The 57051-nt window shown below is 52.1% G+C and carries 59 protein-coding genes and 2 pseudogenes (2 of these 61 only partly in view); 19 read left to right on the top strand and 42 right to left on the bottom strand.

From position 1 onward, the window contains the following. The 3 genes in view from NST44_RS15215 to NST44_RS15205 are tightly spaced (at most 51 nt apart) and all read left to right on the top strand, a layout consistent with a single transcriptional unit that may run on beyond the window. Positions 1-383: the end of a carbohydrate ABC transporter permease gene (locus NST44_RS15215; RefSeq protein ID WP_028405385.1), read on the top strand. 517 nt of this gene lie to the left of the window's left edge; 383 of the gene's 900 nt are visible here — the last part of the coding sequence; the start codon falls outside the window, past its left edge; its stop codon occupies positions 381-383. A gap of 5 nt (positions 384-388) precedes the next feature. After that, a complete protein-coding gene (locus NST44_RS15210) occupies positions 389-1222 on the top strand; it encodes a carbohydrate ABC transporter permease (protein WP_144870845.1) in 834 nt (277 codons plus the stop codon). A 51-nt stretch (positions 1223-1273) separates the two neighbouring features. Then, on the top strand, positions 1274-2305 hold the full coding sequence (locus NST44_RS15205; RefSeq protein WP_210094807.1) for a glycoside hydrolase family 88/105 protein: 1032 nt from the start codon (positions 1274-1276) through the stop codon (positions 2303-2305). Between the two features lie 191 nt (positions 2306-2496). Here the strand turns inward: NST44_RS15205 and NST44_RS15200 are convergent, their stop codons facing one another. From NST44_RS15200 to NST44_RS15185, 4 genes are all read right to left on the bottom strand, one after another. Continuing rightward, a complete protein-coding gene (locus tag NST44_RS15200; RefSeq protein ID WP_340900030.1) occupies positions 2497-4572 on the bottom strand; it encodes a peptidoglycan D,D-transpeptidase FtsI family protein in 2076 nt (691 codons plus the stop codon). Between the two features lie 27 nt (positions 4573-4599). Then, entirely contained in the window at positions 4600-5214 is a 615-nt protein-coding gene (locus tag NST44_RS15195; protein WP_210094725.1) for an NUDIX hydrolase, read from the bottom strand. A gap of 230 nt (positions 5215-5444) precedes the next feature. Next, positions 5445-5780 carry a potassium channel family protein gene (locus tag NST44_RS15190; protein WP_007132211.1) on the bottom strand — a complete coding sequence of 112 codons (336 nt, stop codon included), beginning with the start codon at positions 5778-5780 and terminating at the stop codon, positions 5445-5447. Positions 5781-5887: 107 nt separating this feature from the next. Beyond that, positions 5888-9223: a DEAD/DEAH box helicase gene (locus tag NST44_RS15185; protein ID WP_340900029.1), complete on the bottom strand. Its 3336-nt coding sequence runs from the start codon at positions 9221-9223 to the stop codon at positions 5888-5890. 187 nt (positions 9224-9410) lie between these two features. On the opposite strand from NST44_RS15185, the gene NST44_RS15180 reads away from it, so the two are divergent. Then, the gene (locus NST44_RS15180) at positions 9411-9689 is read left to right on the top strand and encodes an excalibur calcium-binding domain-containing protein (protein WP_007132213.1); all 279 of its coding nucleotides are present in this window, start codon (positions 9411-9413) and stop codon (positions 9687-9689) included. Between the two features lie 276 nt (positions 9690-9965). Here the strand turns inward: NST44_RS15180 and NST44_RS15175 are convergent, their stop codons facing one another. From NST44_RS15175 to NST44_RS15145, 7 genes are all read right to left on the bottom strand, one after another. Further along, positions 9966-10898, bottom strand: coding sequence for a phosphotransferase family protein (locus tag NST44_RS15175; RefSeq protein WP_007132214.1), 933 nt, complete (start codon positions 10896-10898; stop codon positions 9966-9968). After that, entirely contained in the window at positions 10879-11439 is a 561-nt protein-coding gene (locus NST44_RS15170) for an STM3941 family protein (protein ID WP_007132215.1), read from the bottom strand. The genes NST44_RS15175 and NST44_RS15170 overlap by 20 nt, the downstream gene beginning before the upstream one ends. Positions 11440-11480: 41 nt before the next feature. Beyond that, positions 11481-12377 carry a PhzF family phenazine biosynthesis protein gene (locus NST44_RS15165; RefSeq protein ID WP_040740083.1) on the bottom strand — a complete coding sequence of 299 codons (897 nt, stop codon included), beginning with the start codon at positions 12375-12377 and terminating at the stop codon, positions 11481-11483. Positions 12378-12585: 208 nt separating this feature from the next. Next, the gene (locus NST44_RS15160; protein ID WP_340900027.1) at positions 12586-15306 is read right to left on the bottom strand and encodes a collagen-like protein; all 2721 of its coding nucleotides are present in this window, start codon (positions 15304-15306) and stop codon (positions 12586-12588) included. 62 nt (positions 15307-15368) lie between these two features. Beyond that, the gene (locus NST44_RS15155; protein ID WP_007133279.1) at positions 15369-15674 is read right to left on the bottom strand and encodes a hypothetical protein; all 306 of its coding nucleotides are present in this window, start codon (positions 15672-15674) and stop codon (positions 15369-15371) included. Continuing rightward, on the bottom strand, positions 15671-15940 hold the full coding sequence (locus tag NST44_RS15150) for a hypothetical protein (RefSeq protein WP_007133280.1): 270 nt from the start codon (positions 15938-15940) through the stop codon (positions 15671-15673). Before NST44_RS15150 ends, NST44_RS15155 begins: the two co-directional genes overlap by 4 nt. A gap of 3 nt (positions 15941-15943) precedes the next feature. After that, the gene (locus tag NST44_RS15145; protein WP_244152812.1) at positions 15944-16255 is read right to left on the bottom strand and encodes a hypothetical protein; all 312 of its coding nucleotides are present in this window, start codon (positions 16253-16255) and stop codon (positions 15944-15946) included. A gap of 220 nt (positions 16256-16475) precedes the next feature. Here NST44_RS15145 and NST44_RS15140 point away from each other — a divergent pair, with 220 nt between their 5' ends. From NST44_RS15140 to NST44_RS15125, 3 genes and pseudogenes are all read left to right on the top strand, one after another. Beyond that, positions 16476-17570, top strand: a complete 1095-nt coding sequence (locus NST44_RS15140) for a glycosyltransferase (protein ID WP_007133282.1) — start codon at positions 16476-16478, stop codon at positions 17568-17570. A 25-nt stretch (positions 17571-17595) separates the two neighbouring features. Next, positions 17596-19212: pseudogene (locus NST44_RS31075) on the top strand (glycosyltransferase). Positions 19213-19237: 25 nt separating this feature from the next. Beyond that, positions 19238-20905 (top strand): class I SAM-dependent methyltransferase, encoded by a 1668-nt coding sequence (locus tag NST44_RS15125; RefSeq protein WP_007133285.1) that lies wholly within the window; start codon positions 19238-19240, stop codon positions 20903-20905. 83 nt (positions 20906-20988) lie between these two features. Here the strand turns inward: NST44_RS15125 and NST44_RS15120 are convergent, their stop codons facing one another. The 6 genes from NST44_RS15120 to NST44_RS15095 all read right to left on the bottom strand — a co-directional run bounded on the left by NST44_RS15120 (position 20989) and on the right by NST44_RS15095 (position 26737). Next, the gene (locus NST44_RS15120) at positions 20989-23136 is read right to left on the bottom strand and encodes an Ig-like domain-containing protein (RefSeq protein WP_007127994.1); all 2148 of its coding nucleotides are present in this window, start codon (positions 23134-23136) and stop codon (positions 20989-20991) included. A gap of 132 nt (positions 23137-23268) precedes the next feature. Continuing rightward, positions 23269-24144, bottom strand: coding sequence for an NAD-dependent epimerase/dehydratase family protein (locus tag NST44_RS15115; RefSeq protein WP_007127993.1), 876 nt, complete (start codon positions 24142-24144; stop codon positions 23269-23271). A 41-nt stretch (positions 24145-24185) separates the two neighbouring features. After that, positions 24186-24608: a metallothiol transferase FosB gene (gene fosB / locus NST44_RS15110; protein WP_210094727.1), complete on the bottom strand. Its 423-nt coding sequence runs from the start codon at positions 24606-24608 to the stop codon at positions 24186-24188. A gap of 18 nt (positions 24609-24626) precedes the next feature. Further along, a complete protein-coding gene (locus tag NST44_RS15105) occupies positions 24627-25301 on the bottom strand; it encodes an HAD family hydrolase (RefSeq protein ID WP_007127991.1) in 675 nt (224 codons plus the stop codon). A gap of 16 nt (positions 25302-25317) precedes the next feature. Next, a complete protein-coding gene (locus NST44_RS15100; protein ID WP_050953988.1) occupies positions 25318-25800 on the bottom strand; it encodes an 8-oxo-dGTP diphosphatase in 483 nt (160 codons plus the stop codon). Positions 25801-25999: 199 nt separating this feature from the next. Then, positions 26000-26737 (bottom strand): RNA polymerase sigma factor, encoded by a 738-nt coding sequence (locus NST44_RS15095; protein ID WP_007127989.1) that lies wholly within the window; start codon positions 26735-26737, stop codon positions 26000-26002. A 180-nt stretch (positions 26738-26917) separates the two neighbouring features. Between NST44_RS15095 and clpP the strand changes: the two genes are divergently transcribed. Further along, on the top strand, positions 26918-27499 hold the full coding sequence (gene clpP, locus NST44_RS15090; protein ID WP_007127988.1) for an ATP-dependent Clp endopeptidase proteolytic subunit ClpP: 582 nt from the start codon (positions 26918-26920) through the stop codon (positions 27497-27499). Between the two features lie 87 nt (positions 27500-27586). Continuing rightward, complete coding sequence (locus tag NST44_RS15085; protein ID WP_007127987.1) at positions 27587-27799, top strand: hypothetical protein; 213 nt, start codon at positions 27587-27589, stop codon at positions 27797-27799. Between the two features lie 99 nt (positions 27800-27898). Here the strand turns inward: NST44_RS15085 and NST44_RS15080 are convergent, their stop codons facing one another. From NST44_RS15080 to NST44_RS15055, 6 genes are all read right to left on the bottom strand, one after another. Then, positions 27899-28831 carry a phosphotransferase family protein gene (locus tag NST44_RS15080; RefSeq protein WP_340900026.1) on the bottom strand — a complete coding sequence of 311 codons (933 nt, stop codon included), beginning with the start codon at positions 28829-28831 and terminating at the stop codon, positions 27899-27901. Positions 28832-28884: 53 nt separating this feature from the next. Beyond that, positions 28885-29436, bottom strand: a complete 552-nt coding sequence (locus NST44_RS15075; RefSeq protein WP_007127985.1) for an NUDIX hydrolase — start codon at positions 29434-29436, stop codon at positions 28885-28887. Positions 29437-29511: 75 nt separating this feature from the next. Beyond that, on the bottom strand, positions 29512-30387 hold the full coding sequence (locus NST44_RS15070) for a GNAT family N-acetyltransferase (protein WP_007127984.1): 876 nt from the start codon (positions 30385-30387) through the stop codon (positions 29512-29514). Positions 30388-30518: 131 nt separating this feature from the next. Continuing rightward, the gene (locus tag NST44_RS15065) at positions 30519-32213 is read right to left on the bottom strand and encodes a M3 family oligoendopeptidase (protein WP_007127983.1); all 1695 of its coding nucleotides are present in this window, start codon (positions 32211-32213) and stop codon (positions 30519-30521) included. A gap of 165 nt (positions 32214-32378) precedes the next feature. Next, positions 32379-32693: a DMT family transporter gene (locus tag NST44_RS15060; protein ID WP_007127982.1), complete on the bottom strand. Its 315-nt coding sequence runs from the start codon at positions 32691-32693 to the stop codon at positions 32379-32381. After that, the gene (locus NST44_RS15055) at positions 32693-33040 is read right to left on the bottom strand and encodes a DMT family transporter (RefSeq protein ID WP_007127981.1); all 348 of its coding nucleotides are present in this window, start codon (positions 33038-33040) and stop codon (positions 32693-32695) included. The genes NST44_RS15060 and NST44_RS15055 overlap by 1 nt, the downstream gene beginning before the upstream one ends. 151 nt (positions 33041-33191) lie before the next feature. Here NST44_RS15055 and NST44_RS15050 point away from each other — a divergent pair, with 151 nt between their 5' ends. Further along, positions 33192-34058: a LysR family transcriptional regulator gene (locus NST44_RS15050; protein ID WP_007127980.1), complete on the top strand. Its 867-nt coding sequence runs from the start codon at positions 33192-33194 to the stop codon at positions 34056-34058. Here NST44_RS15050 and NST44_RS15045 read toward each other — a convergent pair. From NST44_RS15045 to NST44_RS14995, 11 genes are all read right to left on the bottom strand, one after another. Next, complete coding sequence (locus tag NST44_RS15045; RefSeq protein ID WP_007127979.1) at positions 34033-34602, bottom strand: GNAT family N-acetyltransferase; 570 nt, start codon at positions 34600-34602, stop codon at positions 34033-34035. The two genes, NST44_RS15050 and NST44_RS15045, sit on opposite strands and share 26 nt — an antisense overlap. A 26-nt stretch (positions 34603-34628) precedes the next feature. Beyond that, on the bottom strand, positions 34629-35507 hold the full coding sequence (locus tag NST44_RS15040) for a Cof-type HAD-IIB family hydrolase (protein WP_007127978.1): 879 nt from the start codon (positions 35505-35507) through the stop codon (positions 34629-34631). A gap of 139 nt (positions 35508-35646) precedes the next feature. Then, on the bottom strand, positions 35647-36297 hold the full coding sequence (locus tag NST44_RS15035; RefSeq protein WP_007127977.1) for an HAD family hydrolase: 651 nt from the start codon (positions 36295-36297) through the stop codon (positions 35647-35649). Between the two features lie 4 nt (positions 36298-36301). Next, a complete protein-coding gene (locus tag NST44_RS15030; RefSeq protein ID WP_340900025.1) occupies positions 36302-36847 on the bottom strand; it encodes a hypothetical protein in 546 nt (181 codons plus the stop codon). Between the two features lie 2 nt (positions 36848-36849). Next, entirely contained in the window at positions 36850-37248 is a 399-nt protein-coding gene (locus tag NST44_RS15025) for an RDD family protein (protein ID WP_007127975.1), read from the bottom strand. A 661-nt stretch (positions 37249-37909) separates the two neighbouring features. Then, complete coding sequence (locus NST44_RS15020) at positions 37910-38335, bottom strand: VanZ family protein (protein ID WP_210094729.1); 426 nt, start codon at positions 38333-38335, stop codon at positions 37910-37912. Continuing rightward, positions 38332-38814, bottom strand: coding sequence for an NUDIX domain-containing protein (locus NST44_RS15015; RefSeq protein WP_007127972.1), 483 nt, complete (start codon positions 38812-38814; stop codon positions 38332-38334). Before NST44_RS15015 ends, NST44_RS15020 begins: the two co-directional genes overlap by 4 nt. Beyond that, positions 38811-39443, bottom strand: coding sequence for a histidine phosphatase family protein (locus NST44_RS15010; RefSeq protein WP_251537439.1), 633 nt, complete (start codon positions 39441-39443; stop codon positions 38811-38813). The genes NST44_RS15015 and NST44_RS15010 overlap by 4 nt, the downstream gene beginning before the upstream one ends. A 135-nt stretch (positions 39444-39578) precedes the next feature. After that, positions 39579-40022 (bottom strand): DinB family protein, encoded by a 444-nt coding sequence (locus NST44_RS15005; RefSeq protein ID WP_210094731.1) that lies wholly within the window; start codon positions 40020-40022, stop codon positions 39579-39581. Positions 40023-40065: 43 nt separating this feature from the next. Further along, complete coding sequence (locus tag NST44_RS15000) at positions 40066-41145, bottom strand: winged helix DNA-binding domain-containing protein (RefSeq protein WP_210094732.1); 1080 nt, start codon at positions 41143-41145, stop codon at positions 40066-40068. Positions 41146-41267: 122 nt separating this feature from the next. Then, on the bottom strand, positions 41268-42056 hold the full coding sequence (locus tag NST44_RS14995) for an ABC transporter ATP-binding protein (RefSeq protein WP_007127967.1): 789 nt from the start codon (positions 42054-42056) through the stop codon (positions 41268-41270). A 428-nt stretch (positions 42057-42484) separates the two neighbouring features. Here NST44_RS14995 and NST44_RS14990 point away from each other — a divergent pair, with 428 nt between their 5' ends. The 5 genes from NST44_RS14990 to NST44_RS14970 all read left to right on the top strand — a co-directional run bounded on the left by NST44_RS14990 (position 42485) and on the right by NST44_RS14970 (position 49276). After that, the gene (locus NST44_RS14990; protein ID WP_210094733.1) at positions 42485-43453 is read left to right on the top strand and encodes a carbohydrate ABC transporter permease; all 969 of its coding nucleotides are present in this window, start codon (positions 42485-42487) and stop codon (positions 43451-43453) included. Then, a complete protein-coding gene (locus tag NST44_RS14985; protein WP_210094734.1) occupies positions 43450-44286 on the top strand; it encodes a carbohydrate ABC transporter permease in 837 nt (278 codons plus the stop codon). The genes NST44_RS14990 and NST44_RS14985 overlap by 4 nt, the downstream gene beginning before the upstream one ends. 158 nt (positions 44287-44444) lie before the next feature. Then, positions 44445-46232: a cache domain-containing sensor histidine kinase gene (locus tag NST44_RS14980; RefSeq protein ID WP_210094735.1), complete on the top strand. Its 1788-nt coding sequence runs from the start codon at positions 44445-44447 to the stop codon at positions 46230-46232. Then, on the top strand, positions 46207-47826 hold the full coding sequence (locus NST44_RS14975) for a response regulator transcription factor (protein WP_210094736.1): 1620 nt from the start codon (positions 46207-46209) through the stop codon (positions 47824-47826). The genes NST44_RS14980 and NST44_RS14975 overlap by 26 nt, the downstream gene beginning before the upstream one ends. Positions 47827-47986: 160 nt before the next feature. Continuing rightward, positions 47987-49276 carry an ABC transporter substrate-binding protein gene (locus NST44_RS14970; RefSeq protein ID WP_210094737.1) on the top strand — a complete coding sequence of 430 codons (1290 nt, stop codon included), beginning with the start codon at positions 47987-47989 and terminating at the stop codon, positions 49274-49276. Between the two features lie 333 nt (positions 49277-49609). Here the strand turns inward: NST44_RS14970 and NST44_RS14965 are convergent, their stop codons facing one another. The 4 genes and pseudogenes from NST44_RS14965 to NST44_RS14950 all read right to left on the bottom strand — a co-directional run. Continuing rightward, positions 49610-49870 carry a 2TM domain-containing protein gene (locus tag NST44_RS14965; RefSeq protein WP_007127960.1) on the bottom strand — a complete coding sequence of 87 codons (261 nt, stop codon included), beginning with the start codon at positions 49868-49870 and terminating at the stop codon, positions 49610-49612. Beyond that, positions 49845-50654 (bottom strand): MerR family transcriptional regulator, encoded by an 810-nt coding sequence (locus tag NST44_RS14960; protein WP_040737896.1) that lies wholly within the window; start codon positions 50652-50654, stop codon positions 49845-49847. Before NST44_RS14960 ends, NST44_RS14965 begins: the two co-directional genes overlap by 26 nt. Positions 50655-50680: 26 nt before the next feature. Then, positions 50681-51352, bottom strand: coding sequence for a GAP family protein (locus tag NST44_RS14955; RefSeq protein WP_007127958.1), 672 nt, complete (start codon positions 51350-51352; stop codon positions 50681-50683). Positions 51353-51483: 131 nt separating this feature from the next. Next, positions 51484-51771 (bottom strand): annotated as a pseudogene (locus NST44_RS14950) (GH36 C-terminal domain-containing protein); the annotation flags it as partial. A gap of 193 nt (positions 51772-51964) precedes the next feature. Here NST44_RS14950 and NST44_RS14945 point away from each other — a divergent pair. The 4 genes from NST44_RS14945 (at position 51965) to NST44_RS14930 (ending at position 54090) form a co-directional block, all read left to right on the top strand. Next, positions 51965-52672, top strand: coding sequence for an FAD-dependent oxidoreductase (locus tag NST44_RS14945; RefSeq protein ID WP_340900021.1), 708 nt, complete (start codon positions 51965-51967; stop codon positions 52670-52672). Positions 52673-52791: 119 nt separating this feature from the next. After that, positions 52792-53121, top strand: a complete 330-nt coding sequence (locus NST44_RS14940) for an ArsR/SmtB family transcription factor (protein WP_007127955.1) — start codon at positions 52792-52794, stop codon at positions 53119-53121. Further along, positions 53118-53516 (top strand): SRPBCC family protein, encoded by a 399-nt coding sequence (locus tag NST44_RS14935; protein ID WP_007127954.1) that lies wholly within the window; start codon positions 53118-53120, stop codon positions 53514-53516. Before NST44_RS14940 ends, NST44_RS14935 begins: the two co-directional genes overlap by 4 nt. 205 nt (positions 53517-53721) lie before the next feature. After that, positions 53722-54090 carry an iron chaperone gene (locus tag NST44_RS14930; protein WP_007127953.1) on the top strand — a complete coding sequence of 123 codons (369 nt, stop codon included), beginning with the start codon at positions 53722-53724 and terminating at the stop codon, positions 54088-54090. 505 nt (positions 54091-54595) lie between these two features. Here the strand turns inward: NST44_RS14930 and NST44_RS14925 are convergent. From NST44_RS14925 to NST44_RS14910, 4 genes are all read right to left on the bottom strand, one after another. Beyond that, positions 54596-55114, bottom strand: coding sequence for a DinB family protein (locus tag NST44_RS14925; RefSeq protein ID WP_210094740.1), 519 nt, complete (start codon positions 55112-55114; stop codon positions 54596-54598). Positions 55115-55403: 289 nt separating this feature from the next. Beyond that, a complete protein-coding gene (locus NST44_RS14920; protein WP_244152633.1) occupies positions 55404-55910 on the bottom strand; it encodes a hypothetical protein in 507 nt (168 codons plus the stop codon). Between the two features lie 305 nt (positions 55911-56215). Next, entirely contained in the window at positions 56216-56806 is a 591-nt protein-coding gene (locus tag NST44_RS14915; RefSeq protein ID WP_251537429.1) for a hypothetical protein, read from the bottom strand. Positions 56807-56899: 93 nt separating this feature from the next. Further along, positions 56900-57051: the 3' portion of an NUDIX domain-containing protein gene (locus NST44_RS14910; RefSeq protein WP_210094743.1), read on the bottom strand. The gene runs 214 nt beyond the window's last position; only the last 152 of its 366 coding nucleotides appear in the window; its start codon lies off the right edge, out of view — the gene reads right to left on this strand; it ends in the stop codon at positions 56900-56902.

Here is a 57051-nt window from a genome sequence, read left to right as displayed (position 1 = left end):
TGATTATTTTCCTTGCCGGACTCAAGAACATTCCGAAGGATTATTACGAAGCGGCCAGCGTCGACGGCGCAAATGCCGTGCACCGATTCTTCAAGATTACGCTCCCGCTGCTGAGCCCGATCATTTTGTTCAATCTGACGCTGCAGACCATCTCCGCCTTCCTGACCTTCACCCCCGCTTATATCATCTCGCGCGGTGAAGGCGGTCCGCTGGATCAGACGCTGCTGTACTCGCTTTACCTGTACCGCAAAGCCTTTTCGCATTTTGAAATGGGCTACGCATCGGCGCTTGCCTGGGTCATGCTCGTCATTGTCGGCGTCCTTACCCTGCTCATCTTCAGATCTTCCACCCGCTGGGTTCATTACGAATCGAAAGGAGACTGACGGCTATGACCAAATCCGGACGCATTCTGTATCATACACTGGTCGGGCTGTTCGCCCTGTGCATGACCTATCCGATCCTGTGGCTCGCCGCCAGCTCGCTGAAGCCCAATCACGAAATCTTTACGACCGCCTACAGTCTCATTCCCAACAAGCTCGAATTCTCGAACTATGCAACAGGCTGGAAGGGATTTGCCGGAACGACCTTCGGGACCTTCTTCAAGAATTCCTTCATTATCGTCATCATCTCAACGATCGGTGCCGTCGTATCTTCCGCATTAGTGGCTTTTGGTCTGGCTAGGACAAGGTTTTTCGGTCAAAAATTTTGGTTCGCCTGCATGATGATCACCATGATGCTGCCGCATGACGTCGTCATCGTCCCGCAGTACGTGATGTTCGCCAATTTCGGCTGGATCTCGACGTTCAAGCCGCTGATCGTCCCCCATTTCTTCGGGGTTCCGTTCTTCATCTTTCTGATTATGCAGTTTATCCGCACGATCCCGCGGGAGCTCGATGAAGCCGCAAGGATCGACGGCTGCAGCAAGTACGGCATCTTCATCCGGGTCGTTGTGCCCTTGATCGTTCCGGCCTTGATCACGTGTTCCATCTTCTCCTTTTACTGGAGATGGGATGATTTCATCAACCCGCTGATCTACCTGAACCAGCCGGAGAAATACCCGGTGTCGTTGGCGCTCAAGCTGTTCCTCGATGGGGAATCGCTCAACAACTGGGGCGGAATGTTTGCCATGGCCACCCTGTCGCTGCTGCCGGTCGTGATCGTATTTTTCATCTTCCAAAAATATATCGTCGAAGGGATCAGCACAACAGGCTTGAAAGGTTAATCCCCAAATTTCTCCCTCTTAAGGAGGCTTAATATGAAAGGAGCTGCAGCTATGCCGGCACTCGTATTTGATGAACAGTATATCGGGCAAGTCATGGATAAGGTGGTGGAGCGGACCTTCCGCATGGACTTCAGCTGGGATTGGCCCGGCGGGGTTGCGTTTTACGGCGTTTGCGAGGCGTATGAAGCGACGGGCAAAATGGAATATCTGGAGCAGCTGAAGACATGGGTCGACGAAAATATGGAGGATGGTCTGCCAAAGCTGTCTGTGAACGGCGTCTCGATCGGACATTCCCTCTTAACGCTGTATAACGTCTACGGCGATGAGCGTTATATCGAAACGGCCAAGGAGATGGCCGAATACCTCACTCACGATGCCGTTCGATTCGGAGAAGGGATCTTTCAGCACACCGTCAACTCCGAAGCCTATAACTTCCCTGAGCAGGCATGGGTGGACACGATGTTCATGGCCGGTTACTTCCTGCTGCGCATTGGAGCGCTGCTCGGCCGTGACGATTACTTCGAGGACGGGCTGCGGCAGTACCACGGCCATGAGAATTGTCTGCAGGATCCGGTGACGAATCTGTACTATCATGGCTGGGACAATATTGCCGGCAATCATATGTCGGGGGTATTTTGGTGCCGCGGCAATGCCTGGGCCGCCCTTACGATGGCGCGCGCATTGGAGCTCGTACCGGTTACGCACCCTTCCTTCATGATCATTGAAGGCTCGCTTCGGGATCAGCTGAGCTCGCTCGTACGGCTGCAGCATGAATCCGGGCTGTGGCACACCATTACGACGGATCCGCAGTCGCCGCTGGAAACGTCGGGATCGGCGGGGATCGCAACCGCATTGCTGACCAAGGGGCGCATCTACAATAAATACACCCAGAAATCGATCGACGGCATCCTGACCAAAATTACCGAGGATGGGACCGTAACCGGCGTTTCGGCCGGAACGGCCGTCATGAAAAATGCTGCTGGTTATATAGGCGTGCCCGACAAGCGAATTCAGGGGTGGGGACAAGGATTGACGCTGGCATTTCTGGCCGAAGTGCTCAAGGTCAAGAATAATCCGTATTAGTAGATACAAGAAAGGCTGCCGTACAGGGAACGATGAGTGTTCTCTTGAAGGCAGCCTGTTTCTTTTAGCTCAAAATTATTCGAAATAATAATAATAGCTATACTACTGAACCCGGATCTAGTTACTCGACTTACTTATCTTGTTATTCGTGTTGTTATTCGTCCTGTTATTCGTGATTGTTACTCGTGTTGTTACTCGCCTTGATTCTCCTCCTGCTCACCCTGTTCAGCCTTGCCTTCTTCCGCCTTCTGCTTCGGATGCGGCGTCCCGTCAAGGCCATACACCTCGTCATAGGCATCGAAGATTTTGCGTGCGACCGGTGCGGCGCTTTGAGAGCCAAAGCCGCCTTCAGGGATGACAACCACGACCGCCAGCTTCGGCTTCTCTCGGGGAGCAAACGCGATGAACACGCCATTGTCCTTTCTCCCTGCCGGTGAATCCTGCTCGGACGTGCCGGTTTTGCGGGCAAAGTCGTACGGGAAGCCTTCAAACCCGGCAATCCCCTGCGTATTCATGCCTCGCTTGATAACCTGCCAGTATTCCTGCGGAAGCTTGACTTCGTCGATTACTTCCCTGCCGAATTCCTTGACAATGTTCCCGTTCTGGTCGGTGATCTTGCTCACGAGCTGCGGCTTGATCCGCTTCCCTTCATTAGCCAGCATCACCGTGTATTGGGCCAGCTGCAGCGGCGTATATTTACCCATTTGGCCGAAGGAGGCATAAGCCAGCGCAGCGAGATTGCTGCCTGCAGCTTCCTTATTGAGGTATTCCGCCCTCCCTTCATTCTCAAGGGGCAATCCGCTGCCGGTGACAACGCCGAGTCCGAACCGCTTCATATACTGATCCCATACTTTAACGGCTTTATCACCGCCGTATTTGTCATACAGCTTCTCCCCGACCTGATCGATCATAAAGGCATTGGACGAGGTCTGAATCGCTTGGTCCGGCCGGATCCGGCCAATCACATGACCGCCGGCGTTTCGGATCGGCGTTTCACTGCCCTCTTTGCCGATCAAGGCATAGCCCTGGTCCGGGTACGTATCGTATGGCGTGAACAGGCCTTCATTGAGCCCGATCAGCACCGTCAGCGGCTTGATGACCGATCCGAGATAGATCATCGATTCAAATCCATTGCCCGACCGGCCCGAGCCGAAGATCGTTATCGTCCCGTTACCGGAAGAGTTGACGACCTCCTGGGTGATTTTATCCCCGCTCCCCCATATGTTAGGGTCATAATCCGGGATGCTGGCCATCGCCACGACGTTGCCAGTGTCCACCTCCATAGCGACGGCATAACCGGTCAGCGCATCCCGATGATACTTCCCGGAGATCAGATGGGTACGAAGATACTGCAACCGCTCGGTAATGGCTTCCTCAGCCGCAAGCTGGATATCCTTATGAATCGTCGTATGGACATCGAGCCCTTTCTCCGGGGCTGCCATGGACGGGACGCCGTCCACCATGTTCTGCGGATTAATCGGAATGCTGATATACCCGCTTTTGCCGCGCAGCTCTTTCTGAAACATCCGCTCAAGTCCGTCATAGCCAACCCAATCCTCTTCGTTGTAGATCAATCCTGGATCGTCCTGCCCCTTATTCGCCTCATCGATTTCGGCATATTCCTTGAAATCTTTTGAGCCCTTGAATTTCTTCAGGTACCCGATCGTCTGGACCGCAACCGTGTCTGGGTCGTAATGCCTCACATTCTCCTCCACGATCTGAATGCCCGGGTACCGCGAGCGGTTCTCCATGAAATGAGCGATCTCCTGCTTCGTCAAATCCGATTTGATCCGTCTGGGCGCATAGCCGTGCTGCTTCGTATACTCCAGATCCAGGGCGTCAATCACCTCTTCGGTTGTCATCGGTTTGCCTTTCGGATCCCCGTATTGGGCGAAGACCTTTGCGATGTCCTTCGCCATCGCTTCGATTTCCGGCCGGTTCTTCTGCCCCCTCTCCGTGTTCTTGTTATAATCCTTCATCAGCGTGATATATAAGGTATGAGTCCCCGTCGAATAAGCCAGCTTCTCGCCGGAGGCATCGATAATGCTTCCCCGGATCGGCTGAAGCGTGAATTTTTTCAGCTCCCCCCCGGACTCCTTTTCAGCAAGCTCAGGGCCCTCCACGAATTGCAGAACGGCCATGCGGATGATAAGGATACAAAAGATGAGGAAAGCGCCGAAAAAGAACAGATTGACCCGCCGGTTGAATTGACGCTTCACGTCCCCTTCATCGGGATCGCTCATGTAAGGAGGAAATCCCTTGATCATGCTCCTGCTCTCCTTTCCAGGACAAGGTTAATCCATCCAGACCGGAAGATCGGGATGATTGTTATAGCGAAACAAACGGTCCAGCTGCTCGGCCGTATTTCGCTCTTCAGACAATGGGGGAAGCGCGTCACGTTCAAAGAAGCCGACCGCCGACGTTTCTGTGCCGATGCCCGCAGCCCCCCCTGTGATTTCGCATTGGATAAACATTTTATATACATGAAAAGGCGACGGCGGATGCCGATGAAATTTTTTATCCAGAACAGCCAGCAGCCGCACTGCGCGTACTTCATAACCCGCCTCCTCCTGTACTTCCTTAACGGCCACCTCCGACGGCGACAGACCGATGTCCGCCCATCCGCCCGGCAATGCCCAGGCTCCGTCGGCTTTCTCCCGAACGAGCAGCAGCTTCCCGTCCTGGAAGATAACCGCGCGCACATCCACCTTCGGCGTCTGGTATCCCGTTTCACTGGCAAATAAGGTGCGGATCTTATCTTCGCCCGCTTCTGTATATTCCTGCATAATCGATATGCTGAGCGCTCTCAGCTGCTCGAACCGTTCTTGGTCGTAAACATCCTTGGTATAGGCGAGGCCAGCTTGGCTGATCGCTTGTATTTCCTTTACCCACTCCAACCATTTCAGCATGCTTGTCTCATTCCTTTTTCATGAACTTGTGTCCCCGGAACCGCTCTCAATCAAATTTGGGACATAATGGAAGACCGTAACCATCCAATTATACCATATTTTCTCGGAAATATATGATGAACTATAGAGCAAGTCTCCCTAAAAAAATGAAAAAGGCTCCGCCATGCTCGGGTCGTTGCAACCCTTAGGCGGAGCCCGGTTCAGATCCCTCGTTCGAGGCCGTCTGAGTGTTACTTCTCTTCTTTTTGCGTGCTCTTGATCAAAGCATAGGCAAGATGGCCGACCATCCCGAGGAACAAGCCGGTTCCAACGACGATATAGATCATCGTAAACACCTTTCCGAGTGAAGTTTGCGGAGCAAAGTCGGGGTGGCCGACCGTGCTCAGCGTAGCAACGCAGAAATACAGTGCGTCCAGCACGGACAAGCCCTCTTGCTTTGTATAGAACATCGTCCCCGAGATCAGCATGATGACGATCAGGACAAACAATGCAACGAAATTGCGCTGCTTGAACGCATGAACCAGCCCCTTGAGCAGCCGTTTTAATGTTAGCAGAAATGAAATCATGTTCGGTTAACCGCCTTATTTTTTCCCTGTAGGAATCTAGTCTGAAATCGTGTCTAAAAATCGCAGCATGGAACGGCAGTGAAGCACTCGATCCATTCCCCCATATCTTATGGCTGGAGCATCAACAGCTCCCGGATATCCTCCTCGGTCCAGCTCGGGAGCCAATCCTCACCCGATTGGATGACCTCGTCGATCAGATCCTTTTTCTTCTGCTGCAAGGTTATCATCTTATCCTCAATGGTATCCCTGGCTACCATCCGGATCACCTGAACGATTTTCTTCTGTCCGATCCGGTGCGCCCGGTCTGCCGCCTGTTCCTCAACCGCCGGATTCCACCACAGATCATAGAGGATCACCGTATCCGCTCCAGTCAGATTAAGCCCTGTTCCCCCGGCCTTCAAGGAGATCAGAAAAATCTCGCGCTCGCCTTCGTTGAAACGGCTGCACAGCGAGGCCCGCTCGGCCGGTGGGGTCTGTCCATCGAGGTAAAAGAACGGCACCCCGCGCCGTCCCAGCTCCTGGCTGATCAGCTTCAACATAGTGGTGAACTGCGAGAAGACGAGGACGCGTCTTCCCGCATGGAGGCATTCGGCGAGCGTCTCCAGCAGCTGCTCGAACTTCGCGGAGCTGCCCTCATAGCCTTCCACGAACAATGCAGGGTGACAGCATATTTGTCGCAGGCGGGTCAAGCCGGCCAATATCCGGATTCGGCTCTTCTGGAAGCCGTCCTTGGCGAGATGCTTCAGCGTCTCTTGTCTTAGCTTGGCCAAATAAGCCGTATACAGCTTCTTCTGCTCCAGGAGGAGTGCTGAGGACTGCAGTGTCTCGATTTTATCCGGCAGCTCTTTCAGCACATCCGACTTCAGCCTCCGCAGCAAGAAAGGTCGGATCCGTGTTGCGACCGTTTCCCTCGGCAAATCCTGAAAAGCCTTTCGTCCACCGAACAAGGCAGGGAATACCGCATCATAGATGGACCAGAGCTCTTCCATCCGATTTTCCATCGGGGTGCCGGTCAAGGCAAACCGGTACCGGCTGCTGATCGTCTTCACCGCCTGTGCAGTCTGCGTCGCATCATTCTTAAAGGCTTGGGCTTCGTCAAATATCGCGGCGTGGAACATCCGTTTTGCATAATCGGCCATGTCCATGCGAAGCAGCTGATACGAGGTGATCCATACATCCGCCTCCCCTTCACTGCGGATCAGCTTCTTCCGTTCAAGCCGGGAGCCGTCCATGACGGCTGCTCGAATCTCCGGCGCGAACCGGGCAATCTCGCTCTGCCAATTATAAAGCAGAGAAGCCGGGGCCACGATCAGGACGGGTTCTCCAGTCTTTCGAATTTCCGGTAGAAGGGACAGCACGAACGCGATGCTCTGGACCGTTTTTCCAAGACCCATATCATCAGCCAATATTCCGCCGAACCGGTAGTGGGCCAAGGTGCGCATCCACTGGTATCCATACTTCTGGTAATCTCTCAAGACCGGCTCGAGGCTTGGCGGTACCGGGAAGTCCAGATCATCGGGATGTTTGACATGCTGAAGCATTTGTCTGAGCGATTTGCCCAGTTGTACTGATGATGACGCGCTCTCCCAGCCCAGCAGCTGCAGTCCTTGAACGGCCGGCAATCTGGCTGTACCGTTCTCCGCATAGCTGCTCCATGCTCCTAACCGGTTCATGGCAGCTATGATCGCCTGCAATGCCTCGCCCTCCAAGGGCATCAGCGCGCCGCTCGGGAGACGGTGGTATTTCCGTTTCTCCTCAAGCGAGCGGATCAAGCTCCGAATCTCGGATTCCGGTATGCCGTCAAGCTCAAACTTCAGCTCCAGCCAATCGGTCCGCTCATCGATGTCCACTTTCAATTTCGGCGCAGCATGCTCCCGGAATATTCGCTCCTTCACGGCTGACGTGGCATATACCGTAAGCAGCTTCTCCAGCTCGGGAACGATATGGTGCAGAAATTCAAATTCGGCATCCTCGTCGTTCATATAGTATCCGCCGTCCGTTTTGGCGAAATCCGCCTCCTCCATGAGGCGCAGGATCCGCTGTTCCCGTTCTCCGTCCCGGACGAGAATGGCACTGCCGTCGTGCGCTGCACGGTTTCCGTCGAGGGGATTGATTACGATATCGCCGTATTGAAAATCCAGGCCGGCCAGCAAGCGTCCTTTTACCCGATCAAGGTACAGCTTGGCTTTGAGCGGGGAGCGAATCATTTTGTCGGACACGGCCTTTGCAATATGCACGCTTCCGAGCTTCATAAGCCCGGGAATTACCTTCTCCATCATGGATTCCATGATGCCCCCCGATATCGGCACAGCAGGCGGATACGTCCGCTCGAGCAGTTCTTTCATCTCGGATAGCCTGGCCCCATCTTGGGGCGTAAGCTCGGCAAGCTTCCCGTCAACGACGGCGGCTCCGTATTCCTCCAGAATCTGCAGACGGTCCAGCCCCTGAACATACATCACATATTGCGTATCTCCGGACGGTTCCACTTCAAACCGGATCGGGAGCGGCTCCTGGTATGCTTGCAGCTTGTCCGTCAGGATCCCGTCGACCGACAGCAGACAGCTTCCGGACGCAGCCGCCAGCGCTTTGATCTTTGGCCAGAACGAGGGCGGGATGAAGAGCATCCGCTCACTCCCGGCCTTTTTGCCAGGGGGACTGTAAAAGCCGAAGGTCTGCTGAACCATTCGTTCATGGTCGTAAATACGGATCAGCTCCTGAAGCAGGTCGTCATCCTCCTTCTTAAATCCATGCCGCTCCGGATCATAGGTGAAGTTCTTTGTAAACGTGCACGGCTCCAGTCTTCTAACGCATTCCAGAAAATCACGAATCCGGTGCACCGCATACAGCCGCTTCTGGCCGACTCTCATTTCGATGCCCAACCGATTCTTTCCGCTGCTAAATGGAATCAGCTTTAAGATAAATTCCGTCTGCAAGATCTCCCTTGTGTCAAAACGTGAGGCAGCACTGGAATACCGATACCCCGGATCGGCGAACAGACCGAGCAGCCGATTGCCGATCTGGGGATCCATCTCCCAATCGTCCGCCGGCATGAACGAATTGCCCTTAGCTCGCGGGGTTAGCAGCCCGTTCTCTTCTTCTCCAGGCTTCGTACCATGCAGCAGGGATGGGTACTTCCGTTCGTCACCTTCACTTGGTTGCTCCAGTTCCTGGATTGTCAGCAGCACGGCTGCCATGTGACCGCATCGATGCGACGTTGAATGATGGAAGCCGCAGCTGCATTCCGCAATGATATCTCCTTCTTCATCGATCCGTATCCGGACGATCCCGGATGTTCGATCCGCGACCTCCGCATCATATATCCGGTTATCGAGGTCCCGCTTCAGCATGTGAACTCTGCCGCCCCGGTATAGTTGATGCCCCTTCTCATAGGAGGCTTTTCCGCACCACTGTTTAATGATTCGTTCCGTCAACCGGTTGCTCATCCGTCCAATCCCTTTCTTTCTCGCTTGTTACACAACAGTATACCACGTTCGGAACAAGGTCAGAATTTGCTCGTCTCAGAATACTACACCGGTACATGCACCTGCATATTGATATATTTGGAAGCACCTACTATGATAAGGATGAAATAATCAATAATGGATTGATACATAAAGGAGTTCGATTGTCATGAAGAAAAAGATAACCGTTCTGCTCTCGCTTGCTCTGCTCACTACTCTTGCACTGGGTCATACCAGCACTGATATTGCAGACGCCAAATCCACCGAAGTGAAAAAATACAAAAACTGCAAAGAGATGAATAAAGATTACCCTGGAGGCGTTGCCCGGTCCGCATCCGTCAAGAACAAAGGCGGCAAGACGAAATACAAGCCTTATGTATCCAAAGCGCTGTATGACGCCAACACAGCCAGGGATCGTGACAAGGATAAGATCGCTTGCGAGCGATAATCGGATAAGCTGCATTGGGCTAAGTTCAATGGTCAAGTTCAATGGATTAAACTCGTACCCGCTAGAAAACAAAAGAAAACGAAACTAAAAAACCTGCCGTAGTCGGCAGGTTTTTTAGTTCTATCGGAGCATCCTCCTATAGACGCTTAGAGTACAGCACCGTTTCATCCAGCTTGCCGACGAAATGGCAAAGTCCGGGATAACGCCTGCTTGGACATGACCGAGAGTTCGGTACAAGATGAGGAGACATTTGCCGATCAGATTCCGGGATACTCACTATTCAGAGAGCAGCGACATGATACGCTCTTTCATAAACCGATAGCTGGGTTCATGGTCCTTCTTGGCATAGAATCGAAGCCCGTCGATTCCCTTGAATAATTGGTAACAGAGCAGTCGTTCCCGGAAATGCGGAATGTCGTCACCTTGTTGCTCGACTGCCATCTTCAAACGTTTGGGAAACTCAAGCTGAGGCGCCCATAAATCCATGACCGCAACATCGAACATGAAATCGCCGTACATCGCCATTTCCCAGTCCACAATTCCGGATAATTGGTCCTCTGCCGCCAGCATATTGCCCAAATGAAAATCCCCATGCACGAGATAGCGCTCTTTCGGCGCAAATGCAGCAAGCTCTACCATCTTTTCATACAAGCGGTAAAAAAGGTCCTTCTCCAAAAAGCTGCTGTCAAACAGATCGGTCCAGCCATCGTAAAATCCTCCCTGGTCCTTGGCGAAGGTAGCCTTGAGGTAATCGGTCCACGTGCCATGCGCTGCTTTGCCCTCAGGCGTGAACCAGCCGTAGCCTTCGCTGTTATCGCCTACCGTAATCCGGTGAAGGCGAATATACTGCTCGATCAGACTGGGAATGACTTGACGGATGGAAGCCGGCTGAAGCGTGCTGATAGGCACCCCCGGCATTTGATCCGAGATTGAAAAATGGATGGCGCCTGCGTTTCCGATCTTGTATACCTTCGGGACGGGCAAGCCATATACAGCCCCATACCGATCATGGATCCATCGTTCTTTCTCCAGACTGTCGCGATTATCCTTGAAATGAATGACATACGCTTTGCCGTCTTTTTCATAACGGAATACCCTGCTGAGCTCCCCCATCTCGATGGGACTAACGTTCGTTATATGCTCACCCTCAATTGCCCGGAGATGGCTTATGGCTGTATCCGTATCCATCTCAGGCTTGAAGCTCTTCATGGTTCACAACCTCCGTCATTTCGGTGATATCGTCATTTTTGGAGATCTTCCACCTCCGGTATAGCGTTAGAAACAACTCATTCAAATTGCAGGAAAGTCCGGAGGCCGAAAGATGGACGGTTGCATTCGTCATCCTTTTATTCATTCTCATCAGCTTCTGTTTCCACTCAGGCAACCTAGCCAGGATCTCATCCGGATGATGCACCTCGATTCCAATAAACCGCTCATTCATGACTTGGTAAATATCGATGCTTTTAATCTCATTCCATGGAATCGCCCCAACGCTTACATAGGAGGAACGATCGATAATTCCCTCATCATTGATAACCAGCGCCGGTTTACGCTGCACAAGCTTACTCGTGGAAAAGACCAGCATCGCTCCGAAAAATACGGTACAGATGAATCCAGCGATCACCAGAACAATTAAACGATCCGCTAAGCCGGCATATAGCATAAAGATTCCGAGCGCAACGAAGAAGAGAGAGCCTAACAAAATTTTGGTTACTTTGGGTTTAATATGGATTTCTTCTTGTCTGTGCACCTGTTTTACACTCCTTATAGCTTTAAATCATATAGGATTGTCTACTCCTTCGCCGGATCCACTTCAAATTCCCGCACGAATACCGCCGTTCCCGTTATGTATACCTCCATTTTCCCAAATTCGCGGTCAACCGTAACCTGGACCCGTCCATTTTTGCCGATCTCCTGTCCCTGCTCAACCATCATCTGTATGGAAGGCCATTCAGGCTGTATGTAGGTTAGATAGTAGGCGCCCATAACACCCGATGCGGTTCCGGTAACAGGATCTTCGATGGTGCCGGAATATGGGGACGAGAAATGTCTGGCATGCATCAGGGCTGACGGATCTATCGTTTCCATGCAGAACGGATGCAGGGAAGCTTTGGGATTCTGCGTTAAAATCTCCGGAAATTTGCGGTTGTCGGGAATCATCCGGCTGAAGCTGTCCAGCTTCTTCACGGGAATCAACAACGTCCAGATTCCGGTACTGCCGTATACAATCGGCTTCGTCAGATCAAGCTCGTCACGATGCAATCCGATCGCTGAGGCCAGCAAGTCCACATCGCCTTCAAATTCGACAAACTGCGGAGAATCCTGCTTCATCGTGATGCTAGGCTGCACGTCGTTATTTTCGAATCTGACCGGCAGTACGCCCGTCTTCGTCTCGATCGTATACGTATCCTTCGCATCCAGCAATCCTCTCGTCTTGAGTGCATACATGGATGCCATCGTCGCATGCCCGCATAGATTCATCTCATGACCAGGCGTAAAATAACGCAGCCGAATATCCGCCTGATCCGAATGCATGACAAACGTCGTTTCATTGAATCCGACCTGTTTGGCAATTTTCAGCATGTCTTCCTCCGTCAAATGATCCGCATCAAGCACGACTCCGGCAGGATTCCCCTTGTCGGGCACGATCGAAAACGCATCATACTGAAACACGGTCACCATGTTCATCGCTCCCCCCACTTTCTCTCATCACGGACGATGAGATCGCATGGATACAATTTGAGAAAATCTTATCACTCCACCTTCCGTAAATCCAGGACAAAATCCGTTTTAATTGTTGAGGTAGGTTCCATGACAGTCTAATGGGCCACAACCCGGGACACAGTATAAAACGAGAGATCGGATAAAATCCCATCCTATGAAGGCTTTCAAAGCATCAAAATGGGCAGCATGATGCCCGAAAGCACACATGCTGCCCTGAACAAGCCGTTAACTTAGGTGAGCCGAACATCGACCACACTATGCCTGCAGAGTTCGCCCCGCCCAGGTTCAACGAAATGTTAAGGCCGTTAGCATCGTAAAACAGTCCTACCACGTCACCGGCATTCAATTGTACGTCCCCGGCTAACGCAACATCCCCGCTGCCGAGTACGGCCCGAAGTGTCAGCACAAGGGCGACGTTGACATTCAAGACGGGAAACAGGCCGCTAATCAGGTTCGTTGTTACCGGTGAAGTCCGCCGAGCCACAAAGGCCGGATTCACGCCAGCGCCAAGGGAAACCGTGAGGGCTGTGGTTGTCGAATAGTTTATGGTTGCCTTGATCGCATATCTGCCCGTTACCGGAACGGTGAAATTCCCCGTCACTGGATTGAAGGCTGCATCCGTATAGTATGGTGATGTCACTGTCCAGTTTGTTAGCTGTGAGGATGTCGTTAAACTAAGTGTCGGCAAAAATGCCGAAAAACCAGTCTCTGCGAGACTAGGGCCCGTAAGCCCCGTGGCACCAGTTGCCCCTGTTGCACCGGTGGCACCGGTTACTCCGGTCGCTCCTGTTGCTCCGGTCACTCCTGTTGCTCCGGTCACTCCGGCTGCTCCTACCGCTCCGGTCGGACCCGTTGGCCCCGTCACACCGGTCGCTCCCGTGGCGCCTGTTGCTCCAGTTGCTCCCGTCACTCCAGCTGCTCCTACCGCCCCAGTCGGACCCGTTGGTCCCGTCTCACCTATCGCCCCCGTGGCGCCTGTTGCTCCAGTCTCTCCTGTTGCCCCCGTCGCTCCCGTTGCTCCCGTCACTCCGGCTGCACCTACTGCCCCGGTCGGGCCCGTTGGCCCCGTCTCACCTGTCACCCCTGTGGCGCCTGTTGCTCCAGTCTCGCCTGTTGCCCCCGTCGCTCCCGTTGCTCCCGTCACTCCGGCTGCACCTACTGCCCCGGTCGGGCCCGTTGGCCCTGTCTCGCCTGTCACTCCAGTGGCGCCTGTTGCTCCAGTCTCGCCTGTCGCTCCCGTGGTTCCTGTAGCTCCGGTCACTCCGGCTGCTCCTACCGCTCCGGTCGGACCCGTTGGCCCCGTCACACCGGTCGCCCCCGTGGCGCCTGTTGCTCCAGTCTCGCCTGTCGCTCCCGTTGCGCCTGTTGCTCCGGTGGCTCCCGTCACTCCGGCTGCTCCCGCCGCTCCGGTCGGGCCCGTTGGCCCCGTCTCGCCCATCACCCCTGTGGCGCCTGTTGCTCCAGTCTCGCCTGTCGCTCCCGTGGCTCCGGTCACTCCGGCCGCCCCTACCGCCCCGGTCGGGCCCGTTGGTCCCGTCTCACCTGTCGCCCCCGTAGCGCCTGTTGCTCCAGTAGCTCCTGTTGCTCCAGTCTCACCTGTTGCCCCCGTCGCTCCAGTTGCTCCCGTCACTCCGGCTGCACATACTGCCCCGGTCGGGCCCGTTGGTCCCGTCTCACCGGTCGTCCCCTTGGCACCTGTTGCTCCAGTCTCGCCTGTTGCTCCGGTGGCTCCCGTTACTCCGGCTGCACCTACTGCCCCGGTTGGGCCCGTTGGCCCCGTCTCGCCTGTCACCCCTGTGGCGCCTGTTGCTCCAGTTGCTCCTACCGCCCCAGTCGGACCCGTTGGCCCCGTCATGCCTGTCACTCCCGTGGCGCCTGTTGCTCCAGTTGCTCCTACCGCCCCAGTCGGACCCGTTGGCCCCGTCATGCCTGTCACTCCCGTGGCGCCTGTTGCTCCAGTCTCGCCTGTTGCCCCCGTCGCTCCCGTTGCTCCCGTCACTCCGGCTGCACCTACTGCCCCGGTCAGACCCGTTGGCCCCGTCTCACCTGTCACCCCTGTGGCGCCTGTTGCACCAGTCTCACCTGTTGCCCCCGTAGCTCCGGTGGCTCCCGTCATTCCGGTTGCACCTACTGCCCCGGTTGGGCCCGTTGGTCCCGTCTCACCGGTCGCCCCCGTGGCGCCTGTTGCTCCAGTCTCGCCTGTCGCTCCCGTTGCGCCTGTTGCTCCGGTCACTCCGGCTGCTCCTACCGCCCCGGTCGGACCCGTTGGCCCCGTCTCACCTGTCGCCCCTGTAGCGCCTGTTGCACCAGCCTCGCCTGTCGCTCCCGTGGCTCCTGTTGCTCCGGTGGCTCCCGTTACTCCGGCTGCACCTACTGACCCGGTTGGGCCAGTTGGCCCCGTTGCACCCGTTTGACCTGTTGGACCCCTAACACCTGTTGCACCGGTCGGGCCTGTGGCACCGGTTGGCCCCGTCTCACCTGTGGCTCCTGTGACACCCGTAGCTCCGGTTACGCCAGTTGAACCAGTTGCGCCTGTCGCTCCGGTCACTCCCTTCGGATCCATTGGATTGCAAGAGCCGCATGGTGCATGATCGCCACGAACCAGCGACAGCACCTGACTTAATTTATTGTGCAGCGCCAACTGCTTCTTGGTCAGCTCCTGAATGGTCTGCCGGATGCTCTCATTAACCTTCAGAACATCCGTAATCGATGAGGGAGGCCCTGTAACTCCAGGGATCGTGCCCAGCACAAACTGCAGTTTCTCCCCTTCTGCATGAATGATGTGACTTAACCCCAGCTCCTCCATTGCGATGGAAGTCAGCAGCTGATTAATGGCTTTCTCCCGATCCGGCACAGCACTTGGATTGACTTTCGATGAACTGTCATCCCGCATACGGCACCTCCCGTCACTCCATTACGCGCAAGCAATGCCTACAATCGAAGATACCGCTAACTTTAATCCTTCAACAAGGCCGCAATCTGATTGAATTTCATCTGCAGCATCATTTCCCGCATCGTCACTTCCTCCATTAGACTTCTGGCAGAAGCCTGCACCGCCATGTAATCTGGAAAGGATAGATCTCCCGGGGGATTGGAGCCCGGATGCAGCGTACCGGCAATGTACTGCAGCTTCTCAGCCTCCGCGTTGATGATATGGGCAAGGGCCATTTCTTCTATAGCGATGGAGGCAAGCAGCCGCAGTACGCTTTGTCGGATATCCGCAGAAATGTCCATGCCGGACGAAAGCTCCATCCAGCTCATTCCAATCCCCCTTTGTCACCCTTCGTATTGCCCGTCAGAGCACAGCACAGGTCTATTTTAGCTTCAACAATATATTGGTATATGGAGAGGACATGCCCATCCGCGCTTCCTTTGAGGCTGGTCGATTCATGACTCCTGGTCCGTCCTGCTCGAAGGGCTTGTATGCACGAAACATACTCACGAAATGCTGCCTCCGCAGCCTCAATCGATGACACCAGCTCCTTGACCACGAAAAGCTCGGCATCATTGCCCGCTGAATGCTTCATCGGCTACTCCTCATCCTCATCATCTTCATCCCATTGACCACCCAGCTCCATGACGTTCTCTAGCTTGCGGAGAAGCAGCCACTCCTTCATGACAATGACATCCATCAGCTTCGCTGCCTGATTGCCAAGCTTGATGAGGTCGGCACGGGACATATCGACCCGCTTGCCGGACTGCCCAAGAACGGCTTTTATTTTATCCGCCTCCGCATGCATCAAATGCGCGATAGCATTTTCCTCCATGGCGATGGATTTCAATAAGTCGATAATGACCTGCTCTCTGGTCGGTCTGAATTTCTCTTCGGGAATAAGCGGCATGCTCAAGATATGACCCCCTTCGAGGAATGAAGTCAGCATCGCACGGGTGGATTAACGACGAGTCATTCCCATCTATTATTAGCCTATTGGCTGCCAGGCGCCGATATTCGCGGATATTGCCCCGAAATCGCATGGTTCCACATCTCTTCAGGTTCAGATCACTGGCGGAGATGAATATATCTTTAATATTTAAAGAAGGTTGGAAGCGAGGGAATGGCGATTGGTCAGTATCAGTCTGTGCATGATTGTCAAAGACGAAGAGCAGGTCCTTCACCGCTGTCTGTCGTGTGTATCGCATATCGTGGACGAAATCGTCATTGTGGATACAGGCTCAAGGGATGGCACCAAAAACATTGCCCGCTCGTTCACGAACCGGGTCTACGATTTTGAATGGATCGACGACTTTGCAGCCGCCCGGAATTATGCCTTCAGTCTGGCCTCCAAAGACTATATTCTCTGGCTGGATGCAGACGACGTGCTGCTCGAGAATGATCAACAAAAGCTCCGCCATTTGAAGGACACGCTGGATCCGAGCACCGATTCTGTGACCATGCTTTATCACCTGCGTACCGATGAATATGGCAACGTTACCTTCAGCTTGCGGCGCAACCGTCTGGTTAAGCGGAGCCGGGATTACCGCTGGATCGGTGCGGTCCATGAGTATTTGGAGGTGTACGGAAACATCATTCACAGTGACGTGGCGATTACCCATGCCAGCTCGGAAATCGACACGGACTCCGGCAGAAACTTGCGGATCTATAAGAGGCTCGAGGCATCCGGCGAGGCGTTCACACCGCGTGATTTGTTCTATTATGCAAATGAATGGAAAGATCACCGCAACTTCCGGAAGGCGATTGAATATTACGAAAAATTTCTAGAGACCCAATCAGGCTGGATCGAGGACGTTTTGGCAGCCTGCAGCAGGCTGGCAGATTGCCATCATGAGCTCGGCGACGCTCAGGCATCGTTCGAAGCGTCGGTGAGATCGCTGCAGTATGCGGCGCCTCGTCCGGAGTTTTGCTGCCGCATCGGATACCGCTTCTTGGAAAAAGGGGATTACACCACCGCGGTCTTCTGGTATACACTTGCAACCGGGCTTGAGTTGCCCGCTGACCATATGGGGTTTCAAAACGCCTCCTTTCATACTTGGCTTCCCCACCTCCAGCTCGCGGTCTGCTATGACCGGATCGGAAAGTACGAGCTGGCCAATGAACATAACGAGAAGGCATTGTCCTATCGGCCAGAGGATGCCACGATGCTGGCAAACCGGGAGTATTTCCGCAACAGGCTGCACCCAAACGAAAACGACCTATAAGCCAGGAGAAAGGCGGCGCTTGCTATTGACTACGAAACGAATCCGCGTTCTGATCGGCAGTCCTGTCCGGCAGCAGCCGGAAATTTTAAAGTTTTTCCTGGATTCGCTGCTCCGGCTTGATCGGGAACGACTTGAGATTAGCTACTATTTCATTGACGACAATACAGATCGTGATTCCAGCTTGAAATTAAGTGAATTTATACTGCAAAGCCCGCGCGTGATCATTCAAGCTGCCCACCGCCGGGACGAGTACCTGCGTAACGAAACGACGCATTATTGGAATGATTCGTTAATCTGGAAGGTCGCGGACTACAAAAATAAAATCATTCAATACGCGCTTGACCTGCGGTTCGATTATCTATTTCTGCTCGATTCTGATTTGCTGCTGCATCCCGCCACCCTGTAGCATCTAATTGCATCGGACAAGGATATTCTGTCCGAAATTTTCTGGACGAGGTGGCAGCCTGAAGCCAGGCCGCAGCCCCAAGTATGGCTCAAGGACGAGTACACGCAGTGGGTTCAGCATCGGGGAGAAGTCCTGAACGAAGCCCAGAAGGAGGAGCGCTACCAAGCATTCATTCAGCAGCTGACGGAGCCGGGAATCTATGAAGTCGGCGGGCTCGGAGCCTGTACCTTGATCAGCCGGAAGGCCCTTCTCTGCGGTGTCCATTATGCTCCGATTTATAATTTGTCGTTCTGGGGAGAGGACCGGCACTTCAGTATTCGCGCTGCCGCACTCGGCTTTACGTTGTACGTGGATACGCATTATCCCGCATTTCATGTCTACCGGGACAGCGATCTTCCCGATGCGGCGGCCTATATGCAGCATACCGGAGCTGATCCTGACCTGAACAAGGAGGTCCCTCCTCAGCCTCCTCAGTCGGATCCCAGCCTGCCCGGGTCCCGTCTTTTCTCCCCCGTACTGGTTAGCCGCGGCCGGGATCAACCGTCCTTAACGCTGACTATGGTCCTGAAAAATGAAGGAGAACGCTACCTGCGGCAAGCACTGATGCGGCACCGCGAGTACATTCATCAAGCGGTTATTATTGATGACGGCAGCACGGACAATACCGTTGAAGTATGTCTTGAGGTTCTCAAAGGGATTCCGCTCCGTCTGATCGTGAATGAGCACTCCATGTTTCATAACGAGATTGAACTTCGGAAACGGCAGTGGCAGGCATTGACGGAGGTGCAGCCCGAATGGATTTTGAATCTGGATGCCGACGAATGGTTTGAGCCGTGCTTTGCCAAAGAACTGCCGAAGATGTTACGTCAATCCGTCTATGATGTGTTCTGCTTCCGGCTTTATGATATGTGGAGCAACAGCCATTACCGGGAAGACGAATGCTGGCGATCCCATCATTATTACCGGCCGTTCCTGGTGCGTTACCGGCCGGATTTTCACTATGAATGGAAGGAAACCGCGCAGCATTGCGGCCGCTATCCGGCTAACATTCTGGACCTGCCGCATCAGCTGTCCTCTGTCCGCCTTCAGCATTACGGATGGGCGAAGCCGGAGGACAGGCTGAACAAGCTCCGCCGCTACCAGAGTCTCGATCCGGAGGCGCGCTATGGGTGGAGGGCCCAATACGAATCCATTCTGGATGAAGCGCCAACGCTTATTGAATGGTCCGAATCATAGATACCATAGAAGGAAGCGATGAGATATGAAACTGATTCATACGCTGCCGTTTTTCGTTCGCACCGACTCGCGCGAGGAAGATTTGGAGATGGCAGAGCTCGCTTTACGCAGCCTGCGCATTTCCGGCGATGAAGGCATCGTTGTCTATAACCAAGGCTGCCTCTCCAACGAGGAGCTTCGGCGATGGATGCAGCGCCTTGGCCATGCACCCGTAATCCTGGGCGACGGCTCGAACGCCGGCATCGTCCGGGCAAGACAATCCTGCTTCGAGTTTATTTGGCAGGAATATCCGGATGTCGGTTATATATCCGAAATTCATATCGATATGTTGTTCCCTCCCGGCTGGTGCGAGCCGTTGATCCGCTACCTTGTCCGTACCGGCGAGCCGATGGTTTCGCCCGGCATCGTTACGTCGAGCGGTGAGCTTCAGCCTCTTCGAACATTCATTCAACTGCCGGAAACTTCCGGGAAGCTGATCGAAACCCTGCAGCAGCTTTCGCGAGGCGATGTGATGGAAGGCTTCGTGCACCCGGTTGTGCATCATGCGGCGACATTACGGGAGATTGGCGGCTATGACCCCCGCTTTCTGCCCGGCAAGCAAGGATACGAGGATGATTCGCTGCTTCTTGGCATGCTCTATTACATGGGAACCCGAACCGGTTGGAGGCCGAAATGCTGTCTGGAGTCATGGGTCTACCATGCCACGATGGCCCAGCGGATGTCACTATCCGGAAGGGAAACCGATTTTTCTAAAAATGAAGAAGGACTGGTTCATCAGTACGGCGCCTACGGATGGAAGCATTTGGCGGATATCCATGGCGGATCGGAGGAGTTTCGGCGTCTGTTCGTTAAATATACGCCGGTTCATGAAGAGGAGGCAGAATCGATGCCAGAGATCGACAGGCAGAAGCGGGTTTGGGATCAGCTGTGGACACAGGAAGTGTCGTATCATTGGGATTCGCTCAGCCAAACGATTTACGATAAGATTCTCGGGGTTATCGGAGAAATCCGGAACAAGCGTATTCTCGAAGCAGGCTCAGGCACCGGTAAAATCTCGCTGCGCCTTGCATCCGAAGGAGCCGAGGTCACGTTGGCGGATTATTCCGAGCAAGCGATCTATCAAAGTCGGAACGCATTCTTAAAGGATCACATTCCCGGCACCTTCGTCGTATCGGATATCCGCAACCTGCAGCTTCCAGATCAACATTACAATCTTGTTTGGAATGCCGGTGTGCTTGAGCATTTTCAGATGGAGGATCGCATCAGGATGCTGAAGGAAATGAAGCGGGTCACTGCGCCGGGAGGCACGATCCTCGTGCTCACCCCTTATGCCGAATGCTTGCCATACCGAGCAGGCAAAGAAGCTGCCGAGCAGCTCGGAACCTGGATGTACGGGGACGAATTTCCGGTATCCTCCCTTATGGAGGAGTTTGCCGCCAGCGGAATTGCGATGGTCCAAGAGGAAAGCATCGGGTTCCTCGAGAGCCTTCCCTTCCTTGATTTCATCCAGGGTGCCCAGATGGTGAAGCACTGGCTGGAGCAGTGGTACCAAGGGCTTTCAAATGAGGAAAAAGCTCGCATCCCCGGCTACCTCCTAGTCAGCATCGGCAGCGTCGAAGACGGCGGTGCCTTCGCCCCTGCGGAGCAGATTACGGCACGCAGCTCTTGCGCAGTGAGCCGTCCGACGCTTTAGGACCACGGTATCGACATGACAAACATCAGGCCAGAACAAACAGCAGCCCACCTCATGGTTTGAGGCGGGCTGCTGTTTTTCTCTTATTTTACATAAACGGTAATGCTGACGGTCTTCGAATCGAATTTGCCTTTAATTCGGGCAGTTCCTTTGGCAATCGCCTCGATTCGTCCGTTTGTCACTTTGGCAACGCTGGCGTTGCTTGTCGTCCATACGACCTTATCGGCAACATTAGCCGTCGCACCCGTATCATACTCGGCGGTTACCGTAACCGTCTTGATATCTCCCGGCTTCAGGTCCAGCCGCTTGTCGCTGGCGGTCAATTTCTTCAGCTTCGGCACGACATTGACCTTCACCTTAACTTCTTTACCTTGATAAGCCCCCGTAATGGTTGCCGTTCCTTCGGCCACCGCTTTAACCGATGTTCTGGACGCCGTCACGATGGATGTATCGGAAGAGGTCCAGTTCATTTTGGATGAAAGCGAGATGGTCTTGCCGTTGCTGAAATAGCCTGTTGCCTTGATCGATTTGGACTTCTTAATGTTAAGTTCAATCGTTTCCGGCTCTACAACGATCTTGACCACTTCCTGCTCAACGGCAACCGGAATCTTGACATCCTTGTTAAGATAGGTTCCTTTCAGCGTGGTTGAACCCTTGGTCAAGCCTTTAATCGTACCGTCCTTGATGACCGCAGCCGCAGAGGAACCTGTAAGCGACCATTCGACCAGGGAGGTTACATCCTTCTCCTCGCCGTCTTCAAATACGGCGTTCACTTTCGGCAGCGTCTCTGTTTTGCCGATGACTAGCTGGTACTCTTCAATTTCAGGCAATAGAACCAGGACGCGCTCGTTCACCGTAACGTGAACCGTGGCTACCTCTTTCGAACCGATCTTTCCGGTCAAAGTAGCGGTTCCTGCATCGACTGCCTTGAACTTGCTGCTCTCTGCCGTTACAACGTTCTCGTCACTGGAAGTCCAGACAACCTCTCCGCTGAAATCCTTCTTCTCGTTATCCAGGAGAAGCCCCGTAACTTTAGGATAAGATTGGGACTCATCCTTCAGCAGCTCGATATCGCTATCTTCCATTTCGAACTTCGTCACGGTCGGATGTACCTTGACGGTGAATTCCTTGCTGATGCCAAGATAGCTGACCTTAATGGTGGAAGTTCCCGCAGCGCGGGCAGTAAGCACGCCTTGGTCTACCGTAACGGCAAGCGGATTGGAGGAGGTCCATTCTCCGTTCACTTCGATCGAAGAGGTAGCCGCATTACGAACGAGTGTCTTGATTGTCACCGATTCGTTCATAAACATTACCGGATTTTTTACGAAATCATTCTGATCCAGAATCAACGCTTCATATGGATTGCGTACATACACATCAAGCTTGGCGGTAGTGCCCAGATAGCTGACGCTAATGGTCGCTTTCCCCAAGGCCACCGGCTTCAGCTTGCCGTCCTCCACGTCCGCAACAGCCGGGTTGGAGGATTTCAGCTTGACCTTATCGGTGACATCCGTGCCGAGTCCGCTCTCCGTTTCGGATTGCTTCGCGTACACCTTCAGTTCAATCGGCGCATCCCCGACCAACAGCTCTTGATCTTCACCTGGTACGATCGAAAGCTTCTGGTAAGGAGCGATGACCTTTACGCTGTATGATGCCTTGAGTCCCTTGTACTCTGCCGTAATGGTCGCCGTGCCAAGGCCTTCGAGCGTCAGCTCGCCTTTATTCACCTTCACGACGCTCTCGTCGGAGGAGGTCCATTTGGCTTCTGTCGTTACATCGTTTGTCCCGTCGGCCAACGCTTTGACCGTCAAGCCTTCGGTTCCGAGCTTGTACTCGGCTTTGTCGGGCTGATCCAGCTTCAGTTCATCAATGGCGTACTGGACATTGACTTCGATCGTCTTGATGGCCCCTTTATATTTGGCCGTGATTCGGGCCGAACCCTTTTCCAGCGGTGTCAGAAGTCCGCCGTCTACCCGGACGATCCGCGTATTGGAGGAGGTCCAAGTCGCTTCATTGGTTACGTCGCGTTTGGATGTCGTTCCTTCAATGTTGGCCAGCACCCGGAGCTGCTCCGTAGTCTCATTTACGATCAGGTGGATGGTGCTTTCATTCGTATCAAATTCAATGGATGTTACATCCCCGGAGGCGGCGAATACGCTGGTTGGAAAAACCATCGCCAACATCATCACAACGACCAAAGCAAGCTTCGTTGTCTTTCTGTGTAAGCTCATTTATTTCTCTCCTTTGTACCTAGCCTGGGCAAGGCTTTTTTTCCGGTCTATCTGTTATATCGACAGCCCGGGCGTTCATCGTTACCTTCGGAGGGTAAATTGGGCATAAAGTAGGATATGGATTCTGCCTATTCATTCATCGATATCGTTTGATCTACCTAAGCTCAGCCTGAATCCCTCCCGCCAGGTCGGGTAACGGGGAACCCAGCCCAGCTGACCGCGGGCCTTCGCGTTAGATGCCCCCCGCTCCCAAGGAGCTTTCCCTTCCCGAAGCTCCGGCATTGGCGCTCCGAGCGCGTCAGCATAGGCAGGAAGCCAATCCGTACCTTTGGCCGGCACGTCATCCACGATGTTATAGATGCCTGACGGCCAATCAAGAGCGAGAGCTGCGGCATTCGCTGCGTCTTCCACATGAAGGAACGACGTCATCGCTTCAGTCGCGGGCACTTCCTGATGCAAGATCCGCTTTGCCATGATTCCGCCGCGATCATACCAGGTACCTGGTCCATACAGCATCCCGTAGCGAAGGATGACGTGACGCGGCATCTCGGAAACCGCTTGTTCCAAGGCGCTCACGCCGTCAACGGTCATCCCTCTCGGATCTGGGGCACCGATATCAAGAGGTACCGATTCCAACGCGGGGGAATCCCCCGGCTCATAGGCCCAGGATATGCTCTGAGCGATCATTAGCGGTACCCCTGAGGCCAAGGCGGCATCCACTAAATTGCGCGTGCCGTCCCTCCGTATTCTCGCATTGTCCTCAAGATTCCATTGGCTCAGCGATGTAAGCTGGTGTATGATTGCGTCAGGCTTCACGGTTGCCACGGCCTCCATCACGCGCTCCCGGTCTAAAGCATCGGCAACCACCGCCCGAGCACCCAACTGTTCGATTGTGGAGCCGCGTTCCCCGCTCTGTGTCATCCCGGTTACTTCATGCCCTGCACGCAGGAGCTGCGGCAGTAGCAGCCGTCCAATGACGCCTGTTGCTCCGGCAACGAATATCTTCATCTTCTCTCCTCCTCCTTCTGATCTTGAGCCATTTCACCACTTCATTCATCATAAAAGGTCATATGGGACTTGTCGGACCGGTAATATTCCATTCGATCCTGCAATGAACCGGTATGAAATTCGAACATGTGGCCATCGGGATCCAGAAAATAAATCGACTTCTTATCCCGCTCATCTCTTGAGCGTCCCGGAACAATCTCAACGCCAAGCGCTTCCAACCTGGCCAGCGCCGATTCATATTCGCAATCCTCGATCGTAAAGGCGATATGCGTATACGTCCGGTGAATTCGGCTACGATCCGTCTCTTCCTGATTCAGCGCGATCCAAAGACCGTTCAGATCAAAATAAGCGAGCTTCCTTCCTTTTACCAATAGCCTTGCTCCAAATGCTTCCCGATAAAAATCGATCGAACGCTCGAGATCTGAAACCGAGAAGCACAAATGATTAATCGGACTGATGTTCATCCCGATTCCTCCTGTCCGCTAATGATGGTCAAGGATGTTCTGCACTTCCAGAGGCGCATGCAATTTTCGGAAGCCGCTCTCTATATATGTATTGAACCAATAGGCATGGTAAGGCTGCAGGCCGGCATCCCTGGCGCCTCGCAGCTCATCCGATCCACCGTCTCCCACAAATATGGACTCCTCAGGCGTCACCCCTAACCGTTCGCATGCCATTAGATAGATTTCCTTCTGCGGCTTGGCCATACCGACCTCATAGGAGAAAATAACCTCATCAAAGCAGGATGCCAGGGGGCTTCTGCCAAAGTGAATGACCTCCTCCTCCGTGCAATTGCTGATCAGTCCCAGCTTGATGCCCCGTTTCTTAAGCAGGTCCAGCATTTCCAGAATATCCGAACGAATGGACTGAAAGGGAAGCCCCTTCTCTTCAACTCGCGCCCGATACAGCTGCTCCACATGTTCATGGGGATAGGAGAGGCTTCGCTGCTCCAGAATATCCCGGATCACGGCATGAAAAGTCGGGAACGACCCGTTCATCCTCCGCTCCTGGCGGGCCCTCCATTCCCGCTTGAACTCATCTTGGGAGAGACCCAGCCGATCGGGATCATCCTGCTGCCTCCGGAATATCCGCTTGCCATCCGAAAATTCCGTGATCAAGGTTTCATATAAATCGAATATTGCCGCTCTCACTCTCATCGATCCAACCCCTTTGTCATGATCCGGAATAACCGGCCTCCTGTGGAAGTCTCGCTGGATAATAGCGAGCGGTCTCTTCTAATACTCTATCGTTCTTCTCATCCCATATCTCGCTCAGCTCGAACGTTCCGTCTTGAAAGAACAGCGGGAATCTGCGCTTAAACCAATCCTGCATCGGCAGCTTCAGCGCGTCCTCGATCTCAACCCAGACAAGTTCCCCTTCGGGAGGCTGCTCCAGCAGTTCACCTTCAAAGGAGGTCGCCAAGTAATTAAATACCATGTATCGATGCCCCGAGTTCGGCTCGCAGGATTCCTCCAGCCCTTTGTATACAATGTCCTTTACTATAAGTCCGGTCTCTTCGCGCACCTCGCGGATCGCTCCGTTCACGATGCTCTCCGGAAAATCAACTTTGCCTCCAGGGGCGATATACCCGGGGAATCCCTTCGAATCCGGCCTGTTTAATAGCAGCACCTTGGTACCGTCCTGTACCATGCACATGGTGTAGAGACTCACTTCATTACGCACAGGCACCCTCCCTCTTCTCTTAGATGATTCGCTATTATCTAGTATAACGCCTGGGTCCCCGCCAATAAATTACAAGTTTGATTTAATGAAATTTTTCTCATGATCGAACGCAAAAAAACCAGAGCTCGCTCTGGTTTTTCATCGAATAATGGGTAGGTTAAGCAGTCTATACTTATGCCGCCATCAGCGCTTGCGGCTGATAGCCCCAGCTGTATTGCATCAGCGCATTGGCGCTTGGGGATTGAGCCTGCAGCGGTGCAATGCCGATTGCGCTGACTTCGCTGCTGTTCCATTGGATGAGCCTGACGGCAGTCTCAACATCGCCTGCTTGGTAGGCAATCGCCAATGCTTGCAGGTTTACGGCCATCTCCTCATCCTCCGGCGTGTCCAGAAGCAGCTCTTCTTCGGGGTCCAAGTCACGGAGAACCTTGTGCGCCCGATGAAGTGCAGCCTTCACAGCGCCTTCCGTCGTCTCCAGTATTTGAGCCGTTTCCGCGCTGCTGTACTCATAGACATCCCGAAGCAGCAGCACCGTCCGCTGCAGCGGCGACAAATGCTTGAACAACAATTGAAACGTCACTTCTAAATGGAGCGCATTTTCCTCCCGGGCATCGGATTCTGTGGGGAGGAGCTGCTCCAGCTTATCCTCCAAAATCCGGCGGTAAATGCCCTCCCTGCGCACCCGGTCAATCCAGGTGTTTTTCGCGATTCGCAGCAGCAGCGCCTCGGGGTTCATATGGGTTCGGTCCTTCATATTTTCCAGCACCTTAATCCAGGTATCCTGCATGAGATCATCCGAATCCCAATCAGATCTTGTAAGCGACAGACAGTACCGGTGCAACGTTGCATTCAGCTCCGGGAGGCTGTAACCCGTATCTGATTCTGTGCCACCCGGTCGATAGATGGTCATCGGCGGCCAACTCCTTTGTATACGATTATCGTCAGGTTATCTTATAAGTAAACGAACGAAAGCTGCATATCGTTACTCGGATATCGAAAGTTTTTTTTCTGCTTCTTTCGTACCTTTTTCGCAGGCTGGATCGTTTACTTGCTGAATCACGAAATTTGAATGAATACGGAGGGAAAAGACATGAGCGTAATACCATATGTGGTTGAGCAGACGAGTCGGGGCGAGCGGTCTTACGATATTTATTCCAGGCTGCTGAAGGACCGTATTATATTCGTTGGAGCGGCGATTGATGACGCCGTGGCGAACAGTGTTATCGCCCAGCTGCTGTTCCTGGCGGCAGAGGATCCGGACAGGGATATTCATATGTACATCAACAGTCCTGGAGGTTCCGTATCCGCAGGCTTTGGAATTTACGATACCATGCAGATCATCAAACCACAAGTCAGCACCATCTGCACAGGATTTGCCGCTTCCTACGGCGCGATTCTCCTGCTTGCCGGTGCGAAAGGCAAACGGCTGGCTCTTCCGAACAGCGAGATTATGATCCATCAACCGCTTGGTGGCGTCCAAGGTCAGGCCAGCGATATTGCCATCACCGCCAAACGAATTCTGAAGACCCGCGAGAAGCTGGTTCAAATTACGGCCGAGCGTACGGGGCAGCCAGCCGAACGGGTGGAGAGGGATATGGACCGCGATTATTTCATGACCGCAGAGGAAGCGCTGGAATACGGGATCATTGATGAGATCGTAACCAAGCTGTAATGAAACACGGTTCGATCAGTGAACAACATGCCCCGGTCCATTGCTCACGAGTCCATGGCACTATAAATTAAAGGAGTGAAGCTCACGATGATGCTGAAGCATTTGCTGAAACAACAGGCGGCCGTTCATTTTATTGACGGAGGCTGCGTTAGCGGAGGTACACTTGAGGAAATCGAGGACACATTCATTAAATACAAGGATGAGTATGAAATGCTGTACATTCCGTTGTCCGCGATCCGATACGTAGCGGTCGATACGAAGGAAAGAGACAAAGCCCCGGTCGGATTTACCGCCTCCTAGTCCTTCCTCGGGCAGTGCGGCAAAGCCTTCTCGTCCAGTTTGGTTTACCTTTAGGTTTTAGTATAGCTTAGCTTGAGAATGCAGAGAACCGCATGAACCCTATTTGGGCTCATGCGGTTTTATTGGCATATTGACTATTTTATCGATCAGGAAGGAACGAAGGCGCTTGCGCTCCGGATCGCTGCCGTTCTTCTTGTGAAAGCCGATAAACTGCAGTGCGTGAACCATTGAATAGAAATCGATGACGGCCAGCTGGTCCGCATCGGCGCCCCATTGGGTGCACAACTCCTCGATATAAGGCATGCCAGCAGGACCAATATCGGAAACAACGGCTGTCTGGGTGAGGCCGATCATATACAGCGGATCTCCGTAACAGACCCAGTCGAAGTCCACGATCCCCTGCAGTTCCCCATCCCGTACGATAACATTCTTGATCGTCACATCATCCAGAAAACAGATCGGCCGGACTCTCTTAAAGTAAGGCTCATAATGCTCCTTGATGGAAGCCAGCCTGCCAATAAGCTCCTGGTCGATGTCATCCAGGATATGAGGAAGATGACGATCGTAATCCCGCTCAATGATTTCGGACCAAGAGGCATACGGCCCCGGCCGACCGATGGGTACCCATCCGTAGCCTTTCCCTTCAGGGAGCTTGGCTGCTTGGTCTTGAAATGAGATGATCTGTCCGGCTAACACGCGCATCTGCTCTCTGCTCATAGCAGCAAGCTCGTCGCGCAAATCCTGTCCGGGGATTTTCTCAAGGATCATGTAAGCCCACGGAACCTGCTTCTTGGTAAGATCGACCGCAAGAACAGCTGGTACCGGCAAGCCGAGCCTGGCGAGAATGCTCAAGTTGTTCCCCGTATATGCCAGTACCTCTGGCTCCGTATTCGTCCGGATAATCAACTCCCGGTGAGCGAAGACTGCGGCAAACACCTGATTGGTATGCCCGAACGACATTGGCGTTATAGAGACAGGAATCTCGCCGGACCATACCGTCACTAGACGAATCAGCTGCTCTTCCATTCTCATATCTACTCCCCTAGGTGGTACGACGTAAATGTACGGTTAATAATAAAATATCTTCAGTCAGCTTCTTCCCTGTCCCGCTTCCTGCAAGCATAGGCAAGTCGGTATAGCTCGGCGATATCGTCCCGTCCATTCTGAACGAACCTTCGGACTGCTTCGTCCAGCTCCACGGTCTCCACAGCGATAACCTGCTCGGCTCCCTCCGGGTTAAGCGGCTCGAATGCGAGCCTCACCTCCCCGTAACCGACCGCTCGAACAAAACGGGGGTGCGGAATATGGGGCCGAAACGGGCCGGGAGCGCTCGATTCGCAGTGAAACTGTCCGATCAGCCGGAAGGATTCCAGCTCTGCGCCCAACTCCTCCCTCACTTCCCTGCGCAAGGCATCCATATATCCTTCTCCCGGCTCCAACGTCCCTCCAGGAAGCTCCCAGCTTCCGTCCGCAACCTGAAAGACGACGCACCGATCCCCCGCAAAGGGGAGGATGGTCACATTGCTGACCAAGCCTTCATCGAGCTCGTCGTCGCACACATACCGCGCCTTTACAACGCCCCAATGAATGTCGTTCGATAGTGCCGGATACTGGTCCCAATCGATGTCCCTTTTCATTTGCTGTCCAACCTCCTCCGATCCATGGCTTACCGTTCAAAAACCATTGCGGGTCTATCCTATCCCTGCCCCAAGTCAGTTCCCGTAATGGCGGACCATCAGCACCTGTTCCATGGACGTGGCAAGTCCCAGCTGCTCAAGAGACTGCACCAACGCTTCTTGGGATGCCCGGATATTGAAGGCAGAACGTCTCACCGCAAGCTCAGGCTGATACACCTCCGACAACGCCGAGGCAATGACCCCCTTGACGTCAGCATGGCCAGGGGCTGCTTCACAACGGAACAGCGTAATCGACGCGGGCTTTCCGCTCGGGTCGAAGGCTCGCTTAAACAAAGCATAGCCCACCATTTCCTTCCCTGCATAGACGAGGACGCATTCGCCGTCCTGAATGCAAGGAAGATCATTCTGCCACACATCGCCGGACCGGTAGAAAGGAACCGCTCTCAATTCTCCCGCTTGCCCGCGGGTAACCGTATAGGCATCCGAGGATTCCTGAGCGTTATCTGCTAACGTGCCTTCCGCGGACATGATCAAAAGTCTGTCGATGACGGTATAGCCTACCCGTTCATACAGCTTAATGGCTGCGGCGTTCGTGCTTATTGCTTCCAGATAGGCGCGTTGAATTCCAAGCTCCTCATAAAGCTCCGAATTTCGCTCCATCATGGACAAGCCAATGCCTTTGCCGCGGTATTCCGGTGCAACGGCCGTTCCTCCGTTCCACGCCAGCTTCTTCCCATCTACCTCCCGGAAGCTGTTCATGACGATGCCGGCCGGGTGCCCGTCCACAAAGCAGGCAAGCGACCTTTCCATACACAGTCCTAAATGGCTTGCTCGGGCAATAAAACGGTCAAGCGGCATGGATGCCTGGACCATATAACCTTCGAACGAGCGATTCCATATCTCGGAGGCTTCCTTCACCGGAAGCTCGCTCAGCGGTTTATACGTAATCATGCGATAAATCCCCCTTCATAAGCAGCATCAGCGATGCCGATGTAATTGTTCTCTATTCAAAGAACATGCAGGAAAAGCAACGAGGCATAGGAAGCCGACCGCTGTTCTCCTGCATGTGTACAAAATTTCTATTAGAGCTTGGTATCGTCCACGCTATCAAGCCAAGCCTCAATGCTGCCGATGACCGACGTGACACAGCCGTCCTCGAACGGCGAGATCAATCCCGCAACCTTCACCAGCTCCGTGAAGGACTTGCTGCCGCCTTGACGGCACAGATGGAGGTAATCCTTCCATGCTTCCTCACGGTTCTCATGCATCTTCTTCCAGAACTGGAATGCGCAGATTTGGGCCAGCGTGTAATCGATATAATAGAACGGGGTGTTGAAAATATGCCCCTGCTTATGCCAGAAGCCCCCTTGCTCCAAATAGGCGTTATCCGCGTAATTGCGGTGAGGCAAATATTTGCGCTCGATTTCGCGCCATGCCTGCTTCCGCTCAGCCGGCGTCGCATCCGGGTTCTCGTAGACGAAATGCTGGAATTCATCCACCGTCACGCCGTACGGGATAAAGATCAACGCGCTTGCCAAATGTTCGAAGCGGTATTTGTCGACTTCCTCCTTGAAGAACAGATCCATCCACGGCCAGGTGAAGAACTCCATGCTCATCGAATGAATCTCGCAAGCCTCATAGGTCGGGAAGCTGTACTCCGGCACGGCGAAGCTGCGGCTCTCGTAAACTTGGAAGGCATGCCCCGCTTCATGCGTAAGCACGTCGATATCCCCGGACGTACCGTTGAAGTTGGAGAAGATGAACGGCGCCCCATATTCGCTGATATAGGTACAATATCCGCCGCTTTGCTTGCCCTTCTTCGCAACGAGGTCCATCAGGCCGTTCTCCTGCATAAAGGTGAAGAATTCCTTCGTCTCAGGGGACAGCTCGGCATACATCTTCGCTCCGTTCTCAACGATCCACTCGGGATCCCCCTTCGGCGTTGCATTTCCCGATTTGAACGCAAAGTTCTCATCATAATACAGCAGCTGGTCTACGCCAATCCGGTTCTTCTGCCGTTCCTTGAGCTTCGATGCTACAGGAACGATATGCTCCAGTACCTGGCTCCGGAAGTTCGCTACCATCTCGGCATTGTAATCGGTGCGGGCCATCCGTGCATAGCCGAGCTCAACATAATTCTTGAAACCCAGCTTCTTCGCGATTTTCGTTCTGACCTTGACCAGATCATCATAAATGCGATCGAAGGTCTCCTCGTTCTCAGCCATAAAGCCGCTCGATGCTTCCATGGCGCGTTTGCGCATATCGCGATCCGTCGATTGCTGGAACGGAATCAGCTGGGACAGCGTGCGTTCCTCGCCCTCGAACTGGATTTTGGCGGAGGCGATCAGCTTCGCATATTCCGTCGTCAGCTTGTTCTCCTGCTGCAGGTCCTCAATCACCTCAGGGCTGAACGTCTTCAGGGAGAGCTCAGCCAGCTGGAACAGCTGACGGCCCCATTTCTTCTCCAGCTCGCTGCGGAACTTGGAGCCGACCAGCGCCCGATAATAATCCGTAATATATTCCTGAACGACCGGACCGTTCTCATCGAAGAAGTCCTGCTCCGCTTTATAGAATTCGTCGTTGGTATCGATCGAATGCCGAACGCTTGCGATCTGCTGGAGCGTATCGAACTCGCTGCGAAGCTTGTTGATTCCTTTCATTGCCTGATCCTGCTCTTCATATGATCCGGCGGATGTGAAGGCATCCAGCAGCTCCTTAAATTTCTGTTCGAAAGCTTTGACGTCAGGCCGCTCGTAGTGATACTCGCTAAATTTCATGACATACACCTGCCCTTTCCATATAAAAAATACAACGATTCATCCATTCGGCATCTAAACGATAAAGTTATAGAACCCAAACGATTGTAATTTCGATACAGGTAGGGCATTATCCTGCTGACGTTCTTCGAAATTATGCGGAAGGTGACCTGGCTTTAATATGGCTTACGAAAGTGTCTTCAGACCGATTGCAGAAACCAGAATCAGTCCGATGAACAAAAGCCGGCGTCCTTCCTTCGGTTCCCCGAAGGCAAACATTCCGAGCAGCGTACTTCCGGCCGTCCCCATCCCTGTCCATATGGCATAGGCGGTGCCCATGGATATCTTTGTCATGGACAAAGTCAGCAGCAGGAAGCTGGAGCCCAAGGCGATTGCCAGAAAGAGATACGAACCGAGCGTGCGGTTAAGGGTTACCCGTCTCAGTGCGATAACGCCAAGCACTTCACACAGGCCGGCTCCGACCAGGGCGATCCATTCCATTACGCATCAGCCTCCTTTCCGCCCGCCTCGGAATCCTTCGTGACCAGCTTAAGCCCAAGCACGCCTGCCGCCAGACCTGCAATGAACAGGAGTTTCAGCGGGTTGGCCTGTTCTCCGAATACGAGGATCTCAGCGATGACGGTCCCTGCCGTTCCGAGGCCTGTAAAAATGACATATACGGTCCCGATCGGCAGCTTGGCCGCCGATTCAAGAAACACCTTGAAACTGAATATTATGGAGGCGACGGTTATCAGCCAGTGCCACCACAGCTCGGAATGCTTAAGCCCCGATACCCACACGACCTCCAGAGCGCCAGCAAGCAATAAAAGCCACCATGCTTTTCTCATCTTTACACTCCCCTCCATCACATGATTTTGAACATCATCGATGCCAGTGTTATGTGATGTAGTGATTGTAATCAAAATCTGGAATTAAGTATAATGATAGATAATTATGGCAGCATCAATTTTATTGATACCACTTGCGGAGGTGAGGACCGTGGAATTAACGGATCTGAAAATTTTTGTGAAGATAGCAGAGGAAGGAAACATATCGCGTGCAGCTGAAGGACTAGGGTACGTTCAATCCAACGTAACGGCACGGATCAAAAAGCTGGAAGCAGAGCTGGGCGTTTTGCTGTTTAACCGGCAGCCGCATGGGGTGACGCTTACGGAGAAGGGGGCGCTATTCCGGGAATATGCGTATTCGATTATTCGTCTTTCAGAGGAAGCGGTGCACGCAATGGAGGACGCTCCGTATCCAAGCGGAAGCCTATCGATCGGGATTGTCGATACCCTTCACTGCGGCAGTTTTATTCGGGCTCTTTCCGATTACCAGGCGAAATATCCGAATGTCAGCCTCAGCTTCATTACCGGAAGCTCGCCGGACCTCATCTCCAAGCTTCTGAATTATCAGCTGGACGGAGCGTTTGTAACCGGAGAATTTCCTTCGGCGAAGCTGGTCACCGAGTACAGCGAGCAGGATGAGGTTCGTCTGCTGACAACATGGAACGCTCCCTCCCTACCCGATCTGTCACGGACTAAGTGGGTGGTGTCTCCCGTTGGCTGCCCCTTTCGCCAGGCGCTGGAATCATGGCTGCGGAGCGAAAGCATCCCTTTAACGAACATGATTGAGGTTTCGTCGCTGGATACGCTGTTAAGCATCGTAAGATCCGGACTGGCATCCACCCTTCTTCCAAGTTCCGTGCTCTCGGAGGAATATGCGGACCTGAACAGTTTTCCGGTGCCGGAGGCGTTCCGCCATGCAACGACCAGCCTGGTTCGTCGCAATGACCGCTTTGGCAGCAAGGCGTTCTCGGCATTTGCCGAGCTGGTGAAGGTTAATTTTGCACAAGGGACGGATTAAGGATGGAATAGATCAAAATATCTTCGAACCGGTCCTTTACCTTCAAATACGAGCGCAGCCTGCCCTCTTGCTTCATGCCGGTCTTCTCCATCACCCGGAAGGAGCCCGCATTGTCCGGATGGCATTTGGCCTCAATCCGTACCAGCTGCAATCGGTTAAAACCGAATTCGATAACGCGGCCAATCGCCTCGGTCATGTAGCCACGATTCCAATAACGGTTCGAGAGAACATAACCTAGCTCGGCCTTCTGACTCCGGTTATCCCATTGGATGAAGCTGCAGGTTCCAATCAAAGCGCCTGATTGCTTGTCCTCGATGCCCCAGGGGCCGACCTTTTGCTGATCGTAGCGCTGCATGATAAATTCGATAAACCGCCTCGTATCATCACGGGATTGATGGACGTCCCACACCGTGTACTTCGAGACCTCCGGCACGGAGCAATAATCGTACATGTCCTCAAGATCGTCCCAGCGGATGCGTCTTAGACGGGTCCGATCCGTCTCAAGTTCCGGGAAAGGCTCGAAAGCATCCTCAATTTTCTTCATAGGTTTCGCTCCTTCCTTATTCAAGGCTATAAACCGGCATCCATCCGTAATGCATCCTCCGTACCTGCTAGCTCCAGCTGCTTCCGGATGTAGCGCGCCACCCCGTCGGCATCGTTCGAATCCACCACCAGATCCGCCAATTCCTGGATTCGCTCGTGCGCGTTCCGCACGGCAATTCGGGTGCCGCCCGCTTCAAACAGCCCCAGGTCATTGAGATGATCACCGAAGACAACTGTGTTCTGGAGCGGAATCCCCATATGATCAGCCCATAGGCGAAGCCCGTCCCGTTTGTTCCCATTCACGTGGCTGAATTCCAAAAAGTAATGATTTCTTATGTAATAGTCCGGCATCATATGCGCATGCACCACATCTCCGAAACAATCGTTGACCTCCCGGCGAATCGGCTCCAGCTCATCGAACAGGCCAATATACGTCAGGGCCAATGTTCGGTGCCCCTCTGGACAATGTAAGGCTGCTACCTCCATAAATCTCGGATCATTCACGCGGCTTTGATAAAATGCAGTCTCTCCCTCCCGGCAAAGCGTTTCATGGAGCACGCGTTCCCGGTGATCGGCATCCAATGAAAAGTAAAAAGGCGTCAGCCCGTGTTTCTTTCCGATCCGGATGATATCGCTCGAAATTTTGTGATCCAGCCAATACCCGTCAATGACCGTCCCATTATGGCCGTTATAGATCAAAGCCCCGTTATACAGGATCAGAGGGTGCTTCCAAGGAATGTCCGCAACAACTTGCATAGCGCTGACATATCCGCGCGCCGTTGCGAATGTAACGACAACATCATGCTGCAGCGCTGCCTCGATGGTTTCCAACGTATAAGGGGAGAGCGTCTGATCCGACCTTAGAAGCGTCCCGTCCAGGTCTGTAATAAATGCTTGATGGTTCAATCGGATAAGCCTCCTTGTAGTAATATGATGATGTCTAAGCCTGAGTCCCAACCATGTGGTGTAGATGGAGACACGCAGGAGTTTGCAGCTTTTTTATGAGATCCAATGAAAAAAAGCTTCCCGAATCATAACCCATATGCTACTGCACAAACGCCATGACGTCCCGAATATCCTGAATGTCCGCCAATGGCTGAACGCCCATGCGATTCATTTTGGAGATATCTCCCCGGTAGGCAATGAACGGTATGCCGGCACACTCGGACGCTTTGCCGTCCACCCATGCATCGCCAACAGAGAGCCATTGGCTTGGAGTGGTATGCGCAAAAAACTCCAGCACCCGCAAGTAGCCATCCGGTGCAGGCTTTAAGGAACCCATCTGTTCTCTTCCCACGATCAGGTCAAAATACGATGCGATTCCGTTCTCCTCCAAAGCCGTCAGGGCTGCATCCCGCGCATTATTCGTAACTATGGACAAATGTAAACTTCCATGCAAATGACGGATCAACTCCAGCGCGCCATCTTCAAGCTCGGCGCCGGCCATCCCCTTGATCTCATGCTGTTTGGCGATATCCCACATGCGCCGGGACAGTTCATCCGTCATATGACCGGTCTGCATCGCCTCCGCGATGACCGTAGAGGTCGTATGGGTGTCCATAGACAGACCTTGCGGGAGCACCCGATGGTCTACAAGAAAAGTGTAAATCGCCCATTTCATGGCGTTAAAGTCAATGCTCGACCGCAGCAGCGTGTTGTCCATGTCGAATACAATGCCTTTCCAGTTGCTATTCATGGTATCACACTCCTGTCATCCGAATGCTACGAAGCACGAAATCTTCCGGCCACTCCTTTTTGTTCATGCGAATAAGCGCAGTAACGTTCGCTTCACCCGGGTAACCCTCGGTTACCTCGTCATGAGATGGCGATAGCTCGATGAAAAGGCTGGCAGGTCGAGCTCCGTCCGCTTCCGCAATGCTCATCGACACAATCTCGAAGCCTTCGGAAGAGGGATGCTTTCCTGCATGGATCATCAAATAAATCTCTTCTTCGGTTTCCTTGAGCACGCTGGCTCCCGGAACGCGGTTGTGCTGCGCTTCGTATTGTTCTTGAATATCCTGATCCACTTGATTGTCCGTCCGAAACTCCCATACGTAATCCGGTGAGGTTTTCGTATAAGCAAGCTGCGCATACGCGATCGGAATGAGCTTGCGGTCATGAACGGCCTCGACCGTTTCCGCTTCGCTAACCGGCGGTTTAGACCGGTCTGAATTTTCCATAATGCAGCCAGTGATAATGAGTGTGACCAATGCGATCATGAGACTGATGTAGGCAGGTTTCCGCATGGCTAACCCCTTACAACTTCCGTGCCTGCAATGAAATCATGAATGGCGCGTTTGTCCTCCCGCAGTGCCACCATCAAGATGCTGGCGATGAAACCAATCCCAAATGTCAATATATACACGAGTCCGGCAACGACATTGCGAAGCAGCATCGTTCCAATGCCCGGCGGATCCAGCGTATCGTATTTGCGAATTCGAATGCCGCATATCCGCTTCCCGACCGTGTACCCTTTCCAGTAAACGGGTACCAGGATGCCGTACAAGGCTAACAAAAAATTGCTGATCGGTTCATTTTCGAAATCGCCTGTCAGTATTCCAAATAGAATGCTTATTGGTAAAGAGACGATCAGGGCATCCAACAACCAGGCCCCAAAACGTATCCAAAAGCCCGCTTCTTCATTCATAACGCATCCCCCTCATCGATCAGGTATCCGCTGTTAAGGATTCCGCCCTTCACTGCCAGATTCATCAAGTTCCTTCCAGTTGCTCTCGATCCGATTTAAATCCTTCTTATACCATTGAACAAATACGAACCATAGACGTGGTATAGCCCGATCGCCAAGCTGATTATGCTCAGTATCACAGGAGCCTTTCCTACGTCTTGTAGAGCTTCATCGAAAAGGATATACACTTGTGAATTTATCGTTATGATGGCAGCGGTCAAATAACGGATTCCGAAGAGCACCACGGATATACCGATGAATACTGCGCCTAGCGTCCGATTATGCACAACATCCCTCCTCATACGACTTTTTAAGGATTGCTATGTGATGTGATCCACTCTTCAACCCGCTTCATCTGGGCATTGAACCTCGTACTCCTGTAACAGCAGGTATCACCATGTATCCTATATCACAATATTTTCCACTCCCTTCATTGTAAACTTCTTCCGTTCATCCAACAACAGGTTTTCCATGATTTCCCACACGGATTAAGCGTACAGGCCAGATTTGTGCATAAAAAAGAACAGCTAACACGTTATCGTGAAAGCCGTTCTGTCATGGTATCCTGATGGACCGCGGGTGGAGGTCTTGCCCCTGCGTGGCAGCTTAATCCACTTATTTGTCATCTGTCTGCACGTCTCCATATGTACCCGATGGTTCGAAGAAGACCGTAGCCGATCATAACGCCGATCGTATTCAAGATCACATCGTCAACATCCAGACTCCCCCGGCGAGTAATGAGTTGTATAAGCTCGAGCAGTAAAATTCCAGGCAGAAAATAAGCGATGGTCTTGGCAAAGCCGGCTTGAATTGCCAGCGGAATGAGCACACCGAACGGGAGAAACACACCGATGTTTCCGGCAATATTGATGAGAGCTTCCATGGAATGAATCGGAATGTAGTGACGGATGGTAGCAAGTGGAATGATATTGTAGCTGTACTCCAGCAGCCGTGTCCTTCCATAACCCCAAAGCATCCAGTAGGCAAGCAGTAAGGAGTATGCGATTAATAAAGGCCAAGACCACTCAATTCGATATCGGGATTTCATGGATTAAAATAAGGCTCCAACTGATGATCCTCGATCAATTCAATATTTTTACGTTCCGTTGCGTATTTCTTAATATGTTGTTTGATGTTGGGGTACAGCACGATGTCATCCAATTGTGAAAGGGGGATCCACCGTACGGAGGATTGGTCAGGATCGGGAATATCAGGCAGCCTGGCCACAGAACCAGCCTGAGGGCAGCATTCCAAGACAATATATAACGTATGGATATTCGACGTATTATTACCGGAATGATGATGCGGGGCGTATTCGTACACAAAGGCGATTGGGCCGGCAACAGCTGTTATCGTAGTCTCTTCATATAACTCCCGCAGCACGCCGTCGGTAATGGTTTCGCCGGGCTCTGCCCCGCCACCGGGCAGATTGTAATGAATCCCGTTCGCATCCGAATACTCGACCAGCAGGATCCGCTCATCTTGAATCACTAATGCCGTGGGCCGTACTCTTATATGGTAACTCATGGAGACACCTCGTTTCGGTTGGTCGGTTCATAGGTATATGCAATACTATCCTTCTGCAAATGTCTTATGTCGTTATACAGCGAACATTCCCAATGGTCGCCGACTTGGGTGATGACGGTTAGAGAAGCGTTATCGATGTAGGTGGCTCTAAAACGATGGGGCATCAGATATTGCAAGGTTAAGCCAATGACCGCGCCATGGCTTACTGCGAGGATGTATTGGTGATTAAGCTTGTTCGATATGTCATTCACGAATCGGCTTCCTCTTGCCGCGACAGCCTCATAGGGCTCCATCCTCAAATCAAGATCCCGCCACTGCTGCCCCCAGGTTTGAATCCGCTGTTCTTCTGTCGTTCCCTCGATCAGACCGCAATCGATCTCGCGGATGCAGTGCTCCTGGATAACATCCCGCACACCTAGCTCATGCGCAATGATTTCGGCCGTCTCCTTCGCCCGAATTAACGTACTCGTAACGATCGCCTCCCACGGCCCGTTCTTCAATCTTTCAGCTAATAATTTGGCTTGTTGTCTTCCTTCACCGTTAAGCGGAATATCGCTAAGTCCTTGGGCGCGGCCCAGTGCATTCCAGTCAGTTAACCCATGACGGACGAAACCAATGGTTGCCAACACAATCCCTCACTTCTCGAGTATTCTGTGTTCAAGGCTGCATTTTCCACCGGATAATGATGTACCGGTTCACTAGTAAATTATTTCCAGCACAAACCGCAGGCCGAGGTTGATCACGGTATACATCCAGTGATCCCCTTATGCTTCGAGCTGCTTCTTATGGTGAATCATGTGCTCGATATAATCATCGAACAGCCACTCCAGCGTAACCTCCGTGCCATCGTCAAGGATGCCTTTTTTGCGGTAATCAGCTTCCCCCGCCTGCTGCATGACACGAACGATCATCCGGTTCAGCTCCCGCCACAATGTAAGAACCTCACCCGGCTGATATTGGTCTTGATACCCCTGAAGACGAACCCAGTCGTCCTGCGTATATCCCTGAATGTGGATTGGTTTATCGGACAACAGAAACCGTACGAACCGCTGATGATTATTCAGCGCGGAGTCGCATAGATGGCCAAGAATTTCCTGCTTCGACCACTTCTCGATAGACGGTTTCCGAGTAAACGCCTCCTCCGTCATGGCCTCAACGAGCTCTGTTACTTCTGTGATCAATGATTTCAATCGATCGAGTGCTTCCATGTACCTTCCGCTCCTTTATTCGAAAATGATGAGCCTTTTCTTGCTATATGTCGCTTACAATCAGCGGTAGACCCAGAAATTTGGCATATCCCTGGGCGGCCGCGAGAATATCCTCCTTCCGTTCTTCAAGGGGAGTAAAAGGCGCAAAAGTGACCTCGACTCCGTTACGCTTGATCTCCCTCCTCCATACGCCGGCAATTCGGCCGTCCACAACGATCATTGGCTGAAACACTCCGTTGCGATATGGCGCGATCTTCGGATCGTGTTCCGGTTCAATTACGGCATCCCGCGCCTTATAGCCCAAGTAATACTCATCGAATCCCGGTAAAAGGTGGACAGCTGGCTGCTCCTGCTGATGCTCCGGTAAGGAAGCCGACATCCAATAAACTGCGTTGTCGAGCTTGATCTTCTGCAGAACATTCGAAACAGACTCCACGCCGCGCTTTGCTTCAGACAGCGAAAGCCCGGTCCACCATGCAAAATCCTGAACCGTAGCAGGACCGTGCCCGGTAAAGTAACGCAGGGCAAGCTCGGCCAAAGCTTCCTCGGTTGTCAGCTCCTTTAATTGACCGACCCATGCTTCGAGCAAAACAAAGGTTTGTTGATTGCCTTCCCGCGGTCCAAAGCAGAGCATGCCGTTCCGGCTCAAATATCCAAGGACATAGTTCCCCAAGCCATTCTTCGTCGAGATGCCGTCTTCCTCCAGAACCGTCATCAAATCCGGGCGTGGTACGGGAGTTCCATCATGCAGCGCTCTTTCGATTAAGCTTCTGCAGCGCTTCAGTATTTCTCCATCGAGTCCGAGCTCCGCCTGTTTCCGCTTGTCATGAGCTTGTAATCGAGGGGCGGTCAGCTTCTGCATCCATAGAACATCCTCGGCCGGCACCATAAAAATCGTTCCCCGCATCGGCCAGGTAAGCACGATTTTCCGCTCAGCAATTGCCAGCTCTACATCCGGCAGCCCGGCGGAAGCCGTTCGCAAACCAACTCCCCAGACCGCCTGGCCGAAATCCTGGGCTTGAACCGCGCCTAATCCTTTTACGACTTGTTCCGGTGTATTAAACTTCTTGTTCCCGATCCCCTGGGACGACAGCCTTAAGCTAGCAATCGTTGGATTTGTCAATTCCGCAACACTCCCTAGACATCAAATAGAACCGCAGGTGCCGTTAAGCAGCCTCCATCAAACGAATGAGCAAGCGTACTTCTGAGCTTGTAAGTGACACCCTGATTTTCACGAAAGTTTGCCTATGATAAATCGGGAATCGACATCCAGGCCCGCTCGTTCTGCCAGCTCACTTCGACCGGCGTTTCGAAGAAGGCGGTCAGATTGCCGCTGGTCAGCATATCCTTGGAGCTTCCCTGGTTAAACACGCTTCCCCGCCGGATTAAAAGGGAATGCGAAAAAATCGGCAATATTTCTTCAATATGATGCGTCACGAACAGAAGCGTCGGAGCATCCGGCTTCGAGGCAAGCGCCGTAATGCTGGACAATAGCGCTTCCCGAGACAGAAAATCCAGCCCGTTGCAGGCTTCATCAAGAATCAGCAGTCTCGGGGATGCCATCAGAGCTCTGGCAATCAGCAGCTTTTGCTTCTCCCCTTGCGAACAGGTTTCATATGTACGTCCAAGCAGATGATAACAATTAAAATCCTTCATCAGCTGTTCCGCTTGCGCCCGGTCGTCCTCATCAATCTTCTGATATAAACCAATGGAGGCGTGCTTGCCGCTGATGACAACGTCAATCGTCGATTCGTTCGGGCGGATCCGCTCCTGGAGCGAGGAGCTCACCCAGCCGATTGATTTCCGGAGTTCTCTTAAATCTACCGTACCGAAACGGTGGCCGAGTACGGAAACGCTGCCGCTTGTCGGCCAGATGTAACCGTTAATCATATTCAGGATCGTTGTCTTGCCTGACCCGTTCAAACCCAGAACGGCCCAATGCTCCCCCGGTTTGACGGTCCAATTGACCCCGGACAGCACAGTCTTCTGCTCCCGTCTCCAGGTTACGTCGTTCAATTCAATTATCGAGTTCATTGCTGCTCCCTCTCCTTTTTCTGCTTCGTTTCTGCTTTTCTCTTTTCAAGGATTATATCAGCAATTACATATTCCTCAATAGCGAAAAGAGGGAACCTCAATTATTAAAAAGCAAAATGGACTATTGCCAAAGCTAGAATCATTATATCACGCCAGAATTTGGATCATATCGGAAGTTTGCCGGCGATTATCCAGCACAACACCACGCCTCTGCCCTCCTAATTCCTACTCAAACAGCAGCGCGTATCTATAACGTCGCGGCATGTTCTTTTTTTGGCGTCGAATCCAAGAAAGATCTTATCTCTGCACTATCTCCCGATCTCATCCTAAATCATTCAATAATGAAAGAATTTGTACATCTATCGCCTACAGGCCTAATTTTCATCAAGATACAATGGGAGCTATCAATAGGCGAGAGGTGATTAATCATGAATGCACAAACGGTGCAGACGCCGGACAAGGCCGGACTGTACAAAGGCATGGAAGCGGTTGCCAACAAAACATTCAAAGGGCGCTGGAACGCTCCGCTAGCCGGTTACCTGTTCATCGCCCCCTGGCTGCTGGGCTTTCTCATTTTACAGCTGTGGCCCATTATTCAGTCCTTCTATCTATCCTTCACCGAATATTCGCTGTTGGAGCCGGCCCGCTGGATCGGTATCAAAAACTTTCAGGATATTGCTCACGACCGGCTCTTCTTCAATTCATTGAAAGTGACATTTCTGTACGTGATCGCTTCTGTGCCGCTGAAACTGTTGGTAGCGCTGGCTATAGCCCTGCTGCTCAACCGGAACATTCGGGGCATATCCTTCTACCGAACGATCATTTACCTGCCTTCCCTGATCGGCGGAAGCTTGGCGGTCGCCGTACTGTGGCGCAATATTTTCGGTCTGAACGGCTTCATTAATCAGCTCGCGATATGGGTCGGAATCGCCCCCAAAAACTGGATTGGCACCCCCTCCACCGCCCTCGGCACCCTGGTACTTCTAACGGCATGGCAGTTCGGCTCGTCGATGATTATTTTCCTTGCCGGCCTTAAGCAAATCCCAAGCGAGTTATATGAAGCCGCATCCGTGGACGGGGCCTCGCCGCTTCGCAAGTTTATCCGGATTACCCTGCCTATGTTATCACCGGTTATCCTCTTTAATCTGATCATGGGCATCATCAACGCATTCCAGATGTTCACATCGGCATTTGTGGTCACGAATGGAGGACCGGTCAATTCAACCGAGATGTTCGCCCTGTTTCTGTACAATAAAGCCTTCGGATCCCTGCAGATGGGCTACGCATCAGCCTTGGCCTGGATCTTGCTCGTTATCATTGGCATCGCCACGGCGCTTAATTTTATCGCGTCTAAATACTGGGTCTTCTACGAAACCGAAACGGAGGGTCGCAAATGACAGGTGCTCATAATAAACAAAACTGGCTGGTCCATGTGCTGATGATTGCATTCTGTTTTGTGATGTTTTATCCCGTCCTGTGGTGGATCGGCGCCTCCTTCAAATCAACACCGGAAATCAGTCTACCCACTCTGTTCCCCAAAGTATGGTTGTGGCAAAATTATACGGAAGGCTGGATGGCACTGCCCAAGTATACATTTACACGCTTCTTTATGAACAGCCTTAAGCTCAATGTGGCGACCACGATCATTCATGTCATTTCAGCCAGCCTGGTGGCTTTTGGCTTCGCTAGGCTGAACTTCCCGCTGAAGGGGTTATGGTTCTCCATCCTGCTGATGACCCTGATGCTTCCGGGACAGGTCACGCTCATCCCGCAGTATACGATGTTCCATTCCTTCGACTGGATCAATACCTATCTGCCGCTGATCGTCCCTTCAGCCATGGGCGGAGCCTTCTTTATTTTCCTGATTGTCCAGTTCATCCGCAGCATTCCGCGAGAGCTCGATGAGTCCGCGAAAATCGACGGCTGCTCCTGGTTCGGCATTTATCTGCGCATCGTAATGCCGCTGACCCTGCCTGCGCTCATCACGGTAACGATATTCTCGTTCATTTGGGGCTGGGACGAATACTTTGGGCCGCTGATTTATCTAAATACCGTGGATAAGTACACGGTCCCGCTCGCGCTCAGAATGTTTATCGACTCCCAGTCAGCCGTTCCATGGGGGCAGCTGCTTGCCGTATCCCTGCTCTCCGTGCTGCCGCCGGTGGTCATTTTCTTTCTGGCGCAAAAGCATTTCGTGGAAGGGATTGCCACATCCGGGCTGAAAGGATAGATTTCAGAGCGGTAAACGGATACTGTAGCGTGTTCTTCCAGCTCTTCTTCAGGCGGCGGCCAAGCCGGACATCTCGATCATCCGGCTTCCGCCAACGTTGGCAATGAGGCAGCAGCGCGTTCAGCGACCTTATGGCTTCCAAGGGGAGGAGAAAACGCATGAATCCGTTTCGCACGTTTCGCATCGATTACGTTTTTTTCTTCAGTTTTGCCGGTTTTATCGCGGTCCTCATCACGATCATGATGATTGTTAGTTATCGCTTCTCGGCTGATGAGCAGGCGAACAGTGCCTCCATGTACCAGCAGGCGGTGCTGCAGCAGCTCAACAAACAGCTTACCGACCAGATGAGCGCTGTGGAGCAAACCTCGCTAGCCGTGTCCATCAACTCGCCTCTGGTGAACTATTTAACAATGAAAGGAGATTATTATGCACGCAAGAAGGCCAGGGACGAGCTGAATCGGGATTATTTGGCGCCAATGCTGAACAGCTCGCGCTCGATGTTTTCTTTTCAGATTTATATGAACGATCCGCTTCAGGTCGATCCCAACGCCAACATTCAGTACCTCCCGCTGGCCACAGCCAGCCGGGAGATCTGGTATCCGGCCATCGACAAATCCGACTTTCTCTGGATCGGCCAGCGTGAGGTCGGTTCGCCGCAGGGGAAACAGCAGGTGATCAGCTTTGTCCGTAAAATCACTTCACTTGACGGTGTGAACCACGGAATTCTGATTATCAATGTCCGGGTCAAATTTTTGCAGGACATTCTGACGGAAGATAATTCCTTGGCCAGCCGGCTCCTGCTCGACTCCGGCGGCCGGATGATCATGCACACCCGGATTGCTCCGCCTCCCGAGGAAATCAGCGCCATCCTGGAGCGGGTCAGCGGAGACACTGGGCATGCGCGTCATCTTCTGACCGCCGCCGGCTCGCTGCCTGAGAAGAACATGCTTACCGTATGGTCCCGGACATCCCCTGGCAGCTGGATGCTGGTGGAGCTTACGCCCTGGAAGGAAATTACTACCGGAGGTGTCCGCCTTGCGTGGACGATGGCTATTGTGGGAGCCGTCGCCATTTTGCTGTCCCTGTTCTTCACATTGTTCCTTTCCCGGAATTTCACGCGGCCGATCCGGAAACTGATTCAGCTGATGCAGGCGTTCAATCCCGGGAAGCGCAGGCAGCCGTTGCCCAACGAATACCGCAACGAATTCGGCAGCTTGTTCAGCGGCTACCGCAAGCTCACCGAGCGGATCGAAACGCTGTATCAGTCGCTGGAGCAGCAGTATAAGGCACAGCGCGAAGCGGAGATTAAGGCGCTGCAAGCGATGATTAACCCCCATTTTCTCTACAACACCCTGGATCAGCTGAACTGGATGGCGCTTGAAGCCGGTCAAGAGAAAATCAGCCGCGTGCTCGAGCTGATGGGGCAAATGTTCCGTATTGGCCTGTCGGGCGGCGAATCCATGATTTCGATCCAGGAAGAGCTTTTGCACGTGGATTGCTATCTGAAAATCCAACAGTTCAAGTGGGGCGAAGGATTGGAATGGCACATCGATTGCCCGAAGGATTTACAGCATCTGATGATTCCGAAACTCACCCTGCAGCCCTTTGTGGAAAACGCCGTTATGCATGGTTTTCATGGCAGACGCCAAGGACGGATCCAATTGACATGTCAGGAAGAGGACCGAGGCATCCGGATTTGGATTCGGGACGACGGCATCGGGCTGCGCGAAGACTGGAAAACACGGAAACGCCATCCGACGGGCGGATACGGCATCCGCAACGTAACGGAACGTATTCAGGTTTATTTCGGTCCGCCCTTTGGCGTTACGCTTCGCAACCGTGCCGATGTGCCAGGCACCGAAGCGGAGATCTACTGGCCGAAGCTGGATCAACAGCAGGATCAGGAAGGGGGAAAAAATCATGTGGACCATTGCTATCGTGGATGACGACCGGCAAGCGCTCGGCGGCATGTCCCGGTTAATCCCTTGGGAGCAGCTCGGCGTACGGCCCGTCGGGGAGGCCATGGATGGCGAAGAAGGACTCCGGCTGATCGAGTCAAGCAAGCCCGATATCGTCATCACGGATATCTATATGCCGGTAATGAATGGTCTCGACATGATCGAACAGCTCCGTAAGCAGCAATATACCGGCAAAATCATCATTTTGAGCGGGTATTCGGATTTTGAATATGCTCGCAAGGCACTGCGGCTTCAGGTCGACGATTATTTGCCCAAGCCGGCCTCACCGGCAACGATCCGGGAAGTGCTGCAGCGCGTCACACGCGAGTTAACGGAGCGCCGAGCGTTGGAGAACAGAGAGCGGGAGCTGCAAAACCGACTCATGCAGTATGAGCCGTTTCTGGAAAGGGAATGGGTCAAATCCGTGCTCATCGGAGGGTCCTCTTCCCCGCTAACGGATTCCTCCCGTATGCTGGACCGGCTGGGATGGAAGAATGCCCAATTCATGATGCTAGCTTTAGAAATTAAACGCCAAGGACGTATGGAAGGGATCTCCGTCCGGGACTGGCACCTGTTCCGGTTTGCCGTGGGCAACACGGTAGAGGAGCTGGCCGGTCAGGACGGTCTGCGCAGCTATTTCCTGGAGCTGCATAGTCACCATATGGCGCTGCTGTTGTATAAGCCCCTTTCGTGGCCGACCGAAGCGTTCCGCTTGGAAGTTCTGGCGCTGGCAGGGCGAATCATTTCGTCCGTGCATCGATTCCTCAGGGTCAAACTGCATATCGGTGTCGGTCTCCGTAAGGACAACTGGCTTGCCATCTCCGATTCCACCGAAGAAGCCTTCCAAGCACTCGCCGAGCGGCGCGAACCGGATTCCGCCCATCCCTGCGTCTACGTATATAATGAAGGCGGCATTCGGCGTTCAGCACGACGGAACATACGTCCGGTGCGGTTTTTCCAGGAGATGGCCGACGCAGTAAGGACCTTTGACGAGCCTAGAGCACTGCTGGCGCTGGAGGACTTCTTCCGCAAGGACAGCGGCGCGGCTCAGCTTCAGACCGACGAACTAACCGCCATCGGAACACAGCTGTTCGCCATCCTCTCCTTTACTCTGTACGAGTCCGGCATCCGGCTCGACGATGAGCTCTCTCTCACGGACTTGACCAAAGAATTGGGGCAATTGGAAGATGCCCAGCAGTGGAAGGCATGGGTAGCGGACAAAGTGAGCCGAATCTGTTCGCGTTACACGCCCAATGAAAACCTCAAGCATAAGGAAACGGTCGAATATATCATCCAATACATTCATGAGCATTACGCCGAGAACATTCATCTTCAGGATCTGGCCAACCAGGTGTATATCTCCAAAAACTATCTCAGTACCATATTCCGCCAGTTTACAGGTGAAACCTTCGGCGATTATTTAACCAGGGTGCGAATGGAAAAAGCCAAGAGCATGGTTATCGAGAAAAAACTGCTGATTGCAGAAATCGCCGAGCGGGTCGGATATCGGAATGTTCCGTACTTTACCACCCTGTTCAAAAAGCATACCGGGCGCAGTCCCACCGAGTTTCACAAAGCCTAATGATCAGTTCTGTTCTGAAATTTCCGACTCATGAGCATCCCGCCTCCTCATTCGATCATCGTAAAATACTGAAATGATTCGTTGTTTTGTCGCCTACGAGAAAGGTCCTGGACTTGGTACGTTAAAGAAGCAGATCAGTTAATTAAGGGAGGTTCATCCGATGAGAAAATCATGGCATCGTCTCGCTTCTGGCGCTGCGGCCGTGTTGTCACTGTCCCTGGTACTCTCCGCTTGCAGCGGAATCAAGAAAGAAGAAGCCGGATCCGCGGAGCCGGCAGACGGCAAGTCCATCACGCTCCGAATCATGTGGTGGGGATCTCAGGCAAGGCATGACGCAACTCTGAAAGCGCTTGATTTGTACTCCGAAAAGAACCCAGGCATCACATTCGAACCGGAGTACCAGTCATTCGACGGGTACCAAGACAAGCTGTCGACCCAGTCCGCGGGGAAAAACACGCCGGATATTTTCCAAATGGATGCCGCCTGGTTCAACGATTGGGCGTCCAGCGGACGGCTGGAGGATCTCTCCTCCATACCGACGGACCATATCGATAAGGCGCTGCTTGAGACAGGCACCTACCAAGGCAAACTGTACGCGATGCCGCTCGGCAACAACGCTTGGGGCATGGTGTACAACAAGACGATGATGGATAGCCTCGGCGTTCAGCCGCCGAAGACATGGGACGAGTTTTTTGCCATGGCGCGCGACCTGAAGCCGAAGCTGGCCAAGGACCAATACCTCACGCGTGACCTGACTGCGGACGGCGCGTTCTACATGTCGTATCAGCTGAGCATGGGCAAAGGCTTTTCCATGAGTAAGGACGGAAAATTCCATTATGACGAGGCTACCTGGAAGGATTGGATGAACAAATGGGCGGAGCTGCGCAAGGACAATCTCGTGACACCGCCTGACGTCACCGTATCGGATAAAGCGCAGGACGCACAAATGGACCTGCTCATTCAGGAGAAGATTCTGCTTCGGGGCGCGCATGCCGCGGAATTCGGCGGAACGGATGCCTTAAAACCCGGCGTGTTGGCGTTAACGACCCAGCCGAGGGGAACGCAGGCAGGCGGCTGGCTGAAAGCCTCCATGTACTGGAGCGTCAGTCCCAACAGTCAATACAAAGAAGAGGCGAAGAAGTTCATCGACTGGTTTGTCAACAGCGAGGAAGCCGGAGAAATTTTGGGTACTTCGCGCGGGATTCCGGTTAACAAAACCGTAGCCGATGCGCTCCAGCCCAAATTTACGGACGTCGATAAAAGCGCCCTCGGCCTGATTAACGAGGTGTCCAAGGACGGAGCCGCGTTTGACCCCGGTCCAGGGAATAAGGGCGGCTGGGCCAACTTCACGAAGGAATACGACAATATCACGCAGTCGATCATGTTCGGTAAAATCAGCATCGACGAGGGCTGGGACCAGATTGTCAAATTGAGCAAAACCCTGGAGTAATCCATGCCGTTAAGCTGTCTGTTTGAGTTTGGTAAAAACCGCCACGCGATAGCGATGGCACTCCGTAAAGCACCCGAAAATACCGGGTGCTTTACATTATGGAGCTTTGAAGTCTCCATAAGGCCTTTTAATTTTCTTCTTTAATTGGATACAACTCCTCTAAGCTGTTCATGTCTTTACTTCCAAGTACCGTTTCTCTGCCATTGGTGGTCATGTATCCATACTGGGATTGGCCTGAATGTGTAGAAACATTATAGAAAAACAACCGATCATTGCTAATTTGTGGATTCGTGAATTGGTTTACACGTAAGGGTATTCTGTTAGTAGTTTGCCCTATTCTTTGTTGACGTCGCTTCCTCGGAAGAATACGTACACGCCTTGGACGACGATAAGGATCAACCAGATCATCGTAACGAATATCCCCGATTCCTCATGATAGAACCAGATCTTCCCCGTCAGAATGGACTCTTGCAGTCCAGGTAAAAGCGGCGTGTCCATCCGCAGCCAGAAATTAACGATGATGTGAACAACGATGAACAAGGCAAGATGCTGCTTGAAATCCTTACGATTACCGAATTCTTTTTCCAGATTCATGTTCCTTGTCACCTCCCCGATTCGTGTAATGATCCATGATGTGATCGATATAGCGAACCACTTCTTCATCCATGCCGTAGATCAGCGGCGATTCCTGACTGGCTGCGTCGATGAAGCGAAAATATTTGGACTGTAGTTCCTCATCGCCGTTAAACCAACTGGATATGCATGCCTTCCATTGTTCGGCCAAATCCTCCACCAGAGGAGCGTCTTCATCGGCTCGCATGCTCTTGCGAGTCTTCTTGATAAGCTCCAAAGCCGTTAACAGGCGCGGGTCCTCGCTCCCGATTAAGGGAAGCTCCCTCAGCGCGTCGATCTCCTCTTCGGTAAATACATCGGCTGGAAACGTGGCCGGAATCTCGTGATCCACAAAATGCGGACTGTCGATTCTTTCGATGATATTAAAAACATGCTCATCATTTCGCCTACCCGACATTTCAATCGTTTGAATTACGCCTCTCAATATAAACTGCTTGCGCTTCAGATCATCGATCTTCTTCGAAGCCTGCTCGATCTGGGCTTGCAATAGTGGAACCCACGGGTCCGCATCCGACTCCGCTTCCGGTATTTGTTCATCGAATAATGCTTTGATTTGTTCCAGCGAATAGTCCATGGATTTCAAGGACAGGATCGTCTGGAGTTTGATGATGGCCTGATCATCGTAATAACGGTAGCCGTTTTCCCTTGAAATCGTCGGCTTTAAGAGTCCGATCTCATCATAATAATGCAGCGTTCTGCGGCTGATCTTGACTTTATGAATCATTTCTCCAATCGAATACATCATGCCAAGGCTCCCTTATCTTCCATATCTCATTCTCCATTAAAGAATACAACATCCGAAGCGTCGCTGATGAGATAGATTCCGGCGATGGTAGCAATTACGGCAAGAGCTTCTTGAGTATACGGTTCGATTTTTCGATTAATTTTAGACAGGAATCCGTTCGCCTTGTCTCCCACTAGATATCGGAGCGTAAGCAGCAAGCACGGCGGTGCAATCATAACCGCACAGTATGCGGCCAGCATGGGCATCCACTCATAAACCTCGAGCCCGCGCGTAGTCATCAGTCCGATGGCTGACAGAAAGGGAAGCATCGTCGCGGCCTCGATCATGGATACCGTGATTCCTAATTTCATCATGGAAAGATACGTATCCTGCGGTCTGATTCGTTCCAGCTTATAGCTCCTTCCTTTCGGTTTTTTGTCCAGCCGCACGCCAATCAGCACGAGGATGACCCCGAGGAATAGCTGAATGTACGATATGGCAGCATGCTCCTTCCACCCGGATAGCCAAAATTCAAACATCGCCCCCGCTCCGTTCATGAGTGCGATGCCCAGCAAAATATAAAAACCGGCTACGCTCAACAGATACACCATGATGCGAAGAGGACGGTAAGCGTTAGATAACAACAAAAAAATCGTCACGACGATCGATGCAAAGCTAAGGCTATCCAGCAAGGCCAATCCCAGGATGGTAATCCACATATCGTCCCTCCCTTATGTCATGATGCGATCCTATATATTCATAACATTGACGTTAACGTGGAAGTCAACGGCAAAAAAACGCCGCATGGTCTATCAGACAACACGGCGTTCTTCGTTCAGGTACATATGATCTATTGTTGAATCTGTATCCGGTACACCAAGCTGTCAAAATCCCCGCGCAGCGGCAGCTCGATCCCGATGTTCATGAGTGCCCTGCCGCTCCATGTACCGGCCACCCCCTCAATGGCATACGACTGATCGGCTTGCAGCCCGGTCAGCCGCAGTCTCGGCAGCGGCTCGCCCAGCTTCTGGCTGTGCAGGAACGCAAACAGCACTTAGTCGCCGCCGTCTTCGCTGCCGTACTGCACGGCTGTTACGCCTTTATGCCGAAGCGAGTCTAGGCGATACTGGCCGTTCCACAAGCCACCTTTAAAAAATGATATTGACACGACACCAAACGGTGACCTAAAATCGAAGTATCACCAAATGGTGTCCAATTAGCAGCCATGCTGCCAATGCCTTGACCGTTTTTATAGGTAAAGACCATGCTCTTTACAGATGCCCGCATTAGCAAAGTAAACTGTTCCAAAATAAGTAAGGGAGTTGGGGATATTGAGCTTTTTTCAAGACATGTTCGCCGTATTCAAAAAGAGAGAGCTGCCATTGATGGAAAGCCGCAAAGAATCAGAAGACGTATATTCATTTCTATTTGAGAAAGATAAGGATTTAACCTGGAAAGCAGGGCAATATGGTTTGTTTAGCATCACGCATAAGACCATCAAAAATCCTACGAAACCATTCAGCCTAGCTGCCGCTCCCGCAGAGAATATGGTTAAAATCACAACTCGTATTGGTGAAAACCCAAGCGATTTCAAGAAAGCACTGCTAGAATTAAAGCCCGGCATGAAAATCAAAATGAGCGCTCCTGTAGGGTCCTTCTATCTCCAAGATAACAGCCCCTCGCTGCTGATCGCAGGCGGAATTGGCATCACACCGTACCGGTCAATCCTTAAGCAGTTAGAGGCCGAGGGGAGTAAAGACGCGAAGCAGCAAAAACTGCTCTATTTGGATGGCAATAAAGCTTATATTTACAAAGATGAGCTTGATGAATTGGCTACCCGAACTTCACTAAATGTAGCTTATCTTGATTCAAGGGATGACTTGCATGAGGAAATTGAAAGGTTTAAAGCCTTACATAACAACAATGGTAAATACTTTATAGCAGGACCGAAGTCCATGGTGGAGTCTATTTCTAGCTATTTACTAAATCAAAATATATCCAAGCGGAATATTAAAAAGGACGCCTTCTTTGGATATTAGTTCATCTTTGAAACCTTTACTTGAAACCATGCTGCAAAGGTGGTGAAATATAAACGGCGGTCCCCTCAAACATCTTTAGATTACTAACAGCGAAAATCAATTCTTTTAGGAGGGTTGTCGTGATAGAGAATCATTCATCAAGGGATGTGTTTGACGCCATCGCAGATCCCACTAGACGCCAACTGATTCATCTGTTGTCACAGGCGGACGAGAAACCGCTTCATGAACTTACGTCGCAGTTTTCAATGGGCCGAACCGCGGTATCCAAGCATTTGACCGTTCTTAAAGAGGCCGGACTGGTGCTTGACCGGAAAGTAGGCAGAGAAACACGATTTAAGCTGAACGCCGCTCCGCTTCGAGAAGTCCAGGATTGGGTGGCTTATTACAGCAAATACTGGACGACCAATATGTTGCGCTTGGGCCAGCTTTTAGAGGAGGAGAAACATTGAGCTTAGTATTATCCCTGGATTTTCAGTACACCACATCGATCGAGAAGGCTTGGGCGGCCTTAACCGATCCCAACAAGTTGGCACAGTGGATCACGGCCAATGACTTTAAGCCTGTCGTGGGGCATCGTTTTCAGTTTCGCCATGAGCCGAACGAATATTGGGACGGAATCGTTGACGGCGAAGTGCTGATCGTGGAGGAACCAACCCGCTTGTCCTATTCCTGGGCTGCCGGTGACGAACGGCATACCGTTACCTGGACGCTGCAGGATTTAGGGGACGGAAGGGTGAATCTTCATCTTGAACAGACGGGCTTCTCCCATGTTCATGGTCTCGAAGGGGCCAGATATGGCTGGAAAGAATGGTTCGGCAAGTTTGAGCAGGTGCTGGAAGGATAACCGCATTCAGTACAAAAACTTGCCTTGCTCTTCCCATGGCTAAGTTTTGGGACGATCGTTTGAACCCTTGCTTAGCCCGAACAAATAAACCGGCTGCGTGTGTGCGGCCGGTTTATATCTGTAGTATTGGACATGCCGGCAAGCTCTCATTTCTTTCAGGTTTGTAAAACGAATGATTGACGTATTGATCTTAGGAGGGTACAACATGGAAGTTTTTAAAGAATTTTTAGAGCGTATCGATAACCCGCAGCATCGTGCACGAACGGAAGAAGTGATCGGTTGGGTCGCTTCGAAATTCCCTAATTTAGTGCCTAAAATTGCATGGAATCAGCCCATGTTTACCGATCATGGCACATATATTATTGGCTTTAGCGTATCTAAACAGCATCTGGCTGTTTCCCCTGAACGGGCCGGGATTAGTCAATTCGCTGATGAAATTGCGCAAGCCGGCTATGGTCACACCAAGGAATTGCTGCGTATACGGTGGGATCAACCGGTTGATTTCTCACTGCTTGAGAAAATGATCGAATTTAATATGATGGATAAAGCTGACTGTTCGACCTTTTGGCGGTAAATAGGGCAAACTGGATATTCCGTTCATGGCGAGCCGTCGAATCCTGATTGAGACTTTTTTCTAAATGCCGGGGACCGGGTCTCCCGTATAGCCTAAACACATTAGCTTAGCTATATGGTTTAGCCTAACATATCTAATCGCGTGCGATGATACAACAATCCATACCGTCAGGTCCCGTAAACCAGGCCAAGCGGCCCTCCGACTGAAATGGTTTCATAGAACATCCTCCTCCAGACCGCAAAAAAGCGCACACTCCTCCCAAGGAGTGTGCGCTAAATTGATATGAAATTCATATGTTAAAAAAAACATGGTGAATTTTGTATTTCAATTGGTGCTTAATTCTACTGCCGAGGCTGTCTAATGGCACAAATCAGGATAAATAATGGACACGAAAGCGACTACAATCCTCCTCTTGTGCCGATGACGGAAACGGTGCGGTGGGACAAATGAAGATAAGCCCGAAACGCGAAGTTCCTGGCTTTTCTCCATTTCAAGACTAGTGCACTTAATGGCTTAAGGTGTACAAATAATAACCATAGTCGGTAGGCGTACCGGGATGTCCGATTTGTCTAAGCATGGCGGTTACATTGCCCCTGTGGTACGTCCCGTGATTAACCACATGCTGGATATATTCTAGGGATCTGGCTTTAAAGTCTCCGGACGGATAAACGGTTTCGAGATTTTCATGCAACTCGATGAACTGCCGGAATCGCACCGCCAAATCATCCATTAACTGTCCGAGCTCTTCGATTCGCTTTCCTTCTGTTTCCGCAACAAGCCGATCGATCGACTCCTTCAAATTCTCCAGATACGCAGGCGACATTTCCGTGACTCCGCCCGCTTTAAAGAACGACAGCCATCCGGAATCAATGACATAGATGTGAACCATCGTGTCGTAAATGGATGGAAAGACACTGACAATCTTCTTGCGATATACTTCCTCCGAAAGCCCTTGTAAATATTCGCAAACCTTACGGTTTGCCCATACGTGGTAATCATACTGCTGCAAAATCCATGCTTTCAAATCGATATTCCCCTTTGTATAGACGGGGAAACACGCAGTTTAAGGGCAATTATGCGTTATTAATCCCCATATTGGTTTGCCCGTTTATAATTGTTGTTTTCATCTTAAACGCCTCCTGATCTTAACCTGATCCAATTATAGCATAATGACGGCTAGGTGTTTTCCAAAAAGTTATTTGAAAGAAAGCTAACATCACTTGGTAAACTACCGTTTACAGGATTATAAAATTAAAGCCAGCTTATCGCCTACTACACTTGCCCCAGAAATTATATACACCCTGCTTACAAATTTATTTCTTCGCGGAAGCTCCTTGCTTTCTGTACATCATTCCCTGTATCAGTTTGTATAAAAAACATAGTAAAAGCGAGAAGGCAATCATCATGAAATACGTGTTCCAATTAAAGAACTGATTATTCATATGGATCGATAAAATACCGTCCGTAATGGATTCGATATGAGCCCAGTCTGCTTCACCATATCTTGATTCGAATGCCGCTGCTTGGATCTCCCTGTAAATGTCGAGCCTGTGCAGCTGATAGGCATATCCAGCAATGATATAGCCGGCAAGAGCTATAATCAGCAAGCTTGAAACGCTGGGGGCCATCTTCACATTTTTCAGTATACGAATCCATTGATAAACCAACACCGAAAAAAGAATGCCAAGCGGGATGAGCAGGAGTATAGCCGGATTCCCGTTACCTGAACTGACGCCGGGTCTAGGTGTCATCGCATTTCCGAGCAAAACCAGAATCAAGCAGACCAGCGCATTGATGAACAGACCTGCATATCGTTTCATCCTCATTTATCCCTCCTCGCTCAAGCTTACCTGCAATGATCACATGATAGCTGGCAGACAGCACCCTAGCGTTGTTGATCCACATCAGAGCCGAATGATCTCCTGTACCGTTAAAGAGGAGCAGCGGCGGATTCTCCGGTTTCCCGGCCGTTATGATGTGCATGATACCCTATTGGGTTGACACACCTACTTCCTTGTAGGCTATACTCTATCCGTCTAACAATCGGTCATAGGATTCATGGATAAGCCTTCCTTGGTGCCTACGGAATCGGTGATCATTACACATCGCAATAAATCCAATCGGTTTACGTTCTTGGTATTGGCGGTCTTGTGAGAATCTCTATGCTTTGCACGAACCCATGATCATCAAACTTGATAAACAACCACTCGTTTCGTCCATCTTCTTTTCCGGCCCCCAGATTATACACAGCATGATCGGTTTCATTCACGCTCCACATGGCATTATCGTTAGCACCGAGAGCATTCATGATCTCCGCTTGCGTTAATCCGATCAGATCATGCTCCTTCAACATCGCATCGACCATCTGTGCGCGCTGTTCCGGATAACCGACCCATCGGTTATAGTCAAATCGATGCTCCGACTGAGTCTGTGATAAGGCATATAAAGAGAAAAATAATAGAATCACACCGATGCTTGCAGTAAACCACAAATGCTGTTTATGCAGCTTTATCCATGACACCCGAGCGATCATATAAAGCGCAGACCATAGCGTTATGATTGGCAACGAGGCAAACAGTACCGTGCCGAATGTCATTTCGGCTTGAAGGTGGTAGATGAGCCGGATCCCGATTCCATAGGCGATCAGGTAGAAAGCAGTGATAAGTCCGAGCACGAGGGCATGCGGATTCCATCTTACTTGATATTCAGATGACATTATCTCCTCACCCCCATTACATGCTAGCCGGTTCCTCACCGCGCACCATTCACAGCCAACTCAAAGCCTTCTCATTAGCTTCAATCCGAACTCCTACTGCATGCTGCCCACTTTATCCTCACCCGAAATGACCTTGCATGCAAACACAATGGTCAGATACTCCACCTGGTGTCCATTGCCATAGGTATACCGGCGCTCCTCTCCGCCGTAGACCCCGAGAATCCGTTCAGGAATTACGTCAAGGC

It is taken from the genome of Paenibacillus sp. FSL W8-0919 (assembly GCF_038003785.1).
GTDB classification, from domain to species: domain Bacteria; phylum Bacillota; class Bacilli; order Paenibacillales; family Paenibacillaceae; genus Paenibacillus_AQ; species Paenibacillus_AQ lactis.
Note: the sequence above shows the minus strand (reverse complement) of the source record. Positions and strands in the feature narration are given on the sequence as shown.

What these genes read in the sequence shown, in the direction of transcription:
- NST44_RS15155 (WP_007133279.1), bottom strand. Translation starts at nt 15,674, where the DNA reads ATGAGCTGGATGGAGCTTTCGTCCGGCATGGACATTTCTGCGGATATC.
- NST44_RS14915 (WP_251537429.1), bottom strand. Translation starts at nt 56,806, where the DNA reads ATGTCATCTGAATATCAAGTAAGATGGAATCCGCATGCCCTCGTGCTC.
- NST44_RS15105 (WP_007127991.1), bottom strand. Translation starts at nt 25,301, where the DNA reads ATGAGAGTGAGAGCGGCAATATTCGATTTATATGAAACCTTGATCACG.
- NST44_RS15070 (WP_007127984.1), bottom strand. Translation starts at nt 30,387, where the DNA reads ATGATTACGTATAAACCGCTGAGCGAGCTTCCGGTGAAGGAAGCCTCC.
- NST44_RS14930 (WP_007127953.1), top strand. Translation starts at nt 53,722, where the DNA reads ATGGAAGTTTTTAAAGAATTTTTAGAGCGTATCGATAACCCGCAGCAT.
- NST44_RS15120 (WP_007127994.1), bottom strand. Translation starts at nt 23,136, where the DNA reads ATGAGCTTACACAGAAAGACAACGAAGCTTGCTTTGGTCGTTGTGATG.
- NST44_RS15005 (WP_210094731.1), bottom strand. Translation starts at nt 40,022, where the DNA reads ATGGAAGCACTCGATCGATTGAAATCATTGATCACAGAAGTAACAGAG.
- NST44_RS15200 (WP_340900030.1), bottom strand. Translation starts at nt 4,572, where the DNA reads ATGATCAAGGGATTTCCTCCTTACATGAGCGATCCCGATGAAGGGGAC.
- NST44_RS15035 (WP_007127977.1), bottom strand. Translation starts at nt 36,297, where the DNA reads ATGAATAGCAACTGGAAAGGCATTGTATTCGACATGGACAACACGCTG.
- NST44_RS15060 (WP_007127982.1), bottom strand. Translation starts at nt 32,693, where the DNA reads ATGGAATGGATCGCCCTGGTCGGAGCCGGCCTGTGTGAAGTGCTTGGC.
- NST44_RS15020 (WP_210094729.1), bottom strand. Translation starts at nt 38,335, where the DNA reads ATGAAATCCCGATATCGAATTGAGTGGTCTTGGCCTTTATTAATCGCA.
- NST44_RS15205 (WP_210094807.1), top strand. Translation starts at nt 1,274, where the DNA reads ATGCCGGCACTCGTATTTGATGAACAGTATATCGGGCAAGTCATGGAT.
- NST44_RS15180 (WP_007132213.1), top strand. Translation starts at nt 9,411, where the DNA reads ATGAAGAAAAAGATAACCGTTCTGCTCTCGCTTGCTCTGCTCACTACT.
- NST44_RS15080 (WP_340900026.1), bottom strand. Translation starts at nt 28,831, where the DNA reads ATGAGAATGGAAGAGCAGCTGATTCGTCTAGTGACGGTATGGTCCGGC.
- NST44_RS15100 (WP_050953988.1), bottom strand. Translation starts at nt 25,800, where the DNA reads ATGTGCATGGTACAGGACGGTACCAAGGTGCTGCTATTAAACAGGCCG.
- NST44_RS14965 (WP_007127960.1), bottom strand. Translation starts at nt 49,870, where the DNA reads ATGAATCTGGAAAAAGAATTCGGTAATCGTAAGGATTTCAAGCAGCAT.
- clpP (WP_007127988.1), top strand. Translation starts at nt 26,918, where the DNA reads ATGAGCGTAATACCATATGTGGTTGAGCAGACGAGTCGGGGCGAGCGG.
- NST44_RS15185 (WP_340900029.1), bottom strand. Translation starts at nt 9,223, where the DNA reads ATGAGCAACCGGTTGACGGAACGAATCATTAAACAGTGGTGCGGAAAA.
- NST44_RS15045 (WP_007127979.1), bottom strand. Translation starts at nt 34,602, where the DNA reads ATGAAGAAAATTGAGGATGCTTTCGAGCCTTTCCCGGAACTTGAGACG.
- NST44_RS15175 (WP_007132214.1), bottom strand. Translation starts at nt 10,898, where the DNA reads ATGAAGAGCTTCAAGCCTGAGATGGATACGGATACAGCCATAAGCCAT.
- NST44_RS15195 (WP_210094725.1), bottom strand. Translation starts at nt 5,214, where the DNA reads ATGCTGAAATGGTTGGAGTGGGTAAAGGAAATACAAGCGATCAGCCAA.
- NST44_RS14920 (WP_244152633.1), bottom strand. Translation starts at nt 55,910, where the DNA reads ATGAAACGATATGCAGGTCTGTTCATCAATGCGCTGGTCTGCTTGATT.
- NST44_RS14985 (WP_210094734.1), top strand. Translation starts at nt 43,450, where the DNA reads ATGACAGGTGCTCATAATAAACAAAACTGGCTGGTCCATGTGCTGATG.
- NST44_RS15095 (WP_007127989.1), bottom strand. Translation starts at nt 26,737, where the DNA reads ATGACCATCTATCGACCGGGTGGCACAGAATCAGATACGGGTTACAGC.
- NST44_RS15065 (WP_007127983.1), bottom strand. Translation starts at nt 32,213, where the DNA reads ATGAAATTTAGCGAGTATCACTACGAGCGGCCTGACGTCAAAGCTTTC.
- NST44_RS15125 (WP_007133285.1), top strand. Translation starts at nt 19,238, where the DNA reads ATGAAACTGATTCATACGCTGCCGTTTTTCGTTCGCACCGACTCGCGC.
- NST44_RS14990 (WP_210094733.1), top strand. Translation starts at nt 42,485, where the DNA reads ATGAATGCACAAACGGTGCAGACGCCGGACAAGGCCGGACTGTACAAA.
- NST44_RS15145 (WP_244152812.1), bottom strand. Translation starts at nt 16,255, where the DNA reads ATGCCGCTTATTCCCGAAGAGAAATTCAGACCGACCAGAGAGCAGGTC.
- NST44_RS15085 (WP_007127987.1), top strand. Translation starts at nt 27,587, where the DNA reads ATGATGCTGAAGCATTTGCTGAAACAACAGGCGGCCGTTCATTTTATT.
- NST44_RS15150 (WP_007133280.1), bottom strand. Translation starts at nt 15,940, where the DNA reads ATGAAGCATTCAGCGGGCAATGATGCCGAGCTTTTCGTGGTCAAGGAG.
- NST44_RS15190 (WP_007132211.1), bottom strand. Translation starts at nt 5,780, where the DNA reads ATGATTTCATTTCTGCTAACATTAAAACGGCTGCTCAAGGGGCTGGTT.
- NST44_RS15055 (WP_007127981.1), bottom strand. Translation starts at nt 33,040, where the DNA reads ATGAGAAAAGCATGGTGGCTTTTATTGCTTGCTGGCGCTCTGGAGGTC.
- NST44_RS15210 (WP_144870845.1), top strand. Translation starts at nt 389, where the DNA reads ATGACCAAATCCGGACGCATTCTGTATCATACACTGGTCGGGCTGTTC.
- NST44_RS15015 (WP_007127972.1), bottom strand. Translation starts at nt 38,814, where the DNA reads ATGAGTTACCATATAAGAGTACGGCCCACGGCATTAGTGATTCAAGAT.
- NST44_RS15075 (WP_007127985.1), bottom strand. Translation starts at nt 29,436, where the DNA reads ATGAAAAGGGACATCGATTGGGACCAGTATCCGGCACTATCGAACGAC.
- NST44_RS14975 (WP_210094736.1), top strand. Translation starts at nt 46,207, where the DNA reads ATGTGGACCATTGCTATCGTGGATGACGACCGGCAAGCGCTCGGCGGC.
- NST44_RS14955 (WP_007127958.1), bottom strand. Translation starts at nt 51,352, where the DNA reads ATGTGGATTACCATCCTGGGATTGGCCTTGCTGGATAGCCTTAGCTTT.
- NST44_RS15165 (WP_040740083.1), bottom strand. Translation starts at nt 12,377, where the DNA reads ATGAACATGGTGACCGTGTTTCAGTATGATGCGTTTTCGATCGTGCCC.
- NST44_RS15160 (WP_340900027.1), bottom strand. Translation starts at nt 15,306, where the DNA reads ATGCGGGATGACAGTTCATCGAAAGTCAATCCAAGTGCTGTGCCGGAT.
- NST44_RS14980 (WP_210094735.1), top strand. Translation starts at nt 44,445, where the DNA reads ATGAATCCGTTTCGCACGTTTCGCATCGATTACGTTTTTTTCTTCAGT.
- NST44_RS14995 (WP_007127967.1), bottom strand. Translation starts at nt 42,056, where the DNA reads ATGAACTCGATAATTGAATTGAACGACGTAACCTGGAGACGGGAGCAG.
- NST44_RS14960 (WP_040737896.1), bottom strand. Translation starts at nt 50,654, where the DNA reads ATGATGTATTCGATTGGAGAAATGATTCATAAAGTCAAGATCAGCCGC.
- NST44_RS15115 (WP_007127993.1), bottom strand. Translation starts at nt 24,144, where the DNA reads ATGAAGATATTCGTTGCCGGAGCAACAGGCGTCATTGGACGGCTGCTA.
- NST44_RS15025 (WP_007127975.1), bottom strand. Translation starts at nt 37,248, where the DNA reads ATGAATGAAGAAGCGGGCTTTTGGATACGTTTTGGGGCCTGGTTGTTG.
- fosB (WP_210094727.1), bottom strand. Translation starts at nt 24,608, where the DNA reads ATGAACATCAGTCCGATTAATCATTTGTGCTTCTCGGTTTCAGATCTC.
- NST44_RS14970 (WP_210094737.1), top strand. Translation starts at nt 47,987, where the DNA reads ATGAGAAAATCATGGCATCGTCTCGCTTCTGGCGCTGCGGCCGTGTTG.
- NST44_RS15030 (WP_340900025.1), bottom strand. Translation starts at nt 36,847, where the DNA reads ATGCGGAAACCTGCCTACATCAGTCTCATGATCGCATTGGTCACACTC.